Below are 56,989 nucleotides of genomic sequence, written 5' to 3'. Positions count from 1 at the left end.
TATCCGCGCCCAACCTCTTACTCAAATCACCGATCTGGTCTTGAAGCCCTTTAACGACCGAATTGAAACCGGACTCCAACTTATTGAGCCTATCGCCCAGTTGCTTATTTTCGGCAGTCAAGCGCTCAAGGGAGGGAGGAGCATCCCGCCCGGCCCCTTGTGTATTGTCCATACGGCCGCGCGCGTCAGGCGACGTGCCGTTCTGCTTCGCCGCAGGATCACCACGAGTACTGGGGTTCGACGGTGCCGCCTCTTTTCCAGACGCTGCCTTCACCTTGGGGTGCTGCGCAAGCTGGTTCACTTGCTCCTGAAGCTTCATGATTTGCGGCGTTAACTTGGCAACCATCTGATCATATTTTTCGGCCAACTGTTTGTTCTGGCCAGAGAGGTGTTCCAGATGAGCGGGTACCGCGTTTTTTGCCGCAGACGACGCCTTGGCCAGAGGACTGTCAGGTACTCTGAGGCTCTCGTCGGCGCGACGGAGCCTGGCGTTCGGCGACATGTCATAGCCGACGGTGTTGGGCATTGGCGGGCGATTGTTTACGCTATTCATAAAAGGGCCTTTTCAGATTCAGGTGTTTGATCCACAAGCATCGCTTGCCAGATGACCCGCGCCTGCAGGGCATCTGACACCTGATTGGCTTCTATCTGAAAACGGTTCCGAAGATGTAGGACGCATCAATCGCAAAGTATGTCTGTGTCAAAACCTGCCCTTCGCGAGCGTGCGCAACCACGGCGCGGTCATATCACCCATAAATCCACAAAGCGATTCACCGGCGTGGCTTCAAGCCGCGCCTGATCCTTGCACAACGCAAAAATCTCGGCACTGCGCTGGGCCGTAAAGCGCGTCGCCAGGTTGGCCTTGAACTTGTCTTCCAGCAACGGAATACCGTCCACCCGGCGCCGACGATGCCCAATCGGGTACTCCACCGCGACCTGCTCGGTGTGGGTGCCATCGTTGAAGAACACCTGCACCGCGTTGGCGATGGAACGTTTGTCCGCCTCCAGGTATTCGCGGCTGTAGCGGGGCTCTTCGACGATCACCATCTTTTCGCGCAGCTCGTCGATGATCGGGTGCGCAGCGTGGAACTCATCTTCGTACTGCTCGGCCACCAGCGTGCCGAAGGCCAGCGGCACGGCGGTCATGTATTGCAGGCAGTGATCGCGGTCGGCCGCATTGGCCAATGGGCCGACCTTGGAAATGATCCGAATCGCCGACTCATGGGTGGTGATCACGATGCGTTCGATGTCGTGCAGGCGATCGACAACCTGCGGGTGCAAGGTCACCGCAGCTTCGCAGGCGGTTTGCGCGTGGAACTCGGCGGGAAAGCTGATCTTGAACAGCACGTTTTCCATCACATAGGTGCCGTAGGGTTGGGACAGGCTGAAGGTGCGCTTGTCTTCGGGCTTGAGCGCCAGGTCCTTGTTGGTGTGGCTGAACAGCACGTCGTAGAAGCCCCATTGCGGCGCGCTCAACACCCCTGGAATACCCATCTCGCCGCGCAGCGCGATGTCTGCCAGCCGCACACCGCGACTGGAGGCATCGCCCGCCGCCCAGGATTTGCGCGAACCGGCATTCGGTGCGTGCCGATAGGTGCGCAATGCCTGACCGTCGACAAAGGCGTGGGACAGCGCCGACAGCAGTTGCTCGCGGTTGGCGCCCATCAGCTTGGCGGTGACCGCCGTCGAGGCGACTTTCACCAGCAGCACATGGTCAAGGCCGACACGGTTGAAGGAGTTTTCCAGGGCAATCACACCCTGGATCTCGTGGGCCATGATCATCGCCTCCAGCACTGCGCGCACGGTCAGCGGCGCGTCGCCATTGGCCACGCGTCGTTGCGAGAGGTGATCGGCCACGGCGAGGATGCCGCCGAGGTTATCCGAGGGGTGGCCCCATTCGGCGGCGAGCCAGGTGTCGTTGTAGTCGAGCCAGCGCACGATGCAGCCAATGTCCCAGGCGGCCTTGACCGGGTCGAGCCGGAACGACGTGCCCGGCACCCGCGCGCCGAACGGCACCACCGTGCCCTCGACCAGCGGCCCCAGGTGCTTGGTGCATTCCGGGAACCGCAGCGCCAGCAGGCCGCAACCGAGGGTGTCCATCAGGCAGTTGCGCGCAGTGTCCAGCGCGGCTGGGGAGTCGATCCGGTAGTTGAGGACGTAGTCAGCGATGTCCTGCAAAACCTGGTCGTAGTCGGGGCGGGTGTTCTGGTCGACGTTGGCGCTCATGGCTGTTCTCCAAAGTGGGTGGGGGGTCAGTCCTCGGGCTCACGGTTACTGGAAGCAGATCTTCGATGCCTGCCTTGGAATAGAGATCCCTTGTGGGAGGGGGCTTGCCCCCGATGACGGCGGGTCAGTCAATGAATGTGTCGACTGGTACACCGCTATCGGGGGCAAGCCCCCTCCCACATTGGATGTGTATCGAGCCTTAGAACGCGTCGCCTGGGACGCGTACAAAGCCTTCCATCAACACCCGCGCGCTACGGCTCATGATGGCCTTCTTCACCACCCATTCGCCGTTGACCTGGGTGGCTTCAGCGCCGACCCGCAAGGTGCCGGACGGATGCCCGAAGCGCACCGCGTTGCGTTCTACGCCGCCCGCCGCGAGGTTGACCAAGGTCCCGGAAATCGCCGCAGCCGTGCCGATCGCCACCGCTGCGGTGCCCATCATCGCGTGGTGCAACTTGCCCATGGACAAGGCACGCACCAGCAGGTCGATATCGCCGGCCTTGATCGCCTTGCCGCTGGAAGCCACGTAGTCCGCAGGCGGTGCCACGAAGGCCACCTTTGGCGTGTGCTGACGCTGGGCGGCCTCGTCCAGATGCTTGATCAGGCCCATGCGCAACGCGCCATAGGCCCGCACCGTCTCGAACATCGCCAGGGCTTTCGGGTCGCCGTTGATTGCGCCTTGCAGCTCGGTACCGGTATAGCCCAGATCTTGCGCGTTGATGAAGATCGTCGGGATACCCGCGTTGATCAGCGTGGCCTTGAAGGTGCCGACGCCCGGCACCTCCAGGTCATCGATCAGGTTGCCGGTGGGGAACATCGAACCGCCGCCGCCCTCTTCTTCAGCGGCCGGGTCCAGGAACTCCAACTGCACTTCAGCGGCCGGGAAGGTCACGCCGTCCAGTTCGAAGTCGCCGGTTTCCTGCACCGCGCCGTCGGTGATCGGTACGTGGGCGATGATGGTCTTGCCGATATTGGCCTGCCAGATCCGTACCACGGCCACGCCGTTGCGGGGCACGCGGGCCGGGTCGACCAGGCCCGCGCTGATGGCGAAGGAACCCACCGCCGCCGACAGGTTGCCGCAGTTGCCGCTCCAGTCGACGAACGGTTTGTCGATGGCGACCTGGCCGAACAGGTAGTCCACGTCATGCTCGGCGCGGCTGCTCTTGGCCAGGATCACGGTTTTGCTGGTGCTCGACGTGGCGCCGCCCATGCCGTCGATCTGCTTGTCATAGGGATCGGGGCTGCCGATCACCCGCAACAGCAGGGCATCGCGTGCGGCCCCCGGGACCTGCGCCGACTCGGGCAGGTCCTGGACGCTGAAAAACACACCCTTGCTGGTGCCGCCACGCATGTAGGTGGCGGGGATCTTGATTTGCGGTACGTGTGACATGGTTATCCTCTTCAGGCGGTCGCCGCCGATTCCAGGAAGTCCTGGGCAAAACGTTGCAACACGCCGCCCGCCTCGTAGATCGACACTTCTTCGGCGGTGTCCAGGCGGCAGGTCACCGGCACTTCGACACGTTCGCCATTCTTGCGGTTGATCACCAGGGTCAACTGCGCGCGCGGGGTGCGTTCGCCGACCACGTCATAGGTTTCGCTGCCGTCGATCTTCAACGTGTGACGGTCGGTGCCCGGCAGGAACTCCAGCGGCAACACGCCCATGCCCACCAGGTTGGTGCGGTGAATGCGTTCGAAACCTTCGGCGGCAATCGCTTCCACACCCGCCAGGCGCACGCCCTTGGCCGCCCAGTCGCGGGACGAACCCTGACCGTAGTCGGCGCCGGCGATGATGATCAGCGGCTGCTTGCGCTCCATGTAGGTTTCGATGGCTTCCCACATGCGCGTGACCTTGCCTTCCGGCTCGATGCGCGCCAGGGAACCCTGCTTGACCTTGCCGTTCTCGACGACCATTTCGTTGAACAGTTTCGGGTTGGCGAAGGTGGCGCGTTGCGCGGTCAGGTGGTCGCCGCGGTGGGTCGCGTAGGAGTTGAAGTCGACTTCCGGCAGGCCCATTTTCGCCAGGTATTCGCCGGCGGCGCTGTCGAGCATGATCGCGTTGGACGGCGACAGGTGGTCGGTGGTGATGTTGTCCGGCAGCACTGCCAGCGGGCGCATGCCCTTGAGCGGCCGCGCACCGGCCAGCGCGCCTTCCCAGTACGGCGGACGGCGGATATAGGTGCTTTGCGGGCGCCACTCATACAGCGGCGCGACTTTCGGGCCGGTGTCTTCGTGGATCGCGAACATCGGGATATACACTTTGCGGAACTGCTCCGGCTTGACCGACGCCTTGACCACCGCGTCGATTTCTTCGTCGCTCGGCCAGATGTCTTTCAGACGGATTTCCTTGCCGTTGGCGTCGAGGCCCAGTACGTCCTTCTCGATGTCGAAACGGATGGTACCGGCAATCGCATAGGCCACCACCAGCGGCGGCGAAGCCAGGAACGCTTGCTTGGCATACGGGTGGATACGCCCGTCGAAGTTGCGGTTACCCGACAACACGGCGGTGGCGTACAAGTCGCGGTCAATGATCTCTTGCTGGATCACCGGGTCGAGCGCACCGGACATACCGTTGCAGGTGGTGCAGGCGAAGGCCACCACACCGAAACCGAGTTTTTCCAGTTCGTGCCCAAGGCCGGCTTCTTCGAGGTACATGGCCACGGTTTTCGAACCGGGCGCCAGGGACGACTTGACCCACGGCTTGCGGCTCAGCCCCAGCTTGTTGGCGTTGCGCGCCAGGAGGCCGGCGGCGATCACGTTGCGCGGGTTACTGGTGTTGGTGCAACTGGTGATCGCGGCAATGATGACCGCACCGTCGGGCATTTGCCCCGGTACTTCTTCCCACTGGCCGGAGATGCCTTTGGCGGCGAGGTCGCTGGTGGCGACACGGGCGTGCGGGTTGCTCGGGCCGGCCATGTTGCGCACGACGCTGGACAGGTCGAAGGTCAAGCCGCGCTCGTATTTCGCGCCCTTGAGGTCGTCGGCCCACAGGCCGGTCTGGCGTGCGTATTGCTCGACCAGGGCGACTTGTGCGTCTTCACGGCCAGTGAGTTTCAGGTAGGCGATGGTCTGCGGGTCGATGTAGAACATCGCCGCGGTGGCGCCGTATTCCGGGGCCATGTTGGAGATGGTCGCGCGGTCGCCCAGGGTCAGTGCCGATGCACCTTCGCCGAAGAACTCGAGCCATGCGCCCACCACTTTCTGTTGACGCAGGAACTCGGTCAGCGCCAGCACCATGTCGGTGGCGGTGATGCCGGGTTGCAGCTTGCCCGTCAGCTCCACGCCGACGCTTTCCGGCAGGCGCATCCACGAAGCGCGGCCGAGCATCACGCTCTCGGCTTCGAGGCCGCCGACGCCGATGGCGATCACGCCGAGGGCATCCACGTGCGGGGTGTGGCTGTCGGTGCCGACGCAGGTGTCGGGGAAGGCCACGCCGTCACGCACCTGGATCACCGGAGACATTTTCTCCAGGTTGATCTGGTGCATGATGCCGTTGCCCGGCGGGATCACGTCGACGTTCTTGAAGGCTTTTTTGGTCCACTCGATAAAGTGGAAGCGGTCTTCGTTGCGGCGGTCTTCGATAGCGCGGTTTTTCTCGAACGCGTCCGGGTCGAAACCACCGGCTTCGACGGCCAGGGAGTGGTCGACGATCAGTTGGGTCGGCACCACCGGGTTGACCTGGGCCGGGTCGCCGCCTTGCAGGGCGATGGCATCGCGCAGGCCGGCGAGGTCGACCAGGGCGGTCTGGCCGAGGATGTCATGGCACACCACCCGCGCCGGGAACCAAGGGAAGTCGAGGTCGCGCTTGCGCTCGATCAGTTGGCTCAGGGAAGCGTTGAGGGTGGCCGGGTCGCAACGACGCACCAGGTTTTCCGCGAGTACGCGGGAGGTGTAAGGCAAGGTGGCGTAGGCGCCGGGGGTGATTGCATCGACAGCCGCGCGGGCGTCGAAGTAATCGAGGCGGCTGCCGGGGAGCGATTTGCGAAATTCAGTGTTCATCGTCAGGACTCGGTCACGGTGATTACAAAAGGAACCCACTGATCCAGATTTGAAATGCGATTCAAATGTGGGAGGGGGCTTGCCCCCTCCCACCTTTTGACCTCATTTCAATCCTGGAATCGTCGGCCTTCAGCGACGTTCGATTGGCACGAACTTGCGCTGTTCGACGCCGATGTACTCAGCGCTTGGACGGATGATGCGGTTGTTGGCGCGCTGTTCGAACACATGCGCGGCCCAGCCGGTGAGGCGCGAGCACACGAAGATCGGGGTGAACAGCTTGGTCGGGATGCCCATGAAGTGGTACGCCGAGGCATGGTAGAAGTCGGCGTTGGGGAACAACTTCTTCTGCTCCCACATGACCTTGTCGATGGCTTCGGAGACCGGGAACAACACTTTGTCGTCCACTTCTTCGGCGAGCAGTTTCGACCAGCCCTTGATGACCTCATTGCGCGGGTCGCTGTCTTTGTAGATCGCGTGACCGAAGCCCATGATCTTGTCCTTGCGCGCCAGCATGGCGAGGGTGCCGTCGACGGCGTCCTCGGCCGACAAGAAGCGCTCGATCATTTCCATCGCCGCTTCGTTGGCGCCGCCGTGCAACGGGCCGCGCAGCGAGCCGATGGCGGCGGTGATGCACGAATACAAGTCAGACAGGGTCGACGCGCAGACACGCGCGGTAAAGGTCGACGCGTTGAATTCGTGCTCGGCGTACAGGATCAGCGACACGTTCATCACTTTGACGTGCAACTCGCTCGGCGTCTTGCCGTGCAGCAGGTGCAGGAAGTGACCGCCGATGGAAGGTTCGTCGGTCACGCAGTCGATGCGTTTGCCGTCATGGCTGAAGCGGTACCAGTAGCACATGATCGCCGGGAAGGCAGCGAGCAGACGGTCGGTGACATCGCGCTGTACGCTGAAGTCCTGCTCCGGCTCGAGATTGCCGAGGAACGAGCAACCGGTACGCATCACGTCCATCGGGTGGGCGTCGGCCGGGATGCGCTCGAGCACTTCCTTGAGCGCCTGGGGCAGGTCACGCAGCTTGCTCAGCTTGGCGCTGTAGGCAGCCAGTTCGGTCTTGGTCGGCAATTCGCCGTACAGCAGCAGGTAGGCGACTTCTTCGAACTGCGCATCAGCGGCCAGTTCGCGCACGTCGTAGCCGCGATAGGTCAGGCCGGCACCGGCCTGGCCCACGGTGGACAGTGCGGTCTGCCCGGCCACCTGGCCACGCAGGCCAGCGCCGCTCAGTACTTTTGCTTCAGCCATGGTTACTCTCCAATTTTGTAGTTATCCGGGAGGCGCGTTCGGTACTTCTTGGCGGCGAACAGCGCGTCGAGCTTCTGCTCGAAGGTGTGGTAGTCGATGCGATCGTAAAGCTCCATGCGGGTTTGCATGGTGTCGATCACGTTCTGTTGGGTGCCGTCGCGACGGATCGCGGTGTAGACGTTTTCGGCGGCCTTGTTCATGGCGCGGAAGGCCGAGAGCGGGTACAGCACGATGGAAACATCGGCAGATTTCAGTTGATCGACGGTGTACAACGGGGTTGCACCGAACTCGGTAATGTTAGCCAGGATCGGCGCCTTTACCTTTGACGCGAACAGCTTGTACATGTCCAGCTCGGTGATGGCTTCCGGGAACACCATGTCGGCGCCGGCCTCGATGCAGGCGGCGGCGCGGTCCAGGGCGGATTCCAGGCCTTCGACGGCCAGCGCATCGGTACGCGCCATGATCACGAAGCTGTCATCGGTGCGCGCATCCACGGCGGCCTTGATGCGGTCGACCATTTCCTGCTGGGACACGATTTCTTTGTTCGGGCGATGACCGCAGCGCTTGGCGCCGACCTGGTCTTCGATATGGATGGCAGCGGCGCCGAACTTGATCATCGACTTGACGGTGCGTGCCACGTTGAACGCCGAGGAGCCGAAACCGGTGTCCACGTCCACCAGCAGCGGCAGGTCGCACACGTCGGTGATGCGGCGCACGTCGGTCAGCACGTCATCGAGGCCGGTGATGCCCAGGTCCGGCACGCCGAGGGAGCCCGCGGCCACCCCGCCACCCGACAGGTAGATCGCCTTGAAACCGGCGCGCTTGGCCAGCAGTGCGTGGTTGGCATTGATCGTGCCGACCACCTGCAATGGGTGTTCGCTGGCGACCGCGTCACGGAAACGCTGGCCTGGAGTGCGGTTGTTATTGGAACTCATGACTCACCTCGCTGAGTGGCTGTCTGGGGAGCACCGCCTGGGAAGTGGCGGGCGATATTGCGTTTGGAGGCGCCGATGTGACGACGCATCAACAACTCGGCCAGTTCACCGTCGCGATCGGCGATCGCGTCAAGAATACGGTGATGCTCGGCAAAGGCCTGGCGTGGACGATTGGGGGTTGCGGAGAACTGGATGCGGTACATACGCACCAACTGGTACAGCTCGCCGCAGAGCATTTGGGTCAAGGTGCGGTTGCCCGCGCCCTGGATGATCCGGTAATGAAAGTCGAAGTCGCCTTCCTGCTGGTAATAGCCGACACCCGCCTGGAACGCCGCATCCCGTTCGTGGGTGTGCAGCACTTGGCGCAGTTCTTCGATCTCCGCATCGGTCATGCGCTCGGCGGCCAGGCGGCACGCCATGCCTTCGAGGGATTCGCGGATTTCATAGAGTTCGATCAATTCCGCGTGGCTCAACGACACCACGCGAGCGCCCACATGGGGCACGCGCACCAGCAGGCGCTGGCCTTCGAGACGGTGGATCGCCTCACGCAACGGGCCGCGGCTGATGCCGTAGGTGCGCGCCAGTTCCGGCTCGGAGATCTTGCTGCCGGGGGCGATCTCGCCTTTGACGATAGCGGCCTGTATACGCCTAAAGACATTCTCCGACATTGTCTGGGATTCTTCCGGGGAGACCACCGGAGCTTCCGATTGATCCAGCATATTGTCGACACCTTTAAAAGCAATGCCGCAAAAACTAGCCAATAAGCCCTACTTAGTCAAAGAATAAATCAACATTGTCGACAATCGTCTAATAACCGCCGTTGTAAGCAACAAGGACATGGCCGCCTGCCAGCGCTGGCGCCAAAAAAGCATCATGTTAGAATAGACGCCGCTTTTGCCTGACATCTCTTGATGAAACGGCGCACGAGGGAGCTTGCGCAGCAATGCCAGTCGCCTTGAATTGAACATCGCACTGCACCGCCTCAGGATTTATGAGACTCAAGCCCTTCCCCCGATTGTTTTGCCTACTGTTCATACCAGGACTTATGCCGGGGCTATGCGCTGCCGCCGAGAAGACCGTGTATGGCCTCAACGAATACGCCAAGCTGGCGGATATCGACCTGGAAGTGGCAGCCAAACTCGACACCGGCGCCAAGACCGCTTCGTTGAGCGCCCGCGATATCAAACGCTTCAAGCGCAACGGCGAATCCTGGGTACGCTTCTACCTGGCCATCGACACTGCCCATTCCCACCCCATCGAACGCCCACTGGCCCGCGTCAGCAAGATCAAGCGCCGCGCCGGTGACTACGACCCCGATGAGGACAAGAACTACACCGCCCGTCCGGTGATTGCCCTGGATATCTGCATGGGCAGCGCTTTACGCAGCATCGAAGTGAACTTGACTGACCGCAGCGCTTTCCAATACCCGCTGCTGATCGGCTCCGAAGCGCTGAAACGCTTTGATGCGCTGGTCGACCCCAGTCTTAAATATGCAGCGGGCAAACCTGCCTGCGCCGCCGACGCTCATACCGCCGAGTAAACCGAATGCGCTCTCTGACCCTGCACCTGAAAATCCTCATCACCCTCCTGGTGGTGCTGGGTATTTCGGTCACCGCCTACCAGATCTTCGTGCTGGGCATTCCCGTCACCGAGGACGCCACCGACGACTTGTGGAACATCGACGCCAAGGTCGAGTTCGTCGCCAACCCGAAAGACCCGGTGAAGATCCAGATGTTCGTGCCGCCCCTGAGCCGCGACTTCGTCAGCCTCAATGAGAGTTTCATCTCGAATAACTACGGGGTCAGCGTCAACCGCATCGATGGCAACCGCAAGGTCACCTGGTCGGCGCGCCGGGCCAAGGGCAAGCAGACCCTGTATTACCGCCTGGTGCTGACCAAGCGTTACAGCGGTGAAAAGGTCAAGATCAAGGGCCCGACCTTCCGCGACAGCATCGCCGTGGAAGGCCCGGAAAAAATCGCCGCCGAAGCCCTGCTCGCGCCGATCCGCCAGCACTCGGCCGATGTGGAAACCTTTATTACCGAAGCAATCAAGCGCACCAACAACCTCAACGACGACAACGTCAAGCTGCTGCTGGCGGGCGACCCGTCGACGCCGCACAAGGCCAAGATCGTCGAACTGCTGCTGTCCATCGCCCACGTGCCGGTGGAAAAGGTCCACACCATCCGCCTCGTCGCCGACCAGCCGCAAACCCCGGAACTGTGGCTGCGCAGCTTCAATGGCAATGACTGGCTGTACTTCAACCCGGAAACCGGCGAACCAGGCCTGCCCGCCGACCGCCTGTTGTGGTGGACCGGCGATGAAAACCTGATCACCGTCGATGGCGGCAAGAAAGCCATGGTCACCTTCAGCCTGAACAACAGCGAAATGAACGCGATCCGCCTGGCCAAGCTGACCGACGAAAACACCGACGCCAACTTCCTCGAATACTCGCTGTACGGCCTGCCGCTGCAAACCCAGCAGACCTTCATGATCATGGTGATGATCCCGATCGGCGTGCTGGTGATCCTGATCCTGCGCAACCTGATCGGCCTGCAGACCCTGGGCACGTTTACCCCGGTGCTGATCGCCCTGGCGTTCCGCGAGACTCAGCTGGGCTTCGGGATTGTGCTGTTTACGATCATCACCGCGCTGGGCTTGTCGCTGCGCTCGTACCTGGAACACCTGAAGTTGCAGATGCTGCCGAGGCTGTCGGTGGTGCTGACCTTCGTGGTGGTGCTGATCGCGGCCATCAGCCTGTTCAGCCATAAACTGGGGCTGGAGCGCGGGCTGTCGGTGGCGCTGTTCCCGATGGTGATTCTGACCATGACCATCGAACGCCTGTCGATCACCTGGGAAGAACGCGGCGCCAGCCATGCGCTGAAAGTGGCGATCGGCACGCTGTTCGCGGCGTCCCTGGCGCACCTGATCATGAGCGTGCCGGAGCTGGTCTACTTTGTGTTCACCTTCCCGGCGATCCTGCTGATCCTGGTGGGCTTCATGCTGGCCATGGGGCGTTATCGCGGCTACCGCCTGACCGAGCTGGTGCGCTTCAAGGCCTTCCTCAAGGCTGACTCGTAATGTTCGGCTTCTGGAAGACCTGGAAGGCCCTGGAAGCGCGGGGCATCATGGGCATCAACCGGCGTAATGCGGACTACGTGCTCAAGTACAACAAGCGCAGCCTGTACCCGATCGTGGATGACAAGATCATCACCAAGGAACGCGCGCTGGCGGCTGGCATCCATGTGCCGGAAATGTACGGGGTGATTTCCACCGAGAAGGAAATCGACAAGCTCGACGAGATCATCCAAGGGCGCAGCGACTTCGTGATCAAACCGGCCCAGGGCGCCGGCGGTGACGGCATCCTCGTCATCGCCGACCGCTTTGAGGAGCGTTATCGCACGGTCTCCGGCAAGATCATCAGCCATGAGGAAATCGAGCATCAGATTTCCAGCATCCTCACCGGCCTGTACTCCCTGGGCGGCCACCGCGACCGCGCGCTGATCGAGTACCGCGTGGTGCCCGACCAGATTTTCAAGAGCATCAGCTACGAAGGCGTGCCGGATATCCGCATCATCGTGCTGATGGGCTACCCGGTGATGGCCATGCTGCGCTTGCCGACCCGCCAGTCCGGCGGCAAGGCCAACCTGCACCAGGGCGCGATCGGCGTGGGCGTCGACCTGGCCACCGGCCTGACCCTGCGCGGCACCTGGCTGAACAACATCATCACCAAACACCCTGACACCACCAACGCGGTGGATGGCGTGCAACTGCCCAACTGGGACGGTTTCATGAAGCTCGCCGCCGGCTGCTATGAGCTGTGCGGGCTGGGCTACATCGGCGTGGACATGGTGCTGGACCAGGAAAAAGGCCCACTGATCCTCGAACTGAATGCGCGGCCGGGGCTGAATATCCAGATCGCCAACGACTGCGGCCTGACCCTGCGCACCCACGCGGTCGAGGCACGACTGGAAACCCTGAAAGCTGCTGGCGTGACGGAAACGCCGGAAGAACGGGTGAAATTCGTGCAGGCCATGTTCGGGCACATCCCCGCCGTCGAAGGCTGAGCCGGCCTTCGATCTGTCTATCCCCGACATCCCCCCTAGGACCAAATCCTACGGGGGTCTACAATCCCCTCCCCCACGCCATCAGCTGATCCACCCCGCATGTCGACCTGTTCCGTATACCCACTGCCCTACCGGGCCAACCCCGCCGAGTATTTTGCGGCGATTCGCCATGCCCCTGGCGCGGTGCTATTGGACAGCGGCCGCCCGACCGCCGAGCGGGGCCGTTATGACCTGCTCAGCGCCTGGCCCGAAGCGACGTTGGCGGTGCAGTCTGACGAGAGCGGCAGCGAGTTCCTGCAACGCCTGCGGGAAAACCTTACACAGTTGGGTGAGGCGGCATTGCCGGCCGGCTACGAGTTACCGTTCGTCGGCGGCCTGATCGGTTACCTGAGCTACGATTTCGGCCGGCACCTGGAACAGTTGCCGCACCGCGCGGTGGACGATCTGCACCTGCCGGACGCACGTTTTGGGCTGTACGCCTGGGCCCTGGTCAGCGATCACCAGGCGCAGACCAGCCAGTTGGTGTTTCACCCGACACTGGCCGATGGCGAGCGGCAGCGACTGATCAAGCTGTTCAGCCAGCCAGCCGCCGAGATAGCCGCCAACTTCAAGCTCCACGGCCCCATGGCCCCCGACATCAGCGCCCAGACCTACGCGCAGGCCATCGCCCGCATCCACGACTATATCCGCGCGGGCGACTGCTACCAGGTCAACTTCACCCAGCGCTTTCGCGCAGCGTGCAGCGGCGATCCGTGGGCGGCCTACTGCGCCTTGCGCGAAGCCTGCCCGACGCCATTTTCCGGGTTCCAGAGCCTGCCGGATGACGGCGCGGTACTGAGCCTGTCGCCGGAACGTTTCGTCAGGATCAGCCAGCGCCAGGTCGAAACCCGCCCGATCAAAGGCACCCGCCCGCGCGGCCTGACGCCTGAAGAAGACGCCGCCAACGCCGCCGAACTGCTGGCCAGCCCCAAGGATCGTGCCGAGAACCTGATGATCGTCGATCTGTTGCGCAACGACCTCGGGCGCACCTGCCGCACCGGCTCGGTGAAAGTGCCGGAGTTGTTCAGCCTGGAAAGCTACCCCAACGTGCATCACTTGGTCAGCAGCGTCACCGGCGAATTGGCCGACGACAAGGACGCCCTGGATCTGATCGCCGGCAGCTTCCCTGGCGGCTCCATCACCGGCGCACCGAAGATCCGCGCAATGCAGATCATCGACGAACTGGAGCCAACCCGCCGCGGGCTGTACTGCGGCTCGCTGGTGTACCTGGACGTGCGTGGCGAGATGGACAGCTCCATCGCCATCCGCAGCCTGCTGGTCAAGGACGGCCAGGTGTGCTGCTGGGGCGGCGGCGGGATCGTCGCCGATTCGCAATGGCAGGCGGAATATCAGGAGTCGCTGACCAAGGTGCGGGTATTGTTACAAACCCTGGAAAGCCTGTAACGCAGCGCCCTTCCTGGCGTTGGGAGGCAACGCCCGGCCGCGGAAAAAACCTGAATCAGAACCGCTGTGGACGGCCTGTGAATCGGAGGATAGCGTCCGGTTTCGACCGTCCACCCGCCATCTGTGAAGGATCACATGAAGCGATTGCTTACTCGTCAGAAAATATTTCCAAGATTGCATCTGCACTTGCCAGAGCCTAACATCTCCCAAATTGGGAGGTTAGGATCATGCGGATAATCGCGTTCTCGACCTTACGTCTCTTCTGGGAGAGCCACCCAGCTTACATCGACGCCAAAACACCGCTGGTCGAGTTGTATCGCCATATGGAGAAGGCTGCATACCCAACGCCGCAAGCGCTCAAGGCGGAGCTCGGAACCGCGAGCATCCTCAAAGGCAGCAGGGTTGTATTCAACGTGGGCGGCAACCGGTATCGAGTGATCATGGCGATCAATTATCAGCGTCAGCTTGGGTTCATACGTTTCGTGGGAACCCACGCACAGTACGATCAGATCAACGCGGAGACCGTGTGATGAACATCAAACCCATACATTCCCAAGAAGACCTCACCGCCGCGCTCGCACGCGTCGAACAGATATGGGAAGCGCCAATCGGCTCGCCTGAGGGCGATGAGCTGGAAATTCTTGCGGTCCTCATTGAAAAGTACGAGGCCGAACATTATCCGATGCCGCCGTCGGACCCGGTGGAAGCCATCCGCTTTCGCATGGAGCAACTCGGCATGACGGCGCGCGACCTGGAGGCCTTCATAGGCACCAGCGGCCGGGTGTCCGAAGTGCTCAACCGCAAGCGCAAGCTGAGCCTGTCGATGATCAAGCGCCTGCATGAAGGCTTGAGCATCCCGTATGAGCGGTTGCTGGCAGGGGCTTAAATCTCTGGCGGCTGTAGGCCCGCGCCCACATTCGACCGCGTTTCCAGAGGATAAACGCGGTCGAATGTGGGAGCGGGCTTGCTCGCGATAGGGCCGTCAGCTGCGCGGAACGACTTACAGGCTCAACGGCCGGTTCGAAGCCTTGATGAACTCGTTCTTCAGCTCTTCAAACGTATGCACCGCCGGGAACTGCGGGAACTCGCGGATCACATTTTCCGGCGCATGGAACAGAATCCCGCGGTCGGCCTCGCCCAGCATGCTGGTGTCGTTGTACGAATCGCCGGCAGCGATCACGCGGTAGTACAGGCTCTTGAACGACAGCACCGACTGGCGCTTGGGGTCTTTCTGGCGCAGTTGGTAACTGACCACGCGGTCGGTTTCGTCAGTGATCAGGCGGTGGCACAACAGGGTCGGGAACCCCAGCTGGCGCATCAGCGGCTGGGAGAATTCGTAGAAGGTGTCCGACAGGATCACCACCTGGAAGCGCTCGCGCAGCCAGTTGACGAACTCGATGGCACCGTCCAGCGGCTTGAGGGTAGCGATCACTTCCTGGATATCGGCGAGCTTGAGCCCGTGTTCGTCGAGGATACGCAGGCGTTGCTTCATCAGCACGTCGTAGTCGGGAATGTCCCGGGTGGTCGCCCGCAGGGATTCAATACCGGTTTTTTCGGCGAAGGCGATCCAGATTTCCGGAACCAATACCCCTTCCAGGTCGAGACAGGCAATTTCCACGAGACACTCCTATTTGTATTGTTCAAGTCGAGCGAGCAAAAAGACTGCCGAACTCTAGCGATTCAAGGCGGCGGCCGCAACGCAGGGCGGATTTTGATACCATCACTCTCCTATAGAGCGCTCAGCGCCACTGACCTGTAGGAACCGTCCTGATGAACCAAGCCTTCGATGTCGTTGAACTCGCCACGACCTATGCCAACAAATCTGCCCAGGACATTCTCAAGCTGGCGTTCAGCCAGTTCGGCGATGACCTGTGGATTTCCTTCAGCGGTGCCGAGGATGTGGTGCTGGTGGACATGGCCTGGAAGCTGAACAAGAACGTCAAGGTGTTCAGCCTCGACACCGGCCGCCTGCACCCGGAGACCTACCGTTTCATCGAACAGGTGCGCGAGTTCTACAAGATCGACATCGAGCTGATCTCGCCGGACCAGAGCAAACTGGAACCCTTCGTCAAAGAGAAAGGCTTGTTCAGCTTCTACAAAGACGGCCATGGCGAATGCTGCGGCGTGCGCAAGATCGAGCCGCTGCGCCGCAAGCTCTCCGGCGTGCGCGCCTGGGCTACCGGCCAGCGCCGCGATCAGAGCCCCGGCACCCGCAGCCAAGTGGCTGCGCTGGAAATCGACACGGCCTTCTCCACCCCGGAGCGCACCCTGTACAAGTTCAACCCACTGGCGCAGATGACCAGCGAAGAGATCTGGAGTTACATCCGCATGCTGGAGCTGCCGTACAACAGCCTGCACGAGCGCGGTTTTATCAGCATCGGCTGCGAGCCCTGCACCCGCCCGGTGTTGCCAAACCAACACGAACGCGAAGGCCGCTGGTGGTGGGAAGAAGCCACGCAGAAGGAATGCGGGCTGCATGCCGGGAATCTCATCAGCAAGGCCTAAGCGCTGACGCAGTCAACCATGTGGGAGGGGGGAGCAAGCCCCCTCCCACATTTGTTTTGTGCCGAGCGTAAAAATGTACACACAAATGTAACCATCGGTGCCATTTATGTGTGCAATCCATCGACCTGCGCACCAAAACGTAACATCTCCTCTCTGCCGCTGTTTATCCTCTAAACAGAGGTTCTGCCCCGTCAAAAATAAATACCTGTTCAAACGGTCAATTTATATCGCTTTGAATTCAGTCAGTTATTTATAGAATCTATAAAAACGAAATTAACCAAGGTTTTCATAGATCGAAAACTGGCACGTATGTGGCTTAAGGTGAAGTACGCTTTGTATACAATAAATACAAAACATACATACACTTTCCCGCTGCGGCTTTGCTGCAGCAGTGCTGGAGCCTGCCGGAATGCGTACACGCCTCTCGAACACCCTCGCACTGGATCTGCCCTCCTCCGCCCTCAACCCCGAGGCCGAGAGCCCCGGCCCGCTGGTACTCAGCCCGCGCCTGCACAACCGGGACCTGGCGCCGACCAAGGTCGAAGGCCGACGCTGGGGGCGCTACAGCATCTTTGCGTTATGGACCAACGACGTACACAACATCGCCAATTACTCGTTCGCCATTGGCTTATATGCGCTGGGCCTGGGTGGCTGGCAGATTCTGTTATCCCTGGGGATCGGCGCGGCGCTGGTGTACTTCTTCATGAACTTGTCGGGTTATATGGGGCAGAAGACCGGGGTGCCGTTTCCGGTGATCAGCCGCATCAGCTTCGGCATTCACGGCGCACAGATTCCGGCCTTGATCCGTGCGGTCATTGCGATTGCCTGGTTTGGTATCCAGACCTACCTGGCCTCGGTGGTGTTCCGAGTATTGCTGACGGCGATTCATCCGGGGTTTGCCGACTATGACCACAACTCGATCCTGGGCCTGTCGAGCCTGGGCTGGGCGTGCTTTGTGACGATCTGGTTCGTGCAACTGGTGATCCTGGCCTATGGCATGGAGACCGTGCGTCGCTACGAAGGCTTCGCCGGGCCGGTGATTTTGCTGACCGTCGCTTCGCTGGCCGGTTGGATGTACTTCCAGGCCGACGGCCACATCGCCTGGTCGATCCGCGAGCCGCTCAACGGTGGCGAGATGTGGCGCAATATCTTTGCCGGCGGCGCGCTGTGGCTGGCGATCTACGGTACGTTGATCCTCAACTTCTGCGACTTCGCGCGCTCTTCGCCGTGCCGCAAGACCATCCAGGTCGGCAACTTCTGGGGCCTGCCAGTGAACATCCTGGTGTTCGCCGCCATCACCGTGCTGCTCTGCGGCGGGCAGTTCCAGCTCAATGGCCGGGTGATCGAAAGCCCGACCGAGATCATCGCGGCGATCCCCAATACGTTCTTCCTGGTACTCGGCTGCCTGGCGTTCCTGATCGTCACCGTGGCGGTGAACATCATGGCCAACTTCGTCGCCCCGGCCTTTGTGCTGAGCAACCTGGCGCCCAAGTACCTGAACTTCCGCCGCGCCGGGTTGATCAGCGCTGCCGTGGCGGTGCTGATCCTGCCGTGGAACCTCTACAACAGCCCGCTGGTGATCGTGTATTTCCTTTCCGGCCTGGGCGCGCTGCTCGGGCCGTTGTACGGGGTGATCATGGTCGATTACTGGCTGATCCGTAAAAGCCAGGTCGACGTGCCGCAACTGTACAGCGAAGACCCGAATGGCGTTTATTACTACAGCCGTGGCGTGAATATGCGCGCGGTGGCGGCATTTATTCCTGCGGCGGTGATCGCCATCCTGCTGGCGCTGTTGCCGGGGTTTGCCAGTGTCTCGCCGTTTTCCTGGTTGTTTGGCGCCGGTATTGCAGGGCTGTTGTACCGGCTGATCGCCAAGCGCCAAGCGTTCTACGCTGATGTCAGCGGTGAAAGCATTGCAGTCGATAACGTCAGTCATTAAAAAGGACATTCCATGCGTATCCTCGTGGTCAACGTCAACACCACCGAATCCATCACCCAGACCATCGCCGAGCAAGCGCGGTCCGTGGCCTCGCCGGGCACCGAGATTGTCGGGCTCACGCCGTACTTCGGCGCCGAATCGGTGGAAGGCAATTTTGAGAGCTACCTGGCGGCCATCGCGGTGATGGACCGCGTGATGGCCTACGACCAGCCGTTCGATGCGGTGATCCAGGCCGGGTATGGCGAACATGGGCGCGAAGGCCTACAGGAATTGTTGAATGTGCCGGTAGTGGACATCACCGAAGCGGCAGCCACCACCGCGATGTTCCTCGGCCACGCCTACTCGGTGGTGACCACCCTGGACCGCACCGTACCGCTGATCGAGGACCGCCTGAAACTCGCCGGCCTGTATCAACGCTGCGCCTCGGTGCGGGCCAGCGGCATGGCGGTGCTGGAGCTGGAAGAACACCCGCTGGCGGCCATGGAGGCCATCGTGCGGCAGGCGGAACTGGCGATCCGCGAGGACAAGGCCGAGGTGATCTGCCTGGGATGCGGCGGCATGGCCGGGCTGGACGAACGCATTCGCCAGCGCACCGGGGTGCCGGTGGTGGACGGGGTAACGGCGGCGGTGACGATTGCCGAAGGGTTGGTGCGATTGGGGTTGTCGACGTCGAAGGTCAGGACCTACGCCACCCCGCGGCCGAAGACTGTCATCGGCTGGCCGCGCAGCCGATAGAACAGGTCGCGGCGATCAAATCGCGCTGAAGCGCTGCGCCAGTCCCGCGATTAAAAACTGCTCGAGGATGAAGTCGACAAACGCCCGGGTCTTGCCGGGCAGCAGTTTGTGTTCGGCGTAGTAGAGGGAGATGTTGCCGTCGTCGACGTACCAGTCGGGCAGCACCCGCACCACCGCGCCACTGTCGAGGAACGGCACTGCCATCGGCATGCTCACCAGCGCAATGCCCATCCCCTGGGCGCTCGCGCAACAGGCGGCCTCCGAGTCGCTCAGGGTCATGCGCGGCTTGAGCGCCAACGGACGCTGTTCGCGCTCGCGGCTGGTCAGTTGCCAGGAACGCACGCGGCCGGTTTGCGGGGAGCGGATCAGGATGCCCAGGCAGCGCGCCAAATCCTCGGGCGCCAGTACCGGCGGGCGTTGCGCCAGGTAATCCGCTGACGCCACCAACACCCGGTGCGCGGGCGTCAGCTTGCGTGCAACCACGCCCTGGGGCAGCTCAAAACCACCGCCGATGGCCGCATCGAAGCCCTGGCCGATCAGGTCGACCTGGCGGTTGTCAAAATGCCAATCCGGGCTGATATCCGGAAAACGCCGGACGAATTCCCCCAGCAACGGCATGACATAACGATTACCGAACACCGTGCCCATACTGACCTTGAGCGTCCCCACCGGCCGCCCCTCGGCGCTGGCCAGGTTGGCCACGGCGTTCTGAATGGTGATCAGGCTGTCGCTGACTTCGGCGAGGAACCGTTTGCCGGCTTCGGTCAGGGTCAGGCGCCGGGTGCTGCGCTGGAACAGCCGCACCCCCAGCCGCGCTTCCAGCTTGGCGACACTTTTGCCCACCGCCGCCGGGGTCAGGCTCAAGCGCCGGGCCGCTTCGGCAAAGCTGCCGCCTTCGGCGCTGCGCACAAAGCATTCGATACTGCCGAAGCTCTCCATATCCGCCCACTCTAAACTTTTGGTTTACACAGACTATAGCAATCCGGGTCTACCGACAGCGGCGGGTGAGGTCGATACTCGGCTGCATCCACAAGGCATCCCGCCTTGAACAGTGAGGAGATCAACATGACTACCCAGAACCTCAGCGGCAAAGTTGCCTTGATTCAAGGCGGCTCACGCGGCATCGGCGCCGCCATCGTCAAGCGTCTTGCAGCACAAGGTGCGGCCGTCGCCTTTACCTACGTCAGTTCCGCCGCCAAGGCCGCAGAACTGCAGAACAGCGTGATCAGCGCCGGCGGCAAAGCCCTGGCGATTCAGGCCGACAGCGCCGATGCCACGGCGATTCGCAACGCCGTCAACGCCACGGTCCAAGCCTTTGGGCGCCTGGATATCCTGGTGAACAACGCCGGCGTGCTGGCCATCGCGCCGCTGGAAGACTTCAAACTGGAGGACTTCGACCAGACCCTGGCAATCAACGTGCGCAGCGTATTCATCGCCACTCAGGAAGCGGCCAAGCACATGGGAGAAGGCGGCCGCGTGATCAACATCGGCAGTACCAACGCCGAACGCATGCCCTTTGGCGGCGGCGGGCCGTATGCGATGAGCAAGGCGGCGCTGGTCGGCCTGACCAAGGGCCTGGCGCGGGACCTGGGGCCGCGTGGCATCACCATTAACAACGTGCAGCCAGGGCCGGTGGACACCGACATGAACCCGGCGAACAGTGAGTTCGCCGAGAGCCTGATCGGGTTGATGGCGGTGGGCCGTTATGGCCATGTCGAGGAGATCGCCAGCTTTGTGGCCTACCTGGCCGGGCCGGAAGCGGGTTACATCACTGGGGCCAGCCTGACCATCGACGGTGGCTTCAGCGCATAACCGCCTGTAAGCACCGGGTCAGGACATGGGCGGCAGGCCGTAGGCGGCGAGGTCGAAGTCCGCGAGTTTGCGGATGATCTGGTCGGCGTGGTGGTACTTGCTGTCGGCCATGGCTTCGTCGGGCACGGCGATGGCGGTCATCCGGGCCGCCTTTGCTGCGGTGACGCCGAACGGCGAGTCTTCAAACACCAGGCAATCTTGCGGCGCGATGCCCAGGCGCCGCGCGGCGGTGAGGAAGATGTCCGGCGCGGGTTTGGCGGCACCGACTTCCGGGTCGTCAGCCGTGACGATGGTGCCGAACAGGCCAAACCATTCGCGGTGCAGCGTGGTCTTGTGGCCAAAGGAGTTGCGCGACGAACTGGTGCCCACCGCAATCGGAATATTGTGCGCGTTCAGGTGCCGTACCAACGCTTCGGCGCCGGGCATGCCCAACGCCCTGGGGAAACGCTCGCTCATCAGCGGCTCACGGATTTCGAGGAACTCAGCCGCCGTGATCGGCAGGTCCAGCGCCTTGACCACGTAGTCGGCCAGGTCCTGGGCCCCGCGCCCGATGATGTGCTGTTTGATCCCCCAGTCATAGGTACGCCCGAAGCGTTCGGCGATGATCTGCGTCACTTCGGTGTAGATGCCTTCGGTATCCAGCAACAAGCCGTCCATATCGAAAATCACGGCCTTGATCGGACCGACTGCGCTACGCGGTGCATTCATCGTGACGAAACCCTGGAGGTAGGACTAAAAGGATTCAGCACAATAACGGCCCCGCTTGTCGGCAGGCAACCTTTTAGGCTGTGCGCCTGATCAGGCCGGCGTGGGCAGGCAGCCCAGGCTGGTCAATGCGGCCTCCACCGCGTGCTCCAACGGCGTATGGGGTTCGTGGCCCAGGGCCGCAAGCAAGCGTTGGTTATCCATACGCAACGGGGTTTGCCACAGATAACGCATCTCCTGTATCTCGCGAAAGGTCACGACAAACGGCGCAGCCAACTTCAACAGCCACCAGGGAAATACGCCTACACGCGGTTGCAGGCCCGTCCTGCGTAACACTACGCGCTGGATCGCCTGGCTCATCTGCGTGCCATCACTGTCCACGTGCCCGGCCATATGAAAGCAGGCAAAAGCGTCGAGGGCGGCGCGGCGCTCAATCAACTCGAGCATGGTGCGCGCCACATCCGGCAGGTAAGCCCATTGGTGGGCGACGCCTGGCGCACCTGGGGCGCTGACCGCGCGCACCGGTTTACCGGGTTTGACCAGGCCTTGGGAGAACCAGTTGTTGGCCGCTCCGGCGCCGAAAAAATCCCCGGCACGCACGATCACTACACGAGCGCCCTCGCGGGAAGACTGAAGCAAGCGCTGCTCCAGTTGCACACGTATCGCGCCCTTGCGGGTCAGCGGGTGCTGGGGTGAGTCTTCGGAAAGCACCGGGAACGCATCCGGCCCGAAGTTGTAGAGCGTGCCGGGCAACACGATGGTCGCGCGCTCGGCGATGGCGGCTGCAATGGTGTTGTCGATCATCGGCAACACCTGCTCGGCCCAATTGCGATAGCCCGGCGGGTTCACCCCATGGACGATCACCGCGCAGCCACGGGCGGCAGCGATGACGTCCTGGCGATTGAGCGCATCGCCTTTGAGCCAGGTATAGGCGGCATTCTGGCTACGGGCCTTGGCGACATCCCGGGTCAACGCACACACCTGCCAGCCCGCCACGCTCAACTGTCGCGCCACTTCGCCGCCGATACCGCCGGTTGCACCCAATACCAGTACCTTGCTCATCACCCGCTCCCACATTGGTTGGAGCGGCCATTCTGTTCGTAGCCTGGTTATAGAGGAATTGCCGAAGACCATCCAGACGCTATACATTTACGCATGGCATTGAACATTGGCTGGGAGCTTTACCGATCGTTTCTTGGCGTACTCAAGGAAGGATCGCTGTCAGGGGCCGCACGGCAGCTCGGCATCACACAGCCCACCGTCGGTCGGCACATTGCCGCGCTGGAAACGGCCCTGGGCGTGGTGCTGTTCACTCGCTCCCCCACCGGCCTGCTGCCGACGGCAGTGGCTCACACCATGAGGGCCCACGCCGAGACCATGGAGCGCATGGCCGCCGCCCTGGAACGCAGCGCCTCCTCCCAGGGCGACGAAGTGCGCGGCGTGGTGCGTGTCTCCGCCAGTGAAGTGGTCGGCGTGGAAGTACTGCCACCGATCATCACGCGGTTGCGCCAACAGCATCCTCAGCTCAAGGTCGAACTGGTCCTGACCAACCGCCTGAGCGACCTGCTGCAATTGGAAGCCGACATCGCCGTGCGGATGGTCCGCCCCAGCCAGGAGCAATTGCTGGCACAGCGCATCGGCCTGATCGAAGTCGGCCTGCATGCCCGCGACGATTACCTGCACCAGCACGGTACGCCGCAAGAGTTGAAAGACCTGAGCGACCACGCGGTGATCGGCTACGACCGGGAAAACGCGTTTATCCGCAGCCTGGCCGTCAAAGGCTTCGAGCGCGGCACCTTCGCCCTCAGCAGCGACAGCGACCTGGCGCAACTGGCGCTGATCCGTGCCGGCGCCGGCATCGGCGGATGCCAGGTCAAGCTGGCCCAACAAGACACGCGCCTGCGTCGGGTGCTGCCGGAGGCATTCGCGCTCAAACTCGACACCTGGGTCACCATGCACGAAGACCTGCGCAACAGCCCGCGCTGCCGGGCGACGTTTGATGCGCTGGTGGCGGGTTTGCAACGTTACATACAGGATTGAGACAGCTTCGCTGAGGAACAATGAAAATCCCTCAATCCCTTCACAGCCGCCGCCATGACCGAAGCCTTCGAAGTCCCCAGCCCCCACGAAAAACACATCGAACACACCACCGAACATGCCCACGCGCGCGGCGACAATTTCGCCAGCCGCATTGCCGTGATGACCGCGCTGATGGCCACCCTTGGCGCCATGCTCAGCTACCAGGCCGGCTCCACCGAAAGCGAAGCGGCGATGGACAAGAACAACGCTGCCATTTTCAAGACCGAAGCCGCCAACCAGTGGAACTACTACCAGGCCAAATCCAGCCGGCAAAACCTGGCGGAACTGGCTACCCATATTCCCGGTGTGGACGCCGCGCATTACAAGGATGAGAGCGAGCGCTACAAGGGCCAGAAGGAAGACGTGCGCAAACAAGCCGAAAAGCTGGAGGCAACCTCACGGGAATGGGATCAGAAATCCGAAGAAGCCCTGCACCAGCATCACCGCTGGGCCCAGGCAATGACGGCGATTCAGATCGCGATTTCGTTGGCGGCGATCACGTTGTTGACGCGCAAGGAATGGTTGAAGCGCCTGTCGTATACGGCAGGCGGTGTGGCCTTGGTGCTGGGCGGCCTGGCGGGGTTGCATTTCTGATAATTTCGCTTGGGCGCCCAACACCTGTCGCTATATAGTAAACTGCATAACGCTAGCCACCGCACAAGGAGATACCGGTGTCCGCACAACCCAAAGAAGCCGTGGGCGCCGCCTACAGCATCGAATCCATGCGCTATGCCCAGGCCATGACCTGGCAGGCCATCGAACAACTGGCCCAACGCATCCGCCCCGGCATGCTCGAATCCGAAGCGCGCGAGTTGGGCAAACACGTCCTCGCCGACCTCGACATGCAGCGCATCTGGCACCCGCTGCTGGTGCGCTTCGGCGCCAATACCCTCAAGACCTTCAAGCAACGCTCCGACGGCGACCCGGTACTGGGTGAAAACGACATTTTCTTCATCGACATGGGCGCCGTCTGGCAAGGTCACGAAGGCGACGCGGGGGCCACCTTCAGCACCGGCACCGACCCGGACATGATCGCCTGCGCCAACGCGGCCAAAGCGCTGTTCGACCGCGTGCAAGCGCGCTGGAAAAACGACCAGGTCATCGGCCTCGAACTCTACCGCTACGCCGAGGCACAAGCCCAGGCCATGGGCTGGCAGTTGAACCTCGACATCAAGGGCCACCGCGTCAGCGACTTTCCCCACGCGATCCATCGTGGCGGCGACCTCGGCGACTTCGAGCACTACCCGAATGCAGGGTTGTGGATTCTGGAGATCCAGATCGCTCACCCGAGCAAGCCGTATGGCGCATTCTATGAAGACCTCCTCGCTTAATCGTTCAAAGGAACCAGAATGGAACGCTACGCCGAATTTCCCGTGCTGTTGTTTTCCTACGGCACCCTGCAGGACAAAGCCGTCCAACTCGCCAACTTCGGCCGAGAACTGGCAGGCCAGCACGACGCCATGTTGGGCTACTCGAAAAACTGGGTAGAAATTACTGACCCGCAAGTGCTGGCCACCAGTGGCAAGACCCACCACCCGATCGTCGCGCCGAGCACCGAACAAGGCGCCAGCGTTGAAGGCATGGTGTTTCAGATTAGCGAGCAGGAGTTGGCGGCGGCGGATGCGTATGAAGTGTCCGACTACAAGCGAGTCAGCGTGGCGCTGGCATCGGGCCTCACAGCTTGGGTGTATGTGCAAGCCTGAACGATGGGCGATTGATTTCAATATGTTACAGGAGCGTTTAGAGTATCGCCCCCCGAGAATTGAATCTCGGGATTCAGTCCATGGAGTTACTCAGTGAAGTACGTCAGTAAAGTGGTTGCAGCAGCTGTTCTCGGTTTCACCCTCGCCGGCTGCACCGGCACCGCCATCAAATCCCCGCAATACGACAGCAGCCAATACACCGTGCTGGGTCACAGTGAAGCCAGCGCCACCGGCATCATGCTGTTCGGCGTTATCCCGATCGGCCAGAACAGCCGTTTCGTCCGCGCCCAGACGGCTGCCATCCAGGCAAAAGGTGGCGACGCGCTGATCAATACCGAAGTCCAGGAAAAATGGTTCTGGGCTTGTGTGCTGAGCGGTTACACCACCAAGATCTCCGGTGATGTGGTCAAGCTGAAAACTGCACACTAAGCCGGACGTTGCTCTATTTGCGCGGGATTTAACCTGAGCAAGCGACGTATCATGGGCCAACCTTTCGAGGATGGCCCATGAACCTCAGTATCCTTTACGCACTCGCCGCCGCCGCGCTGTTCGGCGCCAGCACCCCGCTCGCCAAAAGCCTCGGCCTGGGCCTCTCGCCCGTGCTGCTCGCAGGCCTGCTTTACCTCGGCAGCGGTGCCGGACTCGCCATCGTGCGTCTGATCCGCGATCGCGGCTGGACCCCCACCGGCTTGCCCCCCTCCGAATGGCCCTGGCTGCTCGGCGCCATTGCGTTCGGCGGCATCCTCGGGCCCGTGGCCCTGATGTTCGGCCTGACCCGCACCTCGGGCGCCACCGCATCGCTGATGCTCAACCTTGAATCGGTATTGACCGCGTTGATCGCCTGGCTTGTGTTCAGGGAAAACGCAGACCGTCGCATCGTCCTCGGGATGATTGCGATTGTGCTGGGTGGCGTGGCGTTGTCATGGCCCCAAGGCGGCGCCGACAACCACGATTGGACCGGGCCGCTCGCCGTGGCGGTGGCCTGCCTGTGCTGGGGCATCGATAACAACCTGACACGCAAAGTGTCGGCCTCGGACGCATTGTTTATCGCTGGCGCCAAAGGCTTGATCGCGGGCGTGGTCAACTGCAGCCTGGCGCTGTATCTCGGCGCGCAGATCCCCGGCCTGGCGCAGCTGGCGCCGATCTTGCTGGTCGGGTTTCTCGGCTATGGCATCAGCCTGGTGCTGTTTGTGCTGGCCTTACGCGGGCTGGGCAGTGCGCGTACCGGCGCTTATTTCTCTACCGCGCCGTTCCTCGGCGCCGCGCTGGCCTTGCTGGTGCTGGGCGAGTCGGTGACCGGCGCGTTCTGGATTGCAGCAGCGCTGATGGCCGCCGGGGTGTGGCTGCACCTGACCGAGCGCCACGCCCATGCACATCAGCATGAGGCGACGGAACACGGGCATCGGCATGTCCATGATGAGCACCATCAACATGAACACCCGTTCGAGTGGGACCCGGCGATGCCGCACAGTCACCTGCATACCCATAGCCCGATCAAGCATAGCCATCCACATTTTCCGGATATTCATCATCGGCATCGGCATTAAAGGCTTGACCCGATAGCCACAGCCTCCCATCGAGCCTGCTCCGCTACCACCCGATTACGACCGCTTTGCTTGGCCTGATACAAAAGCTGATCAGCCCTCTCCAGCACAGCGGATATCGAATCGCCACCGGGATGCCATAGCGCGACGCCCATCGAAACGGTGATGTGCCCGACCGTTTCGATGTTGGCGGCATCGATCGAGGCACGCAGTCGCTCGGCGACATCCGTTGCAACCTGAAGTGAACTATTGGGTAACAACAATACGAACTCCTCGCCACCGACCCGACAAGGCAGGTCGTTGGACCGTGAATTCTGCTGCATGAGCCTCGCAATGGCGCGCAGCGTTTCATCGCCCACGCCATGGCCAAATGTATCGTTCACGCGCTTGAAGTGATCGATGTCCATGGACACGACCGCGAACGCCTTGTAGGCATCCTGCCAGCGCAACAGAACGTCCTGCATCGCCCGGCGATTGGCCAGCCCGGTCAACGCGTCGGTTTGCGCTTGCTGGTTGAGTTTGCCGATCTTTTCCTGCAGCAGGGTGGCGCCGAGCAGCAGCGCTCTGCGAATCTGCCAGCTTTCGAAATAGCGCGTCGGGATTGCGCTGATACGTTCGTAGCTGTCCGGTGAGTCCAGCCGTTTGGCGCAATCGGCAAGCCTGGACAACGGCACCGAGATTCGCGCGCCCAGCCACCAGATCAACACGATTCCGAACAGCGCCAGCGGCGCGATGCCCTGCGCCACCTTGGCCATGGTGTGTCGCAGGATGGCTTGGATGTTATCGAGCGGCTGCTGCGAGATCACCCCCCAACCGCTGATGGGCACCCTGGCGAAACCGGCGAGCATTTGCACGCCATCGGCATCTATCGCCTGCAATGTTCCCCCGTCGTGACTGAGCGCCGCGTCGTCGATCAACCCCTTTCCAGCGACTGTCCCGATGTGCTCGGGATCGGAGTGATAGAGCACCCGGCGGGCGCTGTCGACAAGATAGACATGCGCCCCGTCCTTGCGCACATTGGTGTCCATCAGCGCCTGGAGCGTATTCCTCTGTTCAAGTCGGACACTGCCCCCGATCAGCCCCAGGTACTCTCCTTTCGCGTCGAATATGGGGTGGCTGACAAAGACCACCAGATTGCCAGCCATGGACTTGAACGCGTTGCTGATTATCGGCACGCGAAGGCTGAGAGGCTCGCGGTGTTGCAGCGTGCGCCCATCGAGGTGGAGGTTTTCGGGAGCCGAGGCAATGATTGTCCCCGCCGCATCGGCGATCAACACGGAGTTGAAACTGGCATCTTGCCCAAACAGTCGCTGGACTTCCTCCGTCAAATTCTGCTTATCGCCAAACGCTTTGCCAATGACGAACGAGCTGTATTTCAATTTATCGAGGTCGGAATTGAGTACCTGCTCCACACTCCGAGCGATCCGAGAGGCGTAGGCCTTGTTCACTTCCAGCGCATTCTCGATCAACTCCTGCTTCTGAATCGTGAACGTCACCCAAAAACTGTTGGCCAGGGTTGCGATTGCCGAAAGCATTACAAAGATAAGAATCAGAATACGAAGGTTGAGTTTCGGCTTCGGTCGGGTGGTCATATTACGCAGTCCGGATGGGCGGAAGAATTGCAAACGATTCGATGCAGGATGAATCGTCCTTGTTTTCGCAGGCACCTCTTCGACCATCGTTGACCGAAGCAGCCCGTTTAACCAGCCTGGAAGCCCACCTGCCAATTCTGAACGCGCCGAGCGGGCGTGTCCGAAGGCTGACGGAAAAAAACAGCGTCAGTCCCACATTGGGCCTATATGGCCTTTTTTTCAGCCGCAAAAAACCACAAACCCCCGACTTTCACTAGGAAAATCAGGGGTTTGTGTTTGCAGAATGTGGCGGTGAAGGAGAGATTCGAACTCTCGATACAATTTCTTGTATACACACTTTCCAGGCGTGCTCCTTAAGCCACTCGGACACTTCACCGTATCTCGTCAAACCAGTTCAGTCTGTCGAGGCGCGCTAATGTAGTCGAAAGACTTGCTGATGGCAAAGGTTTTTTTCAGAATTTTCATGCGGTTAGACCGGTATTCCGTGACGGGCCAGGCGAGGGCGATGATTCTGCCATTCTCAGGCATCGGCGGCACGCGTCTGGGACGGTTGCTGCGCCCTGCCCCAGGCGGTTTATCGCCGGGTATAGAGGGAAAGCCTGACTGGCCAGTCAGTCACAGCGCTTTACCAGGCCGGGCGTGGTGAGTAACGTCTGCGCATGCACCTCTATAACAAGTCCTACAAGGAACCACGTCATGAGTGAGTTGATCTCCTACCACCTGGAAGACGGTATCGCGACCCTGACCCTGAGCAACGGCAAGGTGAATGCCATTTCTCCGGCGGTGGTCAGTGCATTTAATGAAGCGCTGGATCAGGCCGAGAAGGATCGGGCGGTGGTGATCATCACCGGGACGCCGGGGATTCTGTCGGGTGGCTATGATTTGAAAGTGATGACCGCCGGCCCTAAAGAAGCGATCGGCCTGGTGACGTCGGGCTCGACGCTGGCGCGGCGCCTGTTGGCGCATCCGTTCCCGGTGATCGTCGCATGCCCTGGGCATGCGGTGGCCAAGGGCGCGTTCCTGCTGTTGTCGGCGGATTATCGGATCGGGGTCGAGGGCCCGTTCAGCATTGGCCTGAATGAAGTGGCGATCGGCATGACCATGCACCATGCGGGGATCGAATTGGCGCGCGATCGTCTGCGCAAGTCGGCGTTTCACCGCTCGGTGATCAACGCCGAGATGTTCGACCCGCAAGGCGCATTGCAAGCCGGTTTCCTCGACAAGGTGGTGGCGCCGGAAGCGTTGCACACAGCGGCACTGGAAGCGGCGCGGCAGTTGAAGAAGCTCAATATGAACGCCCACAAGCAGACCAAATTGAAAGTGCGCAAAGCCCTGCTCGAAGCCTTGGATGAAGCAATCATCCAGGACCAGGGCCATATTTTGAGCTAAGCCGCCTACATGTGCCGTATCAAAGCCCGACCTTGAGTCGGGCTTTTTCTTACAAAAACAACCGACTAATCCTTGGCCGCTCTAGTCTGCCCCTGCTGGCACTTATTGAAACATGTACTTAAACATCGCCTATCTCCTACCTCTATCGGGGCAATTGCCGAATACAGTGTACATCCGTACACTGCGCCACCTTTTGTCTCGATGGTGCCGTGTCGATGCTGTTTCTGTTGCGTATGTCGTTGATGGGCCTGCACTTTATCCTCGCCGGCGGCTTGGGCGTGTTGCTGGGGATCTGTCGGCCGTTCAACCCGGACAACAGCCGTCTGTGCGCGCGCCTGTATGCGCTGCCGGCGATGCGAATACTGGGGCTGCGCGTCAAGGCCGATGTCGATTCGCTGCGCAACAAACCCGGCAGTTGTCTGATCATCGCCAACCACCAGTCCAACTATGACCTGTTTGTGCTGGGCACCGTGGTGCCGCACCGCACCGTGTGTATCGCCAAGAAAAGCCTGAAATGGGTGCCGTTGTTCGGCCAGCTGTTCTGGCTGGCGGGCAACGTGCTGATCGACCGCGGCAATGCGTACAAGGCACGCCGCGCGATGCTCACCACCACCCGGACGCTGCAGCATAAGGACACGTCGATCTGGGTCTTCCCGGAAGGCACGCGCAACCTGGGCAAGGGCCTGCTGCCGTTCAAGAAAGGCGCGTTCCACATGGCGATTGCCGCCGGCGTGCCCATCGTGCAGGTGTGCGTGAGCAATTACGTCACCCATATGCAACTCAATCGCTGGAACAGTGGCGATGTACACATACGCTCGCTGCCGCCGATTCCTACCACCGGCCTGACTGTGGATGACATCCCGGCGTTGATGCAAGCCTGCTACGCGCAGATGGATGAATGCATCAAGGCGATGGACCACGAACTGCAAAGTGCCATAACAATAGAACTCGCTTCCAGCTAAGCTGCCCAACATCTGTTCCCCTGATAAGAAGTGATCGGCACCATGGGTAGAGTTGTTGCGGCCGCTGTTTACAGCGCCGGAAAGAAAGTTACCGATATCACCCTCGACGAAGGCGCGGCCTGGGCCGCCAAACCCGGGCATTTTGTCTGGATCGGCCTGGAAGAGCCCGACGCTCGCGAGCTGGGCAACCTGCAACGCCAGTTCAACCTGCATGAACTGGCCATCGAAGACGCCCTGGAAAAACACAGCCGCCCCAAGCTGGAAACCTTCGGCGACGCGCTGTTTATCGTCACTTATTCTCCGGTGCGCGAGAACGGCAAGCTGGTGTTTATCGAAACCCATATCTTTGCCGGCAACGGCTACATCATCACGGCGCGCAACGGGCACTCGGCGTCCTACGGTTTGGTGCGCCAGCGCTGTGAGGCACGGCCATTGTTGCTGGAGCATGGGGAAGATTTCGTACTCTATGCACTGCTGGATTTCGTCACCGAAAACTATCAGCCGGTCAGCGAGGCGATCCACGCCGAGATCGATGAGCTGGAGCGCAACGTGCTGTGCAGCTCACTCAATGAGCACGATATCCAGAACCTCCACAGCCTGCGCCGTGACGTGCTGAGCCTGCGCCGCTACGTAGCACCGATGGTGGAGATCAGCGAAGAGCTGCAGAAGCTGAGTTTTCCATTCATCGACAAGAACATGCGCCCGTATTTTCGTGATGTACAAATCCACGTCACACGGCAGATGGAAGACCTGGCCACCCTGCGCGACATCGCCAGCCAGACCATCGAGATCGGTGTGTTGCTGGAGGCGTCGCGCCAGAGCGTGGTGCAGCGCAAGTTCGCCGCGTGGGCAGCGATCCTGGCGTTCCCCACGGCGGTGGCGGGGATTTACGGGATGAACTTCCAGAACATGCCCGAGCTGCAATGGCATTACGGTTATTTTGGCGTGCTGGGGTTCATCGCCGTAGGGTGCAGCGGCTTGTGGGCCAGCTTCAAGCGTTCGGGCTGGCTTTAACCTTGGCTTCAGGCTTGTGCGCGACGAAGCGCATCATCCACTCCGCCACGGTCACACCGTGGTGGTCGCGCTCGAGGCTAGCCACGCCATTCTTGTAGACCTTCTCGCCCAAGGTCGTCTGAAGAATCTCCAACAGCTCGCGGGAATAGTCGTGGATGAACTCGGGGTGCCCCTGGAAGCACAGCACCTGATCGCCGATGTGGTACGCCGCAAACGGGCAAAACTCGCTGGAAGCGATGACCGTGGCATTGTCCGGCAAGGTGGTCACCTGGTCCTGGTGGCTGATCAACAACGTCAGCTCCGGTACCTCAGGGCTCATCCACGGCGCCTTGGCATCGATTTTGTAATCGTGGATGCCCATGCCCCAGCCCTGGCCGGCGCGCTCGGTCTTGCCGCCTAGCAGCAACGCCAACAATTGGTGACCGAAACAGATGCCCAACAACTTGTCGCCGCGCTCATAGCGGTCGAGCAGGTAGGTTTTGAGCGTCTGAATCCAAGGGTCGGTGCCAAACGAATCGGCCTTGCTACCAGTTACCAGATACGCGTCAAACACCTCATCATCCGACGGGTATTCACCCTGCACCACGTTGTACACGACAAACTCGGCCGGGATCGGCTGCTTGGAGAACAGGCGCTTGAACATCTGCCCGTAACCTTGGTACTGATCGATCAAGCCTGGACGCAGGATATCGGTTTCCAGGATGCAGACGCGTAGCGACATAAAAAATACCTGACACGGCGATGGGAATATTGAACACCTCCAGAGCCTGCCTTGAAATGTACCTGCAAAGCAAGCCCCGCATTGATCACCGAAATACTTCACCCTGTGCGGCTTTCTGCAGCAACAACGCCGGCGGCGAGAAGCGCTCGCCATACTGCTCGGCCAGGTAGCGCGCCCGTGCAATAAAGTCGTTCAAGCCGTACTGGTTGATAAATTGCAAAGCGCCACCACTCCACGCCGCAAAGCCGATACCGAAGATCGAGCCGACGTTGGCGTCTGCGGTGGACATCAACACGCCCTCCTCCACGCAGCGCACGGTTTCGATGGCCTGGATAAACAACAAACGGTCGCGCACGTCCTGCGCTGAAATGCGTTGGTCGGGGCGTTCGAAGCGGCTTTTCAGTTCCGGCCACAAATATTTTTGCCCACCTGCGGGGTACTCATAGAAACCGCCCCCCGCCGCCTTGCCCATGCGCTGGTATTCGTTGACCAACAGATCAATCACCTGCGTCGCCGGATGGGTTGGCGCGGCTTTACCTTCGGCCTGCAGATCCTTGGCTGTCTGCTGTCGGATATGGCTCATCAGGCTAAGCGACACTTCGTCAGACACCGCCAGCGGCCCCACCGGCATACCGGCCTTGCGCGCTTCGGTCTCGATCATCGGCGCAGCCACGCCTTCGCCGAGCATGGCAATGCCTTCGTTGGTGAACGTGCCGAACACCCGCGAGGTGAAGAAGCCGCGACTGTCGTTGACCACAATCGGGGTTTTCTTGATTTGCAGGACAAAGTCGAAACCACGGGCCAGGGTTTCGTCCGAGGTCTGTGTACCCTTGATGATTTCCACCAGGGGCATCTTGTCCACCGGGCTGAAGAAATGCAGGCCGATGAACTTGGCCTGATCCGGCACCGCCGTGGCCAGGCCGCTGATAGGCAAGGTGGACGTGTTGGAAGCGATCACCGCGTCCGGGCCGACCACGTTTTGCGCGGCCGCAGAGACTTTGGCCTTGAGCTCACGGTCTTCGAACACCGCTTCGATGATCAGGTCGCAGCCGGCCAGGTCGGCGTCAGACTGCGTAGGATGGATACGCGCCAAGGTGGCTTCGCGCTGCTCGGCGGTCAATTGCCCACGGCTGACCTTCTTGTCCAACAGGGTGGCCGAGTGCGCCTTGCCTTTCTCGGCGGCTGCGAGGTTGATGTCCTTGAGCACCACCTCAACGCCTGCACAGGCGCTGACATAGGCGATCCCCGCGCCCATCATCCCGGCACCGAGCACGCCGACCTTGCGCGTCAGGTAAGGCGCAAAACCCTCAGGGCGCGAACGCCCGGCGTTGATGTCATTGAGCTGGAACCAGAAGGTGCCGATCATGTTTTTCGCCACCTGCCCGGTGACCAATTCGGTGAAGTAGCGGGTTTCGATCAGGTGCGCGGTGTCGAAATCCACCTGGGCACCTTCCACCGCCGCGCAGAGAATTTTCTCCGGCGCCGGCAAGCAGCCATTGGTTTTGCTGCGCAGGATCGAGGGCGCGATGGCGAGCATCTGCGCGACTTTCGGGCTGGACGGCGTGCCTCCGGGGATCTGGTAAGCCTTGTTGTCCCACGGCTGCGCGGCGTCGGGGTGGGCGAGAATCCAGGCGCGAGCCTTGGCCAGCAGTTCGTCGCGATCCACTGCCAGCGCGTCGATCAAGCCCGCTTGCAGGGCCTGCCGTGGGCGGATCTTCTTACCTTCGAGCAAATACGGCAGGGCTTTTTCCAAGCCCAACAGGCGCACCATCCGCACCACGCCACCGCCGCCCGGCAGCAGGCCCAGGGTGACTTCCGGCAGCCCCAGTTGTAGCGACTGGTCGTCCAGCGCGACCCGGTAATGACACGCCAGGCAAATCTCCCAGCCACCGCCGAGGGCCGCGCCATTGATGGCGGCGACCACCGGTTTGCCAAGGGTTTCCAGGCTGCGCAGTTGCGCCTTCAGTACCCGCACACTGTCGGAAAATTCCTTGGCGTGGGCCTTGTCGACCTTGATCAGTTCATTGAGGTCGCCACCGGCAAAGAACGTCTTCTTCGCCGAGGTGATGACCACGCCGGCGATCCCGTCCTTTTCCGCTTGCAGCCGCGCCACGGTGGCCGCCATGGCCTCGCGGTACACGGCGTTCATGGTGTTGGCGCTCTGGCCGGGCATGTCGAGGGTCAGGACCACGATCTGGTCCTGGCCTTTTTCGTAACGAATGGCTTGGGTCATGACAATTCCTTGGGCTCAGAGGCGTTCGATAATGGTGGCGATGCCCATGCCACCGCCGACACACAGGGTGGCCAGGCCGTAGCGTTGTTGGCGCACTTCCAGTTCGTCGAGCAAGGTGCCGAGGATCGCGCAACCGGTAGCGCCCAGCGGGTGGCCCATGGCGATCGAGCCGCCGTTGACGTTGACCCGGGCGGCGTCGATGCCCATGTCCTTGATGAACTTGAGTACCACCGAGGCGAACGCCTCGTTGACCTCAAACAGGTCGATGTCCTCGACGCGCAGCCCGGCCCTGGCCAACGCCTTGCGCGTGGCTGGCGCCGGGCCGGTGAGCATGATGGTAGGGTCGGTGCTGGTGACCGCCGTGGCGACAATCCGCGCCCGCGCTTGCAGGCCCAGCTCGCGGCCCTTGGCCTCGGAGCCGATCAACATCAACGCGGCACCGTCGACGATACCGGAGCTGTTGCCGGGGGTGTGGACATGGTTGATCCGCTCGACATGGCTATAGACCCGCAGCGCGGTGGCGTCGAAGCCCATCTGCCCGATCATCTCGAAGCTGGGCTTGAGCTTGCCCAGGCCTTCGAGGGTGGAGTCGGCACGGATAAATTCATCGTGGTCCAACAGCACAAGGCCGTTCTGGTCCTGCACCGCGATCAGCGACTTATTGAAGGAACCGTCTGCGCGCGCCCGGGCCGCTTTCTGCTGGGAATGCAGGGCGAAGGCGTCGACGTCCTGACGACTGAAGCCTTCCAGGGTCGCGATCAAATCCGCGCCAATACCCTGGGGCGTGAAATGGCTGTGCAGATTGGTTTGCGGATCGAGCACCCAGGCGCCACCATCGCTGCCCATGGGCACGCGGGACATCGACTCGACGCCACCGACCACCACCAGGTCTTCGAAGCCGGAACGCACTTTCATCGCGCCCAGGTTCACCGCCTCGAGGCCCGAAGCGCAGAAGCGGTTGACCTGGACACCGGCGACGCTGACGTCCCAGTCCGCCACCAGCGCGGCGGTCTTGGCGATGTCGGCGCCCTGGTCGCCCACGGGGGTGACGCAGCCGAGGACGATGTCATCGACCTGACGGGTATCGAGGTCGCTGCGCCGGGCCAGCGCCGTCAACAAACCCGCCACCAGGTTTACCGGCTTGACGCTGTACAAGGCACCGTCGGCCTTGCCTTTGCCCCGGGGCGTGCGTATCGCATCAAAGATCAAAGCTTGGGTCATGACATCCTCGAACCGCTGTGCATGTGTGCCCTTACCTTAGGCCCGATTGACACGGTTTCAATGACGGATGCGCTCATTGCGTTTGACCCCCTCGCTCGGACGAACGGTAGCAGATGAGTGCAACCGTTTGATTAATCGTTTTAGCGGTCTAGCCAAGGCATTGGCGCCAAGATGGCGATAGGCCTCATACCTCTTTCAGTAAAAAATATGACAAGTTGATATGAAATGGATCTAAGCCACGCAGAACGAGGGCTCTAAGGTTCACTCAGTAGGAAGTTGCTGCCGGGTTTTGCTGGAGCAGCTGTAAGAAAAGCGACACGTCACGTTGCGATACTGAAATAAACCGGCACGCATTTGACGCTCAGGAATAACAACAAAAGGCAGTCAGCCATGTTCAAGCATTCGAAAATACGTCAGGCGGGACTTATTCTGTTCGCCACCACACTGATTCTGATCTTGCCCAACCTGACCAAGGTGCTTGGGTGACGAATCACACGCGCCATTCTGTACATCAGGCTTGCAGTTTTTGGCAGCTCCTGCGGGGACATTGCGTATAGCGGTCCCGTTGCAGGGGCTGCCGTTTTGCCTGGGAATTTTCCGGTATCTTAGGCGCCACTTCTTCTCGCACCGGGCCTCTCTCTTGAAATCGATCCTCGCCCTCTTCGCCTTGTTCCTCGCCCTGCCCGTTGCCGCCGCGCAGTTGACCATCGAGCTGGACCACACCAGCAAGACCTGGCAGACCGAAGACCTGCTCAAGCACCCCGATGCACAGACGGTGCATATCGTTGATGACGTTTCCTACAAGCGAAGCATGACGTATCGCGCAGTCCCGCTGGCGGTACTCCTACCGGGTCTGCAGACGGAAAACCATCTGCAGGCCATCGCGCTCGACGGGTTCGCCGCCGAACTGAGCGCCGCGCCTTTGCTGGAAACACACGGCGCCCGCGCCTGGCTGGCGGTGGAAGATCCCAGCGATCCGTGGCCCGCGCTGGCCGCCGACAAGCCGAGTGCCGGGCCGTTCTACCTGGTGTGGACGAACCCTCAGGCCGGGCACATCAGCCCCGAGCAATGGCCGTTCCAGATCTCCGGGATCAAGCAGTTGAAGACGGTTGCCGAGCGTTTTCCGGCGTTGCTGCCCGATCCGAAGCTGGGTGCGAATGATCCGGTCAACCAAGGTTTTGCGCTGTTCCAGAAAAACTGCCTGGCCTGTCACCGCCTCAATGGGGCTGGCGATGCACAGGTAGGGCCGGACCTGAACATTCCCTACAACCCCACCGAATATTTCAGCGGCGATTTTCTCAAGCGCTATATCCGCGACCCACAAAGCCTGCGGCGCTGGCCCCAAGCGAAAATGCCAGCCTTCGCCGCCGGCGTGTTGCCCGAGAGCGAGCTGGCGTTGCTGGTGGAGTATTTGAAGCATATGGCCGGGCGTAAGCAGCAGCCCTGAGCTATTGCTGCTGCACCGAAACCAGCGGCGTCGGCGCCACCGACACCTTGGCATGCATCTGCTCATGCCCGCCGCCGCGCCGCATGCCGCGTACCGGGCAGGCGTCCAGATAATCCAGGCCCACGGCCAGTTTCAGGTGCCGCTCCGGCCGCGCCAGTTGGTTGGTCACGTCAAAGCTGTACCAGGCGTCGTCCAGCCAGGCTTCGGCCCAGGCGTGACTGGCCAGGTGCGTGCTGTCCTCGGTGTACAAATACCCCGACACATACCGCGCTGGAATCCCCAGGCTGCGCGCGCAGGCCAGGAACGCGTGGGTGTGGTCCTGGCACACCCCCGCACGCCCCGCGAAGGCCTGCGCGGCGCTGGTGTCGACCTCCGTGGCGCCGGGCGTGTAGACCATCGAGTGGTTGAGCGCGTGCATCAGGTCGATCAAGGCGCTGCGGTCGCGGCGCTGATGGCAATGCTGCTCGGCAAAGCGGCGCAGGGCTTCGTCGGGCTCGGTCAGCCGCGTACTGCGCAGGAACGGGTAGGCGGACTGGCTCTCGTGCTCAGCCTCGCGCAACTCGTCGATATCGACCTGGCCACGGGCACCGATGATGATGGCGTCGTGAGGCTCGTCCAGGGTCAGCACATGCAGGATATTGCCGAACGGGTCGACCTGGGCGCGCACCGGACGCGGTAGATCCAGTTGCCAACTGAGTACGTGCTGGCGTTCGCTGTCGTGGGGCGTAAGGCGCAGGTACTGGATGCTGGCGCGCACCTGATCGTCGTAGTGGTAGGTGGTTTCGTGGCTGATGGAGAGTCTCATGCCGCCTCCAGGTAGGAACTGTAGATGGCGTCGCCCAACTGGCGGACCAAGGGAATAAAGTCGGTCAGCCAGGCATGCAGGCCTTCCTCGAGGATTTCGTCGATGGCGGTAAAGCGCAGGCGCGCATCCATTTCGGCGGCCAGGCGCTGGGCCGGGCGGCCGTTGAGGCCGGGCAGGCTGGCGAGGATCTGGTCGATCTCTTCGCTGCAGGCCCGCAGCGAACGCGGCACATCGGCGCGCAACAGCAACAGCTCCGCCACTTGCCGGGCGCCGGGGGCGTCGCGGTAGATCTCGGTGTAGGCCTCGAACGACGACAACGCACGCAACAAGGCACTCCACTGGTAGTACGCGTGGGCCGTGCCATCGCTGACCGCTTCGGCCTGGTCGCCGGCCATTTCATAGCGTGCGTCCAGCAGGCGCAGGGTGTTGTCGGCGCGCTCGATGAAAGTGCCCAGACGGATAAAGCGGAAAGCATCGTTGCGCATGATCGTGCCGTAGGTGGCGCCGCGAAACAGGTGCGAACGCTCCTTGACCCACTCACAGAACCGGCTCATGCCGTAGCGGCTCAAGCCTTGCTGGGCGATGTCGCGGATATCCAGCCAGGTGGCGTTGATGTTTTCCCACATGTCGGCCGTGATTCGCCCACGCACCGCATGGGCGCTGGCCCGCGCAGCACCGAGGCAGCTGTAGATGCTGGCCGGGTTGGCCGCGTCCAGGGCGAAAAAGTGCAGCAGGCGTTCGGCGTGCAGCTCACCGTGTCGCGCGTGGTAGTCGTCCAGCGTGCCGGTGATCAGCAACGGCATGGCCAGTTCATGCAGGCCGTCGCCGCGCCCGTCCTGGGGCATCAGCGACAGCGAATAGCTGACGTCGAGCATGCGCGCGAGGTTTTCCGCGCGTTCGAGGTAGCGCGACATCCAGTACAGATCCGAGGCAGTTCTACTCAACATGGCATCAGTCCTCAACCACCCAAGTGTCTTTGGTGCCGCCGCCCTGGGACGAGTTGACCACCAGTGAACCTTCGCGCAGCGCCACGCGGGTCAGGCCGCCGGGCACCACGCGGGTTTCCTTGCCGGACAACACGAACGGGCGCAGGTCGATATGGCGCGGGGCGATACCGTTTTCGACGAAGGTCGGGCAGGTGGATAAACACAGGGTCGGCTGTGCGATATAGGCGTGGGGCTTGGCCTTGATACGCGCGCGGAAGGCTTCGATTTCCGCCGCAGTGGAAGCCGGACCGACGAGCATGCCGTAGCCGCCGGAGCCTTGGGTTTCCTTGACCACCAGGTGCGGCAGGTTAGCCAATACGTGGGACAGTTCGTCGGGCTTACGGCATTGGAAGGTCGGAACGTTCTTCAAGATCGGTTCTTCATCCAGGTAAAAACGGATCATCTCGGTGACAAAGGGGTACACCGACTTGTCATCTGCCACCCCGGTGCCGATCGCGTTGGCCAACACCACATTGCCCGAACGATAGGCGGCAAGCAGGCCGGGGACGCCGAGCATGGAGTCCGGGTTGAAGGCCAGCGGGTCGAGAAACGCATCGTCGAGGCGGCGATAGATCACGTCCACGGCCTTGGGGCCGTCGGTGGTACGCATGAAAACGCGGTCATCGCGCACGAACAGGTCGGCGCCCTCCACCAGTTCCACGCCCATTTCCCGGGCGAGGAAGGCATGCTCAAAGAACGCACTGTTGAAACGCCCGGGGGTCAACACCACCACGCTGGGGTTATCCAGGGGGCTGGCGCTTTTCAGGGTGTCGAGCAGCAAGTTGGGGTAGTGGTCGATCGGCGCGATACGCTGGGCCGCGAACAGTTCGGGGAACAGGCGCATCATCATCTTGCGGTCTTCGAGCATGTAGCTGACGCCGCTGGGCGTGCGTAGGTTGTCCTCCAGCACGTAGTAAGTGCCGTCACCATCACGCACGAGATCGACACCGGAGATGTGGGAATACAGATCGCGGTGCAGATTCAAGCCCTGCATAGCCAACTGATACTGCTCGTTGGCCAGCACCTGTTCGGCGGGAATGATCCCGGCCTTGATGATGCGTTGTTCATGGTAGAGGTCGGCGAGAAACATGTTCAGCGCCTTGACCCGCTGAATGCAGCCACGTTCGACAATCCGCCATTCACTGGCGGGAATGCTGCGCGGGATGGTGTCGAAGGGAATCAGGCGCTCGGTGCCCTGCTCATCCCCGTAGAGGGTGAAGGTGATCCCGGCGCGGTGAAACAGCAAATCGGCTTCACGCCGGCGCTGGGCCAGCAGTTCAGCGGGGGTTTCGGCCAACCAGCGGGCGAACTCGCGGTAATGAGGGCGAACCTGCCCTGCCCCATCGTACATTTCGTCGTAATAAGTGCGGATCATGCCGTACTCCTTGTCACCCGGACGCAAGAATCATCGCAAGGCCCGTGCCAGCGGCATAAACACTTAAAAATCAGTGAGTTAAATAATAGCGGGGAGTTAAGCGCACCATCCTGGTGCGCGGAATGCCCGGTGTCTTGTCGCGCGCTTCATCACAATGCGGGCTTTGACTATCAACAGCATAGCCAGTGTTGATTTCACTGCCCGCCCCCCGGTGCGGATAATCAACGTCATCTGCTGAACAGGACTCGTCCTACAGCCTTACCCATCGAGCAATCGGTACCGTGTGATCTCGTGTATCGACCGACTCCTCCGGTCTTCCCTTTCGACCACCCCACTCGGGTGGTTTTTTTTGCCTGGAAATACAGCGCGAGTTGCGTCTGATTTCAGACGCCACAAACAAAATCGGCCGACCCAAAGGTCAGCCGATACGCTGTGTTTCTCATACTGCTACATGGGTAACCCACGCACCTCCTGCTTGACGCCCCATCCTTCGATGATCCCGCCCAGCGGCTCGACCACCGCTTCAAAGTCTTGCTCGAAGTCTCCTATGCCGTCGTAGGTTGCAAACATGATCTTGCTCAGTTCCAGGTACCAGGCGCCATCGTCGCGCGCGCTGACCTGAGCATTCAGGGATTCGCCACGAAACCGACCCGCAGCCCTGCGCGCCCGTTCCTCGTCCGGGAAAATGGCGTAGAACTCGATGGGGTGGAACCGTGAAAAATCGAAGCCGCCTTCTTTCATGCGGCGCAGAACGTTGGTGCTGATGTCTTCTTGATAGGCTGTGCTCATGAAACGTCCTCCTCAAACCGATGGATAGACTTTCCGTGCTTCCCGAAGCCCGCGCCTTACTGGCGCGGGTACTACGGCAATGACATCACCGCTGGAAAACAAGCATGTAGCTGACAAGACCAGACCTTAGCGATTCATTCGCTGATCTCACTTGCAGAGTAGCGCGAAGCTATCACCTCCACCAGAGGCGCTTGAATGGCAGACAGGGAATGTTCAGACGACGGGAGAGATGTCGAGGATCTGGATACTGTTCTGGTCTTTGAGGATCTTGACCGTCGGTTCGGGTTTACGGCCTTCCAGGTCATTGAGGTCCAGTTCGGCGGCCACCGGCACCAGCTTGTCGCGAATCAAGTGTGCCGCATCTTCGAGGCTGGGCTTGCGCTCGCAGGTGAACTGCTCCACGGACTGCACACCGTGATCATCAACGAAGGTAATCTGCCACTTTTGCATCGGTGCCTCCTCGATAAAGCCCGCGTGTGGGCTTACCTCTATCTGGACCTTGAGGGCTCGCTAAACGTTCCACTCAAGGTCGCAGGCACCGGGTCTGCCGCGCTTACTTCTCGGCGCGTTCCCTGAGGGCTTTCAAGGTGTTGAACGGGGCGTCCACCACGAACTTGTTGGCCAACCACGAAGGCACGCTGCCGCCTGGCTCGGTGTGTACCTGGTAGGTCACTTCGGTTTCGTTGGCGCCTTTAGGCACCAGTTTCCAGTAGCCGTCGACCTGGGCCACGCGCACATAACCCTTCACTTCCGGCTGATAGGTCGGCACTTCCAGCAGGGTGCGGGTCACGCTGCCGTCGGCGGCCTTGGCCGTGGTGATTTCCAGGATCGAATCGCGGTCGGTCACCGGGAACGGTGCCTTGAATTGGGTGTAGGTCCAGCTCTTGACGCCCTCCTGCTTGAGCAGTTTTTGCGACTTGCAATCATGAATCCAGGCGCAGGCACCGACCGCATCTTCCTGCAAGGCCTCGATCTTGGCCACGGGGGCCTTGATCACTGTCACACCGCGATACGCCTTGTACTTGGAACCGGCGACTTCGCTCAGCGACACCTTGATCCCGTCTTCATCCTTGGCGACTTGCCAATCCTCAGCCTGAGCAGTGGCAGCAAACAACACCGTAAAACCGCACAACACAGCCATTCGTTTCAGCGAAACCATTGTTGTATTCCTTATTGTTGAAGTTCCGATAGTAAAGCCATCAAGCTGCCGTCATCTGCTCCCACCAGCCGATCAACCTGATCGCATCGGCCTGGTCGGTGCCGCAGACCTCGATATCCGCCTTGAAATCACTGCACACCGCCGGCCGTTCCGGTTGCCCGAACAGCAGGCATAACTGTTCGACCGACAGGTGCAGGCAGCGTTCGCCCGCGGGTTTGCCGTGGGGCATTCCCGGCAGCGGTGAACTGATGGAGGGGGCGATGCAGCAAGCGCCACAGCCTTCACGGCATTTCATGAGCAACAGGTCCTCGACGGCTCAATAGGGACGGCCGGGCTAGAGTACGCCCTTAAACAGCCGTTTTAAAATGGTCTAACAGGGGTTTTTCGCAGAAAATAAAAGTGACTGACCAGTCTGCGACAGATGGTCGAGTATCGACGTCACCTTCGCCGGAAAAGTTTATTGCTTGAATTCGAAATCCAGCGCCGCGCCTTCCACCTCACGCCGTTCTTCGTTGCGCAGTTGCAGCTTCATCTCATTGCTGAGCAGGCGACCGTTGATCTGGAATGCACTGTTGTCAGTCGGCTTTTCGCCAAACATCGGCGGCAACAACGGTACGTTTTTCGGCGCAGGCATACTGCCGATGGGCTGCAAATGCCTGACCATGTCGGAGGGCAGGGACAAGTCCAACTGCGCCGGTGGCAAGTGGGTCTGGGCCACTTCGTGGGCGGACTTGGACGTGCTCGCAACCGGCGCGCGTTTTTTTGCCGATGCGTTTTTTTTGTTGGTCGCCGGGGCTTTTTTCGCCGGGGTCGGTTTTTTTGCGGGGGTTGTGTGCTCGGTACTCGCGGTCGGTGCGGGGTCCGCCACAGGCGTCGCCGCCAGCGTGACGCCGACGTGACTCAAGCTGAGCAGGCTAATCACTAAAACAACGCGAAAAATAGAAGTCATATTGCCAACAGCATTAACGGCAGAAGGCCATATGCTCGCTTGTTGAGGGCAGCATGACAAGCGCGGTGATTGGCCAGCTATCAGAACTGGCTACTTGGCGAGCCTCACAAGCCGGCCGCTGTCTCCAGGCATAACTGACTGGCGAGCATCCCCAAAGTCATCAGCGCCCGCTCTGCCTCGCGATTCCACGGCGTGCCGCAGTTAAGACGAATACAGTGGTTGAACTGTTCCGTATTACTGAAGATCAACCCCGGTGCGATGCTGATGCCCTGCTGCAATGCACGCACGTGCAGTTCCTGGGTATTGACCCGCCCCGGCAAACTGACCCACAGGATAAAACCGCCGGTCGGACGGGTCATCTGGGTGCCTTCGGGAAAATACTGCTGAACCGCCAGTTGGAACGCGCTGAGGTTCTTGCGGTACTCCTGGCGGATGTAACGCAAGTGCCGATCGTAACCGCCGTTCTCCAGGTACGCGGCGACACCCATCTGGGTGACGCTGCACGCCGAATGGGTGCTGAACATCTGCAAACGCTGGATTTCCTGCTGATACTTGCCGGCGATCATCCAGCCGATACGCACGCCGGGTGACAGGGTTTTGGAAAAGCTCGAGCAATAAATCACGCGGTCGAGGCGATCGTAGGCTTTCAGGGCTTTGGTGCGCCCCAGTTCGAACATCAGTTCGCCGTAGATATCGTCTTCGACGATCTGGATATCGAAATCCGAGGCCAGGCGCAGCAAGTGTTTCTGCCGCTCCTCGGGCATGGTGCCGCCCAACGGATTGCTCAGGCGCGTGGTCAGCACCAGGGCTTTGATCGACCACTGGTTAGCGGCCAATTGCAGGGCTTCCAGGCTCATGCCGGTGGCAGGGTCGCTGGGGATCTCGATGACCTTGAGGCCCAGCAGATCCGCCAATTGCAGCAAGCCGTAATAGGTCGGCGACTCGGCGGCGATCAGGTCGCCCGGCCGCGTCAGCACCCGTAACGACATCTGCAGGGCATCGACGCAGCCGTGGGTGATCACCACTTCGGACGGGTCCACCACCACGCCGGCATCGCGCATGCGGATCGCCACCTGGCGGCGCAACGGCTCGAAGCCTGGGCTGAACATGTAACTGAACGCCCGCGGGCTCTGGAAGCGCGTGACCTTGGCCAACTGCTGGTGCAGTGCGCGTACCGGCAAGTAATCCACACTCGGCACGGCCGCGCCCAGCGGGAATACGCCTTCGCGACGCGACTCCACCAACACTTGCTGAATGATGCTGCTGCGCGTCACCAACCCCGGGCGCTCGACCCGGGCGATATCCGGCGTCGGCGCCGTCAGCGCCGGTGTCTGGTGTACGTAATACCCGGACTGCGGCCGCGCGCGAATCAAGCCCTGATCTTCCAGGTTGGCGTAAGCCTGCAACACCGTGGCATGGCTGACGTTGAGCTGGGAGCTCATCTTGCGCACCGAAGGCACGCGCTCGCCCGGTTGATAGACACCGCGCCGGATATCCTCAGCCAGTTGCTGGGCGATACGTTGGTAAAGCAACAGATTGGTCATGACGCAGCACTCGATTTCACGGCTATTTTATTTTTGTGTGAAACATACCGGCACAGTTTAGAAGTGTACGGGGACAGTTGCCACAATAGTCGAGCGCGAGCGGCAGTGATAGAAAAAACTGTAAGGGTGGCCTGAGGCGTTTCGGGCCCCCCGAAAAAAATGTGGGAGGGGGCCCCCCTCCCATATTTTGCTTGCGCCAGGCTCCTAGCGGGCGGCGCCCAACTGGCCCTTCGCGTCGGAGAACACGATCTCTACCCGGCGGTTCTGCGCGCGGCCGCGCTCGGAAGCATTGGCCTCCACCGGGTACTGGTCGCCATAGCCTTCGACCTGGATGCGCTTTTCGTCGATCCCCAGGTCCACCAGCACATCCGCCACCGATTGCGCGCGGTCGCGGGACAGTTGGAGGTTTTCCTGCTCGCCGCCGGTGCTGTCGGTGTAACCCTCGATACGCACGATGCGCTTGGGGTTCAGTTGCAGGAACTGGACGATTTTCAGCACGGTGCGGTTGGCCGAGTTTTTCAGTTCGGCTTCACCGGTGTCGAACAACACGTCGCCCAAGGTCATCACCAGGCCGCGATCGGTCTGGGTGGTGGCCAGGCTGGCGATCTGTTCCTCGAGCCATTTGCCCTGCTGCTGCACGCTGACCAGCTTGCTCTCGCGCAGGGCCAGTTGCAGGCGCTGGCGTTCCAGTTCGAGTTTGGCGCCACGTTCCTGATTGAGCGCCTGCTCGGTGTGTTCGCGGGCGATCGCGCTGTAGCGCTGGCTGAGGTAGGCGTAATGCACCACGTCGGCACCGCTGCCCCAATAGCTGGACAAGCGATCGGCACGGGCCAGGGACTCTCCGGCGCGGATCACGTCCTTGGGCGCGAAGCGCAGCACGTTGGCGTCTTCCTTGACCTTCTGGAAGTCGCTGCCCGCCTGTTGCAGGGCCTGCTCGCCATTCGGGTGGCTGGCGCAACCGCCCAGGGCCGCGCTGCCCAGCAGCACGACACAACTCAAGCCACGGATCATCGGGCTCATTGGGCTTCTCCCAGCTGCAATTGCTTGCGCAGGCGGGTGATACGGGTATTGAGCACGTTCAGTTGTTCCTGGCTCTTGCGGGTCAACACTTGGGCTTCGGCGAGACGCGCATCCAGCTCGGCCTGTTCGGCCTGCATGCGCGCGTTCTTGTAGGACTGGTCGGCCATATCAGCCTGAGCCTGGGCGAATTTACCTTCAGCCAGTTTCAGTTCGGACGATTCATCGGAGTTGGCACCCACGGCGTTGGCTTGTTCCAACGCTTGCTGGGTGAGGCGTATTTGTTCATTCGGCGCAGGATCGGCTGCACATCCCGCCAGAGCAACGACGGCGAGGGCCGCTAAAAAAGGTCGAAAAATCACTGAAAATCCCTACTTTGTTGGGGTGCCGACGGGTTGTTGCAATTGCGCTTTCCAGCGCTCCAGATTGCGCTGCAGCGCAGCTTGCGCCACACCAGACCCGGACAATTCTGTCATCTTTTTCGCCAGCTGTCCGCGCAGCCAGGGGTCATTGCACGCGGAGTTGTGGGAAATCGCCAGGTACAGGCCAGGCTGATCGACGGGCACGTCGCGGGCGAACAGGTCATTGCTCATGCCCAGGGTCTCGGCCATGGCCATGCCGGAGTAACGCCCGGCGAGTACGTAGTCCACTTCCCCCAGCAGCAGTTTCTGAAACGCTGGAGTCAAGGTGGGCAGGCGTTGCAGGGTCAATTGCTGGGCGGCGAAGGTTTCAAAGTCGCGGCTCAACCGCGCCCGTTCCGACACCGCGCCCTGATGGCCGTGCAGGTCGGCGGCCGTGGCATAGGCCAACGCCGAGTCCTTGCGGGTCCAGACCAGATAGTCGATCTGCACCAGCGCCGGGTGGAGGTAGTCGAGGGTTTCCAGCTCGCCGATATTCAACGGCGCATCGGCCAGCAGATCCATGCGCCCGCTGCGCACTTCATCCAAGGCCTGGGAACGCTTGCCGCCATAGAGCAGGTCGATTTTCAGCCCAAGGTCCTGGGCCACTTGCTGCAACATGTCGGCGGTGGCGCCGATCAAGTGCGTGGGGTCCTGGGGATCGCGCCAGAGCAAAGGCGGAGCGTCCGGGCTGCCGGTAGCCACCAGGCGTTCGCATTTGCCGGCCGCCAGCGACAGGGTCGGCAGCAACAGTGTGAAACCCAGCAGTGTGGCCCAGGGGCGCAATTCCATGGCAAGGTGCTCCGATAATAAAAAGCCCGGTCAAAAGACCGGGCTCTTTATAAGTGAAGCGACTGGATTAGACCAGCTTCTCCAATTCAGGTACGGCTTCGAACAAGTCCGCCACCAGGCCGTAATCAGCCACCTGGAAGATCGGTGCTTCTTCGTCCTTGTTGATCGCTACGATCACCTTGGAGTCTTTCATGCCGGCCAAATGCTGGATCGCGCCGGAGATACCGACGGCGATGTACAGCTGTGGCGCAACGATCTTGCCGGTCTGGCCGACCTGCATGTCGTTGGGCACGAAACCTGCGTCGACCGCAGCGCGGGAAGCGCCGACGGCAGCGCCCAGCTTGTCGGCCAGGGCGTACAGGTGCTTGAAGTTGTCGCCGTTCTGCATGCCACGCCCGCCGGAAACGACGATCTTGGCAGCGGTCAGCTCAGGACGATCCGACTTGGCCAGCTCTTCGCCGACGAAGCTGGAAATACCCGCGTCGTGGGCCGCGGAGACGGCTTCAACGGCGGCCGAACCGCCTTCGGCGGCAACCGGGTCGAAACCGGTGGCGCGCACGGTGATGACCTTGACCGCGGCGGTCGATTGCACGGTGGCAATGGCGTTGCCGGCGTAGATCGGACGCTTGAAGGTGTCGGCGCTTTCGACCGAGATGATCTCGGAGATCTGGTCAACGTCCAGTTGCGCGGCAACCCGCGGCAGGATGTTTTTGCCGTTGGAGGTGGCAGCGGCCAGGATGTGGCTGTAGCCAGCACCCAGCTCGGCGACCAGAGGCGCGACGTTTTCCGGCAGTTGGTGAGCGTAAGCGGCGTTGTCGGCCAGCAGTACTTTGCTCACGCCAGCGACTTTCGCCGCGGCTTCAGCCACGGCGCCAGCGCCCTGGCCTGCAACCAGCACGTGGATGTCACCACCGATTTTCGCCGCGGCGGCCACGGTGTTCAGGGTGGCCGGAGCCAGTACCTTGTTGTCGTGTTCAGCGATTACCAAGATAGTCATGATTAGATTACCTTCGCTTCGTTTTTCAGTTTCTCGACCAGTTCAGCCACCGACTTGACCTTGATGCCCGCGCTGCGTGCAGCCGGCGCTTCGACTTTGACGGTCTTGTTGGTAGATGCGGTGGAAACGCCCAAAGCATCCGGAGTCAGCACTTCCAGAGGCTTCTTCTTGGCTTTCATGATGTTCGGCAGAGACGCGTAGCGCGGCTCGTTCAAACGCAGGTCGGTGGTGACGATGGCCGGCAGTTTCAACGAAACTGTCTGCGCGCCGCCGTCGATTTCGCGGGTCACGGCAACGCTGTCGCCGCTCACTTCGACTTTCGAGGCGAAGGTGCCCTGGCCGTAACCGGTCAGTGCAGCCAGCATCTGGCCAGTCTGGTTGTTGTCGCTGTCGATGGCCTGTTTGCCGAGGATCACCAGCGATGGCTGTTCCTTGTCGACAACGGCTTTGAGCAACTTGGCCACGGCCAGGGAGGTCAGTTCTTCAGCGGACTCGACCAGGATGGCGCGATCGGCGCCCAGGGCCAGAGCGGTACGCAGCTGCTCTTGAGCAGTGGTCGGGCCGATGGTAACCACGACGATTTCAGTCGCCACGCCTTTCTCTTTCAGGCGCACGGCTTCTTCCACGGCGATTTCGCAGAAAGGGTTCATCGACATCTTGACGTTAGCGAGGTCGACGCCGGAATTGTCCGCCTTGACGCGAACTTTCACGTTGTAATCGACAACGCGTTTGACAGCTACAAGAACCTTCATGGATTCCTCGTTACTCTCCGGTGAAAAGAAAGTCGCCTAGGCGAACCTGGCGGTTGATGCTCATCGGCACACAAGGGCACCTTCAAAACCTTCGGCAAGTGACGCAGCGATGGAGAGTGATGACCGTTCGTCAGTGGTGACTGGGAGGTCATTCATGATCGCGACGTGTAAACTGCGCGCCAGCATTGGGCACGCGTCACTCTTTTTCGCCTTCGCCTGTCTTTAAAGGTGCTCTTGAAACCTACAGTCAGCCTACGGCGAGCGCAAAACCGACCGTATCTTGACCGGAACGCCTATTCTGGTCAATACGGCAAAATGGCCAGTCATAAGCCCCGTTGCTTTGATTTACCTAGCTTCCAAGCAATTCAAACAAACGTTTGTATTGGACGCTGAGAGTGGTGTAGATATAATGCGCCACCTAGAGAGAAAGGTGGTCATCCGCCTGCCCAGTGAACGCAGCGATGACGCTTACGACACCCAACCTCCACCCATTAGAAAAAAAGCCTGTGAGCCTGAGTAGGAGATAGCCTGTGGAACGCGAATACATGGAATTCGACGTGGTCATCGTCGGCGCTGGCCCGGCGGGCCTGTCTGCCGCCTGCCGACTGAAGCAGAAGGCCGCCGAAGCCGGTAAGGAAATCAGCGTCTGCGTGGTCGAGAAAGGCTCCGAGGTCGGCGCACATATCCTTTCCGGTGCCGTGTTCGAACCACGCGCCCTGAACGAACTGTTCCCGGACTGGAAAGAACTCGGCGCTCCGCTCAACACCCCGGTGGTGCGCGATGACATCTATGTGCTGCGCAGCGCCGACACCTCGACCAAGGTGCCCGACTTCTTTGTGCCCAAGACCATGCACAACGAAGGCAACTACATTATCTCCCTGGGCAACCTGTGCCGCTGGCTGGCTCAGCAGGCCGAGAACCTCGGCGTGGAAGTCTACCCAGGCTTCGCCGCGCAGGAAGCGCTGTTCGACGAAAACGGCGTGGTGCGCGGGATCATCACCGGCGACCTCGGCGTCGACCGCGAAGGCAAGCCGAAGGAAGGCGTCTACACCCCCGGCATGGAACTGCGCGGCAAGTACACGCTGTTCGCCGAAGGCTGCCGTGGCCATATCGGCAAGCAACTGATCCAGCGCTTCAAGCTGGACAGCGACGCCGACGCCCAGCACTACGGCATCGGCCTGAAGGAAATCTGGGAAATCGACCCGGCCAAGCATCAACCCGGCCTGGTGGTCCACACCGCCGGTTGGCCGCTGGACATCATGAGCAACGAGAACACCGGTGGCTCGTTCCTCTATCACCTGGAAAACAACCAGGTGGTGGTCGGCCTGATCGTCGACCTGTCCTACAGCAACACTTTCCTGTCGCCGTTCGATGAGTTCCAGCGCCTCAAGCATCATCCGGTGCTGGCCCAGTATCTGGAAGGTGGCAAGCGCGTCAGCTACGGCGCGCGCGCGCTGGCCAAGGGCGGCATCAACTCGTTGCCGAAGATGGTGTTCAAGGGCGGCGCATTGATCGGCTGTGACCTGGGCACCATGAACGTGGCCAAGATCAAAGGCAGCCACACCGCGATGAAGTCCGGCATGCTCGCCGCCGACGCCGTGGCCGAGCGCCTGTTGGCCGACGCCGAAGGCGGCGACGAGCTGACCAACTACGTCGACGCGTTCAAAGCCAGCTGGCTCTACGAAGAGCTGTTCGCCACCCGTAACTTCGGCCCGGCGATGCACAAGTTCGGCCCGATCATCGGTGCCGGCTTCAACTGGTTCGACCAGAACATCCTCGGCGGCAAGATGCCGTTCACCCTGCACGACACCAAGCCGGACTACGCCTGCCTCAAGCTGGCCAAGGACTGCCAGAGGATCGACTACCCCAAGCCCGACGGCAAGCTGAGCTTCGACAAACTGAGCTCGGTGTTCATCTCCGGCACCAACCACGAAGAAGAACAGCCGTGCCACTTGAAACTCAAAGACCCGAGCATCCCGATCGGCACCAACCTGCCGCTCTACGATGAACCGGCGCAGCGCTACTGCCCGGCCGGTGTGTATGAAGTGGTGACCAAGGAAGACGGCGAGAAGCGCTTCCAGATCAACGCCCAGAACTGCGTACACTGCAAGACCTGTGACATCAAGGACCCTTCGCAGAACATCACCTGGGTCACGCCGGAAGGCGCGGGTGGGCCGACTTACCCGAATATGTAAAAGGGTTGCATGACCCAGGAGGCTCCCAGATCGGGAGCCTTTTTTGTGGCTGGCATCAACTCAATGTGGGAGGGGGCTTGCCCCCGATAGCGGTGGAACAGTCAGCACATCGATGGCTGACCCACCGTCATCGGGGGCAAGCCCCCTCCCACATTTTTAATCCCGTTGAGCCAGGGAGAATCAGGCAGCGCGCTCTTCGCCTGGGTTTCGCTCGAAGTAGCGCTTATATTCGCGGCTGAACTGCGACGTACTCTGATACCCCACCCGATGCGCCGCCTGTGCCACGCCCATGCCTTCCACCAGCAACAACTGCTGCGCCTTGAGCAAACGCAAACGCTTCAGATACTGCACCGGCGACAACAAGGTGCAGCGCTTGAAGTGTTCATGAAAGGTCGACGCACTCATGTGCGCGTAACCTGCCAACGTCTCGATATTCAGCGGCTCGGCGTAATGAGCATGCAGGTGATTCAACGAGGTGGCGATCCGCGAGAACTGCCCCTGCTGTTCCACCAACGCCCGCAACACATCGGCCTGGGGCCCGCGCAAGGCGGTGAAGAGTAATTCGCGCACACGCGCCGGGCCCATGATCCGGCTTTCCAACGGATCGTGCAGGCATTGCAACAGGCGCTCGACGCAACCGCGCATGGCGTCATCCAGCACCACCGAACTCATCGACTCCAAGGTCTGCGCCGTCGGCGGCGGCCCGGCCTGCATGCCCATGGCCATCACCAATTCGCCCAGTACCACCCGATCAATGCCCACCGTCACCCCCAGCAGCGGTGCGTCGGGCGCCAGGGCGAACGTCTCGCACTCGAACGGCACCGGCATCGCCTGGATCAGGTAGTGCCCCGCGCCGTACTCCAGGGTACGCGGGCCCAGGTACGCGACTTTGCTGCCCTGGGCGACGAACATCAGGCTCGGCTCATAGATCTGCGGCCCGCGCGCGACGTCGCAACTGGCGCGCAGCACCTGCACGCCCGGCAGGTGGGTCGGGGAGAAACCGTCGCAGGGCGTCAGCCGCTCGATCAAGGAAACCAGGGTGGCGTTGGCGTCGAGATGGCGGGTCAACAACATGGCAAAAAACTTCGCGAATAAGGGATGAGAGCATCATCGCAGGTCTGGCGCGCCGTGCATCCAAACCAGGCGTACTCCCGGACGAATAGGCATGAGACTCGGAGCAATCGCCATGGCCGCCTCCGGGGTCGGCGCGGAAAATGGCCCACCTCACTTGTCACTGCTTCTGCGAGGTTCACTCATGTACACCGCTATCGGTTATGCCGCCCAGTCGGCCACCACTCCCCTCGCCCCCATGTCGTTTGAACGCCGCAGCCCGCGCGCCGATGACGTGGCGATCGAAATTCTGTACTGCGGCGTCTGCCACTCTGACATCCACCAGGCCCGCAACGAATGGGGCATCGCCGTGTATCCACTGATGCCGGGCCACGAGATTGTCGGCAAAGTCACCGCCGTCGGCGCCAGCGTCACCGCGCATAAGGTCGGTGACCTGGTCGGCGTCGGCTGCATGGTCGACTCGTGCCGCCATTGCGACGCCTGCCAAGCGGACCTGGAGCAATACTGCCTCGAAGGCCCGACCATGACCTACGCCACCCCGGACCGTGTGGACGGCAGCAACACCATGGGCGGCTACTCCGACAGCATCGTGGTCAGCGAACACTTTGTGGTGAAGATCCCGGCCAAGCTCGACCTGGCCAGCGCCGCACCGCTCCTCTGCGCCGGCATCACCACCTACTCGCCGCTCAAGCACTACGGTGTGAAGGCCGGCGATAAAGTCGGGATTCTCGGCATGGGCGGCCTGGGCCATATGGGCATCAAGTTCGCCAAGGCGATGGGCGCCGAAGTCACGCTGTTCACCCGCTCCGCGAGCAAGGCCGAGGAAGGCCGCCGCCAGGGCGCGGATCATGTGATCGTGTCCACCGACGCCGCGCAAATGCACGCCGCCGCCGGGCACTTCGACTTCCTGCTGGACACCATCCCGGTGCAGCACGACCTGAACCCCTACCTCGATGTGCTGCGCTTTGACGGCGTGCATATCCTTGTTGGCCTGATCGAGCCGGTGGACCCGCCCGTCAACGCCGCCAAGCTGGTGCTGGGGCGTAAAATGCTCGCCGGTTCGCTGATCGGCGGCATCGCCGAAACCCAGGAAGTCCTGGATTTCTGCGCCGAGCACGGCATCACCTGCGACATCGAAATGCTCGACATCCGTCAGATCAACGAGGCGTTCACGCGCATGATCGCCGGCGATGTGAAGTACCGCTTTGTCATCGACATGGCGACCTTGAAGGCCTGATCAGGCCTTCGCGCCCAACTCCGCGGACAGCCGCGCCGCAACCTGTTTGATCACAGGAATCAGCTCGGCCATTTTCTCCAGCGGCATGTAGGGCACGGTACTGGCGATGCTGATGCCGGCGACGATTCGCCGGCTGGCATCGCGCACCGGTGCCGCCACGCAGCGGATCGACGGTTCGTTGTCTTCCAGGTCGAACGCATACCCGCCCAGCACATACTCATGCATGCGCTGCTCGAACTGCGCCCAGGATTGCTCGGGGTGTTGCGGCCACTGCAGGTGTTTCCCTGCCGCCGGCTGGCTGACTTCGTACAGGCGCTGCCACTCTTCGACGCTGTCATCCAACAGCAACGCCTTGCCGATGCCGGTCCGCGCCAGCGGCATGCGGTGGCCGACCCGCGAGCGCATTTCCGGACCGTTGCGCCCGGGGTTCTTGTGCAGGTAGAGCACGTCGTCGTCTTCGCGAATCGCCAGGTGGATGGTGTCACCGGTCAGCGCCGACAACTCATCCAGGTACGGCACCGCCAGGGTCACCAACGGCAACTCTTCGCGCGCCTGAAACCCCAGCTCGATCAGCTTCGGCCCCAGCAGGTAACCGACTTGCGGCACCACGCGCAGGTAGCGCTCCTCCACCAGGCAACTGGCCAGGCGGTGCGTGGTGCTGCGGGTGGTGCCGATGCGCCGGGCGATCTCTTTCAGATCCCGCGCACCGGCCGCCACCGCCTGCACCACGCCCAAGCCACGCAGCAAGGTCTGGGTGCCAGTGGGGGCGGCGTCTTTGACGGGGGTGTGGGCGGTTTCCTGCATATCGGGCCTATGTGGTGGTACGAAAACGAGCGGCATTATGGCAAATACCGAACCTCAATACAGTTGAGATCCAAATGTGGGAGGGGGCTGGCCCTCGATAGCGGTGTGCCAGTCTGCACATCTGTTACTGATAGACCGCCATCGGGGGCAAGCCCCCTCCCACACTTAGATCTTCACATGGCATGAATTCAGCGTTGTTTCATGCGGTCGATCACCACCGCCAGCAGCAGGATCGAGCCGCGGATCACGTACTGGTAGAACGTGTCGATGTTCTTCAGGTTCATCGCGTTCTCGATGATCGCCAGGATCAGCACCCCGGCGATCACATGGCGGATCATGCCGATGCCGCCGCTGAGCGACACCCCGCCCAGCACGCAAGCGGAAATCACCGTCAGCTCGAAGCCCTGGCCGATCATCGGCTGGCCCGAGGTCATGCGTGACGCGAGGATCACCCCGGCCAATGCGCCGATCAACCCGTGTACGGCAAAGATGATGATCTTGGTGCGGTCGACATTCACCCCGGCGAGCAACGCCGCTTCCTGGTTGCCACCGATGGCCATGGTGTTGCGCCCGTAGGTCGTGTAGTTGAGCAGCCAGCCGAAGAACACAAAGCACAGCACGGTGATGACGATCGGCACCGGCACGCCCAGCAGTTGGCCGTTGCCGAACACGAAGAAGCGCTCGTCCATCACGCCGACCGCCTTGCCGTTGGAGAAGATGTAGGCCAGGCCGCGCACGATCTGCATGGTCGCCAAGGTGGCGATCAACGCATTGATGCGCAGCTTGGCGATGACGATGCCATTGATCAGCCCCACCACCAAGCCCATGGCCAAGGCTGCCGACACACCGAGCACCACGCTGTCGGTGTCGCGGATCACGATCCCGGCCACCACCCCGGCGCAGGCGATCACCGAACCGACCGACAAGTCGAAGTGCCCCGACGCCAGGCAGAACAGCATGGTGCAGGCGGCGATGCCTACGGTGGAAATCGCCAGGCCCAGCCCGCGCATGTTCAGCGGCGAGAGGAAGTTGTCGATAAACAACGCGCTGAGCACAAAGATGCCCAACGCGGCGAGCAGCATCACCCAGTCATCGAGAAACTTACGCTGGTTGAAACCCGGCCAGAAGCTTTTTGCAGTTTTTACTTGAGACATACCTGTGCCCTCGAATGCTTCAAACCCGCGACCGCGGGAGTGCCAGTTGCAGCAGCCGCGCTTCGTCCGCGTGATCGCGGCTCAATTCACCGGTCAGGGCGCCTTCGCTCAGCACCAGAATGCGATCGGAAACCCCCATCACCTCCATCAAGTCGCTGGACACCACAATCACCGCGATACCGCTCGCCGCCAGGTCATGGATGATCTGGTAGATCTCCGACTTGGCGCCGATGTCGATGCCCCGCGTCGGCTCGTCCAGCAGCAGCACCTTCATCGGCATCGACAGCCAGCGGCCGAGAATGGCCTTCTGCTGATTGCCGCCGGACAGGTACATGATTTTCTGCGCAGCGCTCGGCGTCTTGACCTTCATCCCGCGGATTTGCTGCTCGGCGTTGCCCTGCTCCCAGCCCTCGCGCAGCAGCCAGCCGAACCTGGAATGGGCGCCGCGTGCGCTGATGTTGATGTTCTCGGCGACGCTGGCCAGCGGGATGATGCCCTCCTTCTTGCGGTCCTCCGAGCACAGCAGTACGCCGGCGGCGATAGCGTCGCGCGGCGAGCGCAATTGCAGCGCTTGCCCGCACAGTTCCAACTGCCCCGCCGTGGCGCGCTGCAAGCCGCTGAGCAGGCGAAACAGCTCGGTGCGCCCGGCGCCGACCAAGCCGAACAGGCCGAGGATCTCGCCCTTGCGCACCTCAAAGCTGACCGGTTCGCGCAAGCCCGGGCCGAGCAAACCGTCGACCTTGAGCGCCACCTCGCCGTGTGCGCGCGGCCGATAGTCGTAAATGTCCTGGATATCGCGACCGACCATGCAGGTGACCAACTGGTCGTGACTCAGCGCACGCATGTCGTCGAAGGTACGCACGTAGCGGCCGTCCTTGAACACCGTGACCGCGTCGCAGATGCGGAACACTTCTTCCATGCGGTGGGACACGTACAGCACCACTTTGCCCTCGTCGCGCAGGCGCGTGATGATCGCCATCAGCCGGTCGATCTCGCGGGCCGACAGGCTGCTGGTGGGTTCATCGAAGGCAATCACATGCGCGCCCCGCGACAGCGCCTTGGCGATTTCCACCAGTTGGCGCTGGCCCAGGGACAGGCGCCCGAGCTTTTCCTGCGGGTCGATTTCATCGGCCAGGCCCTTGAGGCACGCCAGCGCCCGCTGGCGCAACTGGCTGCGGTTGACCACGCCGAAACGCGCCGGTAAATGCCCGAGGAACAGGTTCTCGGCGACGCTCATTTCCGGCACCAGATGCAGCTCCTGGTGGATCACCGCGACGCCGCTGGCAATGCTGTCGGCCGCGCATTTGAAGGCCATCGTCTGCGCGCCGATCTGCACGCTGCCGCTGCTCGGGATGTAGGCGCCGCCGAGGATCTTCAGCAGCGTCGACTTGCCCGCGCCGTTCTCACCCATCAACGCGTGGACCTGCCCCGGGTGGGCAGTGA

General features: G+C 61.5%; 55 protein-coding genes and 1 tRNA gene (1 of these 56 cut by a window edge). 22 read left to right on the top strand and 34 right to left on the bottom strand.

Features of this window, described 5'->3' with window-relative positions; translation table 11 throughout:
* The 7 genes from INT12_RS03045 to INT12_RS03015 form a co-directional block, all read right to left on the bottom strand.
* Positions 1–553, bottom strand: partial view of a DUF4200 domain-containing protein gene (locus tag INT12_RS03045; protein WP_193039798.1) — the 5' portion only. Its footprint begins 419 nt before the window's first position; only the first 553 of its 972 coding nucleotides appear in the window; it begins with the start codon at positions 551–553; its stop codon lies beyond the left edge, outside the window.
* Positions 554–741: 188 nt separating this feature from the next.
* On the bottom strand, positions 742–2,226 hold the full coding sequence (prpD, locus tag INT12_RS03040; RefSeq protein ID WP_017845196.1) for a 2-methylcitrate dehydratase: 1,485 nt from the start codon (positions 2,224–2,226) through the stop codon (positions 742–744).
* A 199-nt stretch (positions 2,227–2,425) separates the two neighbouring features.
* Positions 2,426–3,616, bottom strand: coding sequence for a 2-methylaconitate cis-trans isomerase PrpF (prpF, locus tag INT12_RS03035; RefSeq protein WP_017848471.1), 1,191 nt, complete (start codon positions 3,614–3,616; stop codon positions 2,426–2,428).
* A gap of 11 nt (positions 3,617–3,627) precedes the next feature.
* A complete protein-coding gene (gene acnD, locus INT12_RS03030) occupies positions 3,628–6,222 on the bottom strand; it encodes a Fe/S-dependent 2-methylisocitrate dehydratase AcnD (RefSeq protein ID WP_046382417.1) in 2,595 nt (864 codons plus the stop codon).
* Between the two features lie 129 nt (positions 6,223–6,351).
* Complete coding sequence (gene prpC, locus INT12_RS03025) at positions 6,352–7,479, bottom strand: 2-methylcitrate synthase (RefSeq protein ID WP_017848473.1); 1,128 nt, start codon at positions 7,477–7,479, stop codon at positions 6,352–6,354.
* A gap of 2 nt (positions 7,480–7,481) precedes the next feature.
* On the bottom strand, positions 7,482–8,414 hold the full coding sequence (gene prpB, locus INT12_RS03020) for a methylisocitrate lyase (RefSeq protein WP_193058756.1): 933 nt from the start codon (positions 8,412–8,414) through the stop codon (positions 7,482–7,484).
* Complete coding sequence (locus INT12_RS03015) at positions 8,411–9,133, bottom strand: GntR family transcriptional regulator (RefSeq protein WP_046382415.1); 723 nt, start codon at positions 9,131–9,133, stop codon at positions 8,411–8,413. Before INT12_RS03015 ends, prpB begins: the two co-directional genes overlap by 4 nt.
* Positions 9,134–9,405: 272 nt before the next feature.
* Here INT12_RS03015 and INT12_RS03010 point away from each other — a divergent pair, with 272 nt between their 5' ends.
* The 6 genes from INT12_RS03010 to INT12_RS02985 all read left to right on the top strand — a co-directional run bounded on the left by INT12_RS03010 (position 9,406) and on the right by INT12_RS02985 (position 14,807).
* Positions 9,406–9,954, top strand: a complete 549-nt coding sequence (locus INT12_RS03010) for an ATP-dependent zinc protease (RefSeq protein ID WP_026140213.1) — start codon at positions 9,406–9,408, stop codon at positions 9,952–9,954.
* Between the two features lie 5 nt (positions 9,955–9,959).
* Positions 9,960–11,492, top strand: coding sequence for an inactive transglutaminase family protein (locus tag INT12_RS03005; protein WP_046382414.1), 1,533 nt, complete (start codon positions 9,960–9,962; stop codon positions 11,490–11,492).
* Positions 11,492–12,478 (top strand): alpha-L-glutamate ligase-like protein, encoded by a 987-nt coding sequence (locus INT12_RS03000; RefSeq protein WP_017848478.1) that lies wholly within the window; start codon positions 11,492–11,494, stop codon positions 12,476–12,478. The genes INT12_RS03005 and INT12_RS03000 overlap by 1 nt, the downstream gene beginning before the upstream one ends.
* Before the next feature lie 99 nt (positions 12,479–12,577).
* Positions 12,578–13,921, top strand: coding sequence for an aminodeoxychorismate synthase component I (gene pabB / locus INT12_RS02995; protein ID WP_193039886.1), 1,344 nt, complete (start codon positions 12,578–12,580; stop codon positions 13,919–13,921).
* A 227-nt stretch (positions 13,922–14,148) separates the two neighbouring features.
* Entirely contained in the window at positions 14,149–14,451 is a 303-nt protein-coding gene (locus INT12_RS02990; RefSeq protein ID WP_046489372.1) for a type II toxin-antitoxin system HigB family toxin, read from the top strand.
* Positions 14,451–14,807, top strand: coding sequence for a helix-turn-helix domain-containing protein (locus INT12_RS02985; protein WP_017848481.1), 357 nt, complete (start codon positions 14,451–14,453; stop codon positions 14,805–14,807). The genes INT12_RS02990 and INT12_RS02985 overlap by 1 nt, the downstream gene beginning before the upstream one ends.
* A 114-nt stretch (positions 14,808–14,921) precedes the next feature.
* Here the strand turns inward: INT12_RS02985 and thrH are convergent, their stop codons facing one another.
* A complete protein-coding gene (gene thrH / locus INT12_RS02980; protein WP_017848482.1) occupies positions 14,922–15,539 on the bottom strand; it encodes a bifunctional phosphoserine phosphatase/homoserine phosphotransferase ThrH in 618 nt (205 codons plus the stop codon).
* 152 nt (positions 15,540–15,691) lie between these two features.
* Between thrH and INT12_RS02975 the strand changes: the two genes are divergently transcribed.
* The 3 genes from INT12_RS02975 to INT12_RS02965 all read left to right on the top strand — a co-directional run bounded on the left by INT12_RS02975 (position 15,692) and on the right by INT12_RS02965 (position 19,100).
* A complete protein-coding gene (locus tag INT12_RS02975) occupies positions 15,692–16,426 on the top strand; it encodes a phosphoadenylyl-sulfate reductase (protein ID WP_017848483.1) in 735 nt (244 codons plus the stop codon).
* 409 nt (positions 16,427–16,835) lie between these two features.
* Positions 16,836–18,365, top strand: a complete 1,530-nt coding sequence (locus INT12_RS02970) for an NCS1 family nucleobase:cation symporter-1 (protein WP_193039885.1) — start codon at positions 16,836–16,838, stop codon at positions 18,363–18,365.
* Positions 18,366–18,377: 12 nt separating this feature from the next.
* Positions 18,378–19,100, top strand: a complete 723-nt coding sequence (locus INT12_RS02965) for an aspartate/glutamate racemase family protein (protein WP_017848485.1) — start codon at positions 18,378–18,380, stop codon at positions 19,098–19,100.
* Positions 19,101–19,115: 15 nt separating this feature from the next.
* Here the strand turns inward: INT12_RS02965 and INT12_RS02960 are convergent, their stop codons facing one another.
* On the bottom strand, positions 19,116–20,039 hold the full coding sequence (locus INT12_RS02960; RefSeq protein ID WP_017848486.1) for a LysR family transcriptional regulator: 924 nt from the start codon (positions 20,037–20,039) through the stop codon (positions 19,116–19,118).
* Positions 20,040–20,165: 126 nt separating this feature from the next.
* Here INT12_RS02960 and INT12_RS02955 point away from each other — a divergent pair, with 126 nt between their 5' ends.
* The gene (locus tag INT12_RS02955) at positions 20,166–20,912 is read left to right on the top strand and encodes a 3-oxoacyl-ACP reductase family protein (protein WP_017848487.1); all 747 of its coding nucleotides are present in this window, start codon (positions 20,166–20,168) and stop codon (positions 20,910–20,912) included.
* 18 nt (positions 20,913–20,930) lie between these two features.
* Here the strand turns inward: INT12_RS02955 and INT12_RS02950 are convergent, their stop codons facing one another.
* Both INT12_RS02950 and INT12_RS02945 read right to left on the bottom strand, forming a co-directional pair.
* Complete coding sequence (locus tag INT12_RS02950; protein WP_017848488.1) at positions 20,931–21,620, bottom strand: HAD-IA family hydrolase; 690 nt, start codon at positions 21,618–21,620, stop codon at positions 20,931–20,933.
* Between the two features lie 90 nt (positions 21,621–21,710).
* The gene (locus INT12_RS02945; RefSeq protein ID WP_193039884.1) at positions 21,711–22,679 is read right to left on the bottom strand and encodes an NAD-dependent epimerase/dehydratase family protein; all 969 of its coding nucleotides are present in this window, start codon (positions 22,677–22,679) and stop codon (positions 21,711–21,713) included.
* Between the two features lie 93 nt (positions 22,680–22,772).
* Between INT12_RS02945 and INT12_RS02940 the strand changes: the two genes are divergently transcribed.
* The 6 genes from INT12_RS02940 to INT12_RS02915 all read left to right on the top strand — a co-directional run bounded on the left by INT12_RS02940 (position 22,773) and on the right by INT12_RS02915 (position 26,946).
* Entirely contained in the window at positions 22,773–23,657 is an 885-nt protein-coding gene (locus INT12_RS02940; protein ID WP_193039883.1) for a LysR family transcriptional regulator, read from the top strand.
* Positions 23,658–23,711: 54 nt separating this feature from the next.
* Positions 23,712–24,290 carry a DUF4337 domain-containing protein gene (locus tag INT12_RS02935; RefSeq protein WP_017848491.1) on the top strand — a complete coding sequence of 193 codons (579 nt, stop codon included), beginning with the start codon at positions 23,712–23,714 and terminating at the stop codon, positions 24,288–24,290.
* Positions 24,291–24,367: 77 nt separating this feature from the next.
* Positions 24,368–25,027: a M24 family metallopeptidase gene (locus tag INT12_RS02930; protein ID WP_046489354.1), complete on the top strand. Its 660-nt coding sequence runs from the start codon at positions 24,368–24,370 to the stop codon at positions 25,025–25,027.
* An 18-nt stretch (positions 25,028–25,045) separates the two neighbouring features.
* Positions 25,046–25,399, top strand: coding sequence for a gamma-glutamylcyclotransferase family protein (locus tag INT12_RS02925; RefSeq protein ID WP_046382402.1), 354 nt, complete (start codon positions 25,046–25,048; stop codon positions 25,397–25,399).
* 93 nt (positions 25,400–25,492) lie between these two features.
* Complete coding sequence (locus INT12_RS02920) at positions 25,493–25,828, top strand: hypothetical protein (protein WP_017848494.1); 336 nt, start codon at positions 25,493–25,495, stop codon at positions 25,826–25,828.
* A 77-nt stretch (positions 25,829–25,905) separates the two neighbouring features.
* Positions 25,906–26,946: a DMT family transporter gene (locus INT12_RS02915; RefSeq protein ID WP_193039882.1), complete on the top strand. Its 1,041-nt coding sequence runs from the start codon at positions 25,906–25,908 to the stop codon at positions 26,944–26,946.
* Here the strand turns inward: INT12_RS02915 and INT12_RS02910 are convergent.
* A complete protein-coding gene (locus tag INT12_RS02910) occupies positions 26,943–28,535 on the bottom strand; it encodes a sensor domain-containing diguanylate cyclase (protein ID WP_017848496.1) in 1,593 nt (530 codons plus the stop codon). The genes INT12_RS02915 and INT12_RS02910 overlap by 4 nt on opposite strands.
* 286 nt (positions 28,536–28,821) lie before the next feature.
* Positions 28,822–28,911 (bottom strand) — tRNA-Ser (locus INT12_RS02905).
* A gap of 320 nt (positions 28,912–29,231) precedes the next feature.
* Here INT12_RS02905 and INT12_RS02900 point away from each other — a divergent pair.
* The 3 genes from INT12_RS02900 (at position 29,232) to INT12_RS02890 (ending at position 31,900) form a co-directional block, all read left to right on the top strand.
* Positions 29,232–29,924, top strand: coding sequence for a crotonase/enoyl-CoA hydratase family protein (locus INT12_RS02900; RefSeq protein WP_046489343.1), 693 nt, complete (start codon positions 29,232–29,234; stop codon positions 29,922–29,924).
* A 215-nt stretch (positions 29,925–30,139) separates the two neighbouring features.
* Positions 30,140–30,886: a lysophospholipid acyltransferase family protein gene (locus INT12_RS02895; protein WP_017848501.1), complete on the top strand. Its 747-nt coding sequence runs from the start codon at positions 30,140–30,142 to the stop codon at positions 30,884–30,886.
* Positions 30,887–30,928: 42 nt separating this feature from the next.
* Positions 30,929–31,900 carry a magnesium and cobalt transport protein CorA gene (locus tag INT12_RS02890; RefSeq protein WP_026140214.1) on the top strand — a complete coding sequence of 324 codons (972 nt, stop codon included), beginning with the start codon at positions 30,929–30,931 and terminating at the stop codon, positions 31,898–31,900.
* Here INT12_RS02890 and INT12_RS02885 read toward each other — a convergent pair.
* From INT12_RS02885 to INT12_RS02875, 3 genes are all read right to left on the bottom strand, one after another.
* Positions 31,878–32,621, bottom strand: a complete 744-nt coding sequence (locus tag INT12_RS02885; protein WP_017848503.1) for an amidotransferase — start codon at positions 32,619–32,621, stop codon at positions 31,878–31,880. The genes INT12_RS02890 and INT12_RS02885 overlap by 23 nt on opposite strands.
* 85 nt (positions 32,622–32,706) lie before the next feature.
* A complete protein-coding gene (locus INT12_RS02880) occupies positions 32,707–34,854 on the bottom strand; it encodes a 3-hydroxyacyl-CoA dehydrogenase NAD-binding domain-containing protein (RefSeq protein ID WP_193039881.1) in 2,148 nt (715 codons plus the stop codon).
* Positions 34,855–34,869: 15 nt separating this feature from the next.
* Positions 34,870–36,075, bottom strand: a complete 1,206-nt coding sequence (locus tag INT12_RS02875; RefSeq protein ID WP_193039880.1) for an acetyl-CoA C-acetyltransferase — start codon at positions 36,073–36,075, stop codon at positions 34,870–34,872.
* Positions 36,076–36,715: 640 nt separating this feature from the next.
* Here INT12_RS02875 and INT12_RS02870 point away from each other — a divergent pair.
* Complete coding sequence (locus INT12_RS02870) at positions 36,716–37,522, top strand: c-type cytochrome (RefSeq protein ID WP_193039879.1); 807 nt, start codon at positions 36,716–36,718, stop codon at positions 37,520–37,522.
* Between the two features lies 1 nt (position 37,523).
* Here the strand turns inward: INT12_RS02870 and INT12_RS02865 are convergent, their stop codons facing one another.
* The 14 genes from INT12_RS02865 to INT12_RS02800 form a co-directional block, all read right to left on the bottom strand.
* The gene (locus INT12_RS02865) at positions 37,524–38,327 is read right to left on the bottom strand and encodes a transglutaminase family protein (protein ID WP_017848508.1); all 804 of its coding nucleotides are present in this window, start codon (positions 38,325–38,327) and stop codon (positions 37,524–37,526) included.
* Positions 38,324–39,274: an alpha-E domain-containing protein gene (locus tag INT12_RS02860; protein ID WP_026140215.1), complete on the bottom strand. Its 951-nt coding sequence runs from the start codon at positions 39,272–39,274 to the stop codon at positions 38,324–38,326. The genes INT12_RS02865 and INT12_RS02860 overlap by 4 nt, the downstream gene beginning before the upstream one ends.
* A 4-nt stretch (positions 39,275–39,278) precedes the next feature.
* A complete protein-coding gene (locus INT12_RS02855; protein WP_046382394.1) occupies positions 39,279–40,688 on the bottom strand; it encodes a circularly permuted type 2 ATP-grasp protein in 1,410 nt (469 codons plus the stop codon).
* 447 nt (positions 40,689–41,135) lie between these two features.
* Positions 41,136–41,477, bottom strand: coding sequence for a ribonuclease E inhibitor RraB (locus INT12_RS02850; protein ID WP_003193463.1), 342 nt, complete (start codon positions 41,475–41,477; stop codon positions 41,136–41,138).
* 213 nt (positions 41,478–41,690) lie between these two features.
* On the bottom strand, positions 41,691–41,927 hold the full coding sequence (locus INT12_RS02845) for a hypothetical protein (RefSeq protein WP_046382393.1): 237 nt from the start codon (positions 41,925–41,927) through the stop codon (positions 41,691–41,693).
* A gap of 103 nt (positions 41,928–42,030) precedes the next feature.
* Positions 42,031–42,636, bottom strand: coding sequence for an START domain-containing protein (locus tag INT12_RS02840; protein ID WP_046489328.1), 606 nt, complete (start codon positions 42,634–42,636; stop codon positions 42,031–42,033).
* 40 nt (positions 42,637–42,676) lie between these two features.
* Positions 42,677–42,931: a YkgJ family cysteine cluster protein gene (locus INT12_RS02835; protein WP_017848513.1), complete on the bottom strand. Its 255-nt coding sequence runs from the start codon at positions 42,929–42,931 to the stop codon at positions 42,677–42,679.
* A gap of 162 nt (positions 42,932–43,093) precedes the next feature.
* Positions 43,094–43,585: a translation initiation factor 2 gene (locus tag INT12_RS02830; RefSeq protein WP_193039878.1), complete on the bottom strand. Its 492-nt coding sequence runs from the start codon at positions 43,583–43,585 to the stop codon at positions 43,094–43,096.
* A 104-nt stretch (positions 43,586–43,689) separates the two neighbouring features.
* On the bottom strand, positions 43,690–45,129 hold the full coding sequence (locus INT12_RS02825) for a PLP-dependent aminotransferase family protein (protein WP_017848515.1): 1,440 nt from the start codon (positions 45,127–45,129) through the stop codon (positions 43,690–43,692).
* Positions 45,130–45,333: 204 nt separating this feature from the next.
* Positions 45,334–46,149 (bottom strand): OmpA family protein, encoded by an 816-nt coding sequence (locus INT12_RS02820; RefSeq protein ID WP_046489324.1) that lies wholly within the window; start codon positions 46,147–46,149, stop codon positions 45,334–45,336.
* The gene (locus INT12_RS02815) at positions 46,146–46,508 is read right to left on the bottom strand and encodes a DUF4398 domain-containing protein (RefSeq protein ID WP_026140217.1); all 363 of its coding nucleotides are present in this window, start codon (positions 46,506–46,508) and stop codon (positions 46,146–46,148) included. The genes INT12_RS02820 and INT12_RS02815 overlap by 4 nt, the downstream gene beginning before the upstream one ends.
* Before the next feature lie 9 nt (positions 46,509–46,517).
* Complete coding sequence (locus INT12_RS02810) at positions 46,518–47,336, bottom strand: substrate-binding periplasmic protein (protein WP_193039877.1); 819 nt, start codon at positions 47,334–47,336, stop codon at positions 46,518–46,520.
* 67 nt (positions 47,337–47,403) lie between these two features.
* Positions 47,404–48,333, bottom strand: a complete 930-nt coding sequence (locus INT12_RS02805; protein WP_017848519.1) for an electron transfer flavoprotein subunit alpha/FixB family protein — start codon at positions 48,331–48,333, stop codon at positions 47,404–47,406.
* 2 nt (positions 48,334–48,335) lie between these two features.
* On the bottom strand, positions 48,336–49,085 hold the full coding sequence (locus INT12_RS02800) for an electron transfer flavoprotein subunit beta/FixA family protein (protein ID WP_017848520.1): 750 nt from the start codon (positions 49,083–49,085) through the stop codon (positions 48,336–48,338).
* Between the two features lie 530 nt (positions 49,086–49,615).
* Between INT12_RS02800 and INT12_RS02795 the strand changes: the two genes are divergently transcribed.
* Positions 49,616–51,280 carry an electron transfer flavoprotein-ubiquinone oxidoreductase gene (locus tag INT12_RS02795; protein ID WP_169884383.1) on the top strand — a complete coding sequence of 555 codons (1,665 nt, stop codon included), beginning with the start codon at positions 49,616–49,618 and terminating at the stop codon, positions 51,278–51,280.
* Positions 51,281–51,460: 180 nt separating this feature from the next.
* Here the strand turns inward: INT12_RS02795 and INT12_RS02790 are convergent, their stop codons facing one another.
* Positions 51,461–52,354, bottom strand: coding sequence for an AraC family transcriptional regulator (locus INT12_RS02790; protein WP_017848522.1), 894 nt, complete (start codon positions 52,352–52,354; stop codon positions 51,461–51,463).
* Between the two features lie 181 nt (positions 52,355–52,535).
* Here INT12_RS02790 and INT12_RS02785 point away from each other — a divergent pair, with 181 nt between their 5' ends.
* Positions 52,536–53,588, top strand: a complete 1,053-nt coding sequence (locus INT12_RS02785; RefSeq protein WP_102618467.1) for an NAD(P)-dependent alcohol dehydrogenase — start codon at positions 52,536–52,538, stop codon at positions 53,586–53,588.
* On the opposite strand, the gene INT12_RS02780 is transcribed toward INT12_RS02785, so the two are convergent.
* The 3 genes from INT12_RS02780 to araG all read right to left on the bottom strand — a co-directional run.
* Entirely contained in the window at positions 53,589–54,392 is an 804-nt protein-coding gene (locus tag INT12_RS02780; RefSeq protein ID WP_046489321.1) for an IclR family transcriptional regulator, read from the bottom strand.
* A gap of 188 nt (positions 54,393–54,580) precedes the next feature.
* Positions 54,581–55,546, bottom strand: coding sequence for an L-arabinose ABC transporter permease AraH (gene araH / locus INT12_RS02775; RefSeq protein ID WP_046382386.1), 966 nt, complete (start codon positions 55,544–55,546; stop codon positions 54,581–54,583).
* 19 nt (positions 55,547–55,565) lie between these two features.
* Positions 55,566–56,989 (bottom strand): L-arabinose ABC transporter ATP-binding protein AraG (gene araG / locus INT12_RS02770; protein WP_193058755.1); only part of this gene is annotated, 1,424 nt, incomplete at its 5' end.

This window comes from Pseudomonas sp. K8, assembly GCF_014889455.1.
GTDB lineage: Bacteria > Pseudomonadota > Gammaproteobacteria > Pseudomonadales > Pseudomonadaceae > Aquipseudomonas > Aquipseudomonas veronii.
Note: the sequence above shows the minus strand (reverse complement) of the source record. Positions and strands in the feature narration are given on the sequence as shown.

Bases quoted from the DNA above. Each gene is read 5' to 3' on its own strand.
- prpD (WP_017845196.1), bottom strand. From the start codon at position 2,226: ATGAGCGCCAACGTCGACCAGAACACCCGCCCCGACTACGACCAGGTT.
- prpF (WP_017848471.1), bottom strand. From the start codon at position 3,616: ATGTCACACGTACCGCAAATCAAGATCCCCGCCACCTACATGCGTGGC.
- acnD (WP_046382417.1), bottom strand. From the start codon at position 6,222: ATGAACACTGAATTTCGCAAATCGCTCCCCGGCAGCCGCCTCGATTAC.
- prpC (WP_017848473.1), bottom strand. From the start codon at position 7,479: ATGGCTGAAGCAAAAGTACTGAGCGGCGCTGGCCTGCGTGGCCAGGTG.
- prpB (WP_193058756.1), bottom strand. From the start codon at position 8,414: ATGAGTTCCAATAACAACCGCACTCCAGGCCAGCGTTTCCGTGACGCG.
- INT12_RS03015 (WP_046382415.1), bottom strand. From the start codon at position 9,133: ATGCTGGATCAATCGGAAGCTCCGGTGGTCTCCCCGGAAGAATCCCAG.
- INT12_RS03010 (WP_026140213.1), top strand. From the start codon at position 9,406: ATGAGACTCAAGCCCTTCCCCCGATTGTTTTGCCTACTGTTCATACCA.
- INT12_RS03005 (WP_046382414.1), top strand. From the start codon at position 9,960: ATGCGCTCTCTGACCCTGCACCTGAAAATCCTCATCACCCTCCTGGTG.
- INT12_RS03000 (WP_017848478.1), top strand. From the start codon at position 11,492: ATGTTCGGCTTCTGGAAGACCTGGAAGGCCCTGGAAGCGCGGGGCATC.
- pabB (WP_193039886.1), top strand. From the start codon at position 12,578: ATGTCGACCTGTTCCGTATACCCACTGCCCTACCGGGCCAACCCCGCC.
- INT12_RS02990 (WP_046489372.1), top strand. From the start codon at position 14,149: ATGCGGATAATCGCGTTCTCGACCTTACGTCTCTTCTGGGAGAGCCAC.
- INT12_RS02985 (WP_017848481.1), top strand. From the start codon at position 14,451: ATGAACATCAAACCCATACATTCCCAAGAAGACCTCACCGCCGCGCTC.
- INT12_RS02975 (WP_017848483.1), top strand. From the start codon at position 15,692: ATGAACCAAGCCTTCGATGTCGTTGAACTCGCCACGACCTATGCCAAC.
- INT12_RS02970 (WP_193039885.1), top strand. From the start codon at position 16,836: ATGCGTACACGCCTCTCGAACACCCTCGCACTGGATCTGCCCTCCTCC.
- INT12_RS02965 (WP_017848485.1), top strand. From the start codon at position 18,378: ATGCGTATCCTCGTGGTCAACGTCAACACCACCGAATCCATCACCCAG.
- INT12_RS02960 (WP_017848486.1), bottom strand. From the start codon at position 20,039: ATGGAGAGCTTCGGCAGTATCGAATGCTTTGTGCGCAGCGCCGAAGGC.
- INT12_RS02955 (WP_017848487.1), top strand. From the start codon at position 20,166: ATGACTACCCAGAACCTCAGCGGCAAAGTTGCCTTGATTCAAGGCGGC.
- INT12_RS02950 (WP_017848488.1), bottom strand. From the start codon at position 21,620: ATGAATGCACCGCGTAGCGCAGTCGGTCCGATCAAGGCCGTGATTTTC.
- INT12_RS02945 (WP_193039884.1), bottom strand. From the start codon at position 22,679: ATGAGCAAGGTACTGGTATTGGGTGCAACCGGCGGTATCGGCGGCGAA.
- INT12_RS02940 (WP_193039883.1), top strand. From the start codon at position 22,773: ATGGCATTGAACATTGGCTGGGAGCTTTACCGATCGTTTCTTGGCGTA.
- INT12_RS02935 (WP_017848491.1), top strand. From the start codon at position 23,712: ATGACCGAAGCCTTCGAAGTCCCCAGCCCCCACGAAAAACACATCGAA.
- INT12_RS02925 (WP_046382402.1), top strand. From the start codon at position 25,046: ATGGAACGCTACGCCGAATTTCCCGTGCTGTTGTTTTCCTACGGCACC.
- INT12_RS02915 (WP_193039882.1), top strand. From the start codon at position 25,906: ATGAACCTCAGTATCCTTTACGCACTCGCCGCCGCCGCGCTGTTCGGC.
- INT12_RS02910 (WP_017848496.1), bottom strand. From the start codon at position 28,535: ATGACCACCCGACCGAAGCCGAAACTCAACCTTCGTATTCTGATTCTT.
- INT12_RS02900 (WP_046489343.1), top strand. From the start codon at position 29,232: ATGAGTGAGTTGATCTCCTACCACCTGGAAGACGGTATCGCGACCCTG.
- INT12_RS02895 (WP_017848501.1), top strand. From the start codon at position 30,140: ATGCTGTTTCTGTTGCGTATGTCGTTGATGGGCCTGCACTTTATCCTC.
- INT12_RS02890 (WP_026140214.1), top strand. From the start codon at position 30,929: ATGGGTAGAGTTGTTGCGGCCGCTGTTTACAGCGCCGGAAAGAAAGTT.
- INT12_RS02885 (WP_017848503.1), bottom strand. From the start codon at position 32,621: ATGTCGCTACGCGTCTGCATCCTGGAAACCGATATCCTGCGTCCAGGC.
- INT12_RS02880 (WP_193039881.1), bottom strand. From the start codon at position 34,854: ATGACCCAAGCCATTCGTTACGAAAAAGGCCAGGACCAGATCGTGGTC.
- INT12_RS02875 (WP_193039880.1), bottom strand. From the start codon at position 36,075: ATGACCCAAGCTTTGATCTTTGATGCGATACGCACGCCCCGGGGCAAA.
- INT12_RS02865 (WP_017848508.1), bottom strand. From the start codon at position 38,327: ATGAGACTCTCCATCAGCCACGAAACCACCTACCACTACGACGATCAG.
- INT12_RS02860 (WP_026140215.1), bottom strand. From the start codon at position 39,274: ATGTTGAGTAGAACTGCCTCGGATCTGTACTGGATGTCGCGCTACCTC.
- INT12_RS02855 (WP_046382394.1), bottom strand. From the start codon at position 40,688: ATGATCCGCACTTATTACGACGAAATGTACGATGGGGCAGGGCAGGTT.
- INT12_RS02850 (WP_003193463.1), bottom strand. From the start codon at position 41,477: ATGAGCACAGCCTATCAAGAAGACATCAGCACCAACGTTCTGCGCCGC.
- INT12_RS02845 (WP_046382393.1), bottom strand. From the start codon at position 41,927: ATGCAAAAGTGGCAGATTACCTTCGTTGATGATCACGGTGTGCAGTCC.
- INT12_RS02840 (WP_046489328.1), bottom strand. From the start codon at position 42,636: ATGGTTTCGCTGAAACGAATGGCTGTGTTGTGCGGTTTTACGGTGTTG.
- INT12_RS02835 (WP_017848513.1), bottom strand. From the start codon at position 42,931: ATGAAATGCCGTGAAGGCTGTGGCGCTTGCTGCATCGCCCCCTCCATC.
- INT12_RS02830 (WP_193039878.1), bottom strand. From the start codon at position 43,585: ATGACTTCTATTTTTCGCGTTGTTTTAGTGATTAGCCTGCTCAGCTTG.
- INT12_RS02825 (WP_017848515.1), bottom strand. From the start codon at position 45,129: ATGACCAATCTGTTGCTTTACCAACGTATCGCCCAGCAACTGGCTGAG.
- INT12_RS02820 (WP_046489324.1), bottom strand. From the start codon at position 46,149: ATGAGCCCGATGATCCGTGGCTTGAGTTGTGTCGTGCTGCTGGGCAGC.
- INT12_RS02810 (WP_193039877.1), bottom strand. From the start codon at position 47,336: ATGGAATTGCGCCCCTGGGCCACACTGCTGGGTTTCACACTGTTGCTG.
- INT12_RS02805 (WP_017848519.1), bottom strand. From the start codon at position 48,333: ATGACTATCTTGGTAATCGCTGAACACGACAACAAGGTACTGGCTCCG.
- INT12_RS02800 (WP_017848520.1), bottom strand. From the start codon at position 49,085: ATGAAGGTTCTTGTAGCTGTCAAACGCGTTGTCGATTACAACGTGAAA.
- INT12_RS02790 (WP_017848522.1), bottom strand. From the start codon at position 52,354: ATGTTGTTGACCCGCCATCTCGACGCCAACGCCACCCTGGTTTCCTTG.
- INT12_RS02785 (WP_102618467.1), top strand. From the start codon at position 52,536: ATGTACACCGCTATCGGTTATGCCGCCCAGTCGGCCACCACTCCCCTC.
- INT12_RS02780 (WP_046489321.1), bottom strand. From the start codon at position 54,392: ATGCAGGAAACCGCCCACACCCCCGTCAAAGACGCCGCCCCCACTGGC.
- araH (WP_046382386.1), bottom strand. From the start codon at position 55,546: ATGTCTCAAGTAAAAACTGCAAAAAGCTTCTGGCCGGGTTTCAACCAG.